The organism is Nonomuraea sp. NPDC049421, assembly GCF_040677005.1.
Taxonomy (GTDB): domain Bacteria; phylum Actinomycetota; class Actinomycetes; order Streptosporangiales; family Streptosporangiaceae; genus Nonomuraea; species Nonomuraea salmonea.
Genome location: NZ_JBFAQA010000049.1, coordinates 11,993 through 59,055, shown reverse-complemented (window position 1 = coordinate 59,055; position 47,063 = coordinate 11,993). Strand labels below are relative to the sequence as shown.

At 70.4% G+C, this 47,063-nt stretch carries 41 protein-coding genes; 30 read left to right on the top strand and 11 right to left on the bottom strand.

Annotated features, from left to right (window positions below; all coding sequences use genetic code 11):
* Window positions 1-101: 101 nt before the first annotated feature.
* Complete coding sequence (locus tag AB0K18_RS47870) at window positions 102-2,276, bottom strand: NAD(P)-binding domain-containing protein (protein ID WP_364929079.1); 2,175 nt, start codon at window positions 2,274-2,276, stop codon at window positions 102-104.
* A 542-nt stretch (window positions 2,277-2,818) separates the two neighbouring features.
* On the opposite strand from AB0K18_RS47870, the gene AB0K18_RS47865 reads away from it, so the two are divergent.
* The 8 genes from AB0K18_RS47865 to AB0K18_RS47830 are packed head-to-tail and all read left to right on the top strand — an operon-like array spanning window position 2,819 to window position 10,896.
* Window positions 2,819-4,102 carry an aspartate kinase gene (locus AB0K18_RS47865; protein WP_364929076.1) on the top strand — a complete coding sequence of 428 codons (1,284 nt, stop codon included), beginning with the start codon at window positions 2,819-2,821 and terminating at the stop codon, window positions 4,100-4,102.
* 13 nt (window positions 4,103-4,115) lie between these two features.
* Entirely contained in the window at window positions 4,116-4,940 is an 825-nt protein-coding gene (locus tag AB0K18_RS47860) for a 2-amino-3,7-dideoxy-D-threo-hept-6-ulosonate synthase (RefSeq protein WP_364929073.1), read from the top strand.
* Between the two features lie 25 nt (window positions 4,941-4,965).
* Window positions 4,966-6,069, top strand: a complete 1,104-nt coding sequence (locus AB0K18_RS47855; protein ID WP_364929070.1) for a 3-dehydroquinate synthase II — start codon at window positions 4,966-4,968, stop codon at window positions 6,067-6,069.
* A gap of 11 nt (window positions 6,070-6,080) precedes the next feature.
* The gene (locus tag AB0K18_RS47850) at window positions 6,081-6,842 is read left to right on the top strand and encodes an amidohydrolase family protein (protein ID WP_364929067.1); all 762 of its coding nucleotides are present in this window, start codon (window positions 6,081-6,083) and stop codon (window positions 6,840-6,842) included.
* Entirely contained in the window at window positions 6,839-8,155 is a 1,317-nt protein-coding gene (locus tag AB0K18_RS47845) for an AMP-binding protein (RefSeq protein ID WP_364929064.1), read from the top strand. Before AB0K18_RS47850 ends, AB0K18_RS47845 begins: the two co-directional genes overlap by 4 nt.
* Window positions 8,156-8,176: 21 nt before the next feature.
* Window positions 8,177-9,382: an FAD-dependent monooxygenase gene (locus tag AB0K18_RS47840; RefSeq protein ID WP_364929061.1), complete on the top strand. Its 1,206-nt coding sequence runs from the start codon at window positions 8,177-8,179 to the stop codon at window positions 9,380-9,382.
* A gap of 19 nt (window positions 9,383-9,401) precedes the next feature.
* Entirely contained in the window at window positions 9,402-10,187 is a 786-nt protein-coding gene (locus AB0K18_RS47835; protein WP_364929058.1) for a 2,3-dihydro-2,3-dihydroxybenzoate dehydrogenase, read from the top strand.
* A 37-nt stretch (window positions 10,188-10,224) separates the two neighbouring features.
* Complete coding sequence (locus tag AB0K18_RS47830) at window positions 10,225-10,896, top strand: isochorismatase family protein (protein WP_364929055.1); 672 nt, start codon at window positions 10,225-10,227, stop codon at window positions 10,894-10,896.
* On the opposite strand, the gene AB0K18_RS47825 is transcribed toward AB0K18_RS47830, so the two are convergent.
* Together AB0K18_RS47825 and AB0K18_RS47820 are read right to left on the bottom strand one after the other, a co-directional pair.
* Entirely contained in the window at window positions 10,863-12,062 is a 1,200-nt protein-coding gene (locus AB0K18_RS47825; protein WP_364929053.1) for a LuxR C-terminal-related transcriptional regulator, read from the bottom strand. The genes AB0K18_RS47830 and AB0K18_RS47825 overlap by 34 nt on opposite strands.
* On the bottom strand, window positions 12,059-13,429 hold the full coding sequence (locus tag AB0K18_RS47820; protein WP_364929050.1) for an MFS transporter: 1,371 nt from the start codon (window positions 13,427-13,429) through the stop codon (window positions 12,059-12,061). The genes AB0K18_RS47825 and AB0K18_RS47820 overlap by 4 nt, the downstream gene beginning before the upstream one ends.
* A 298-nt stretch (window positions 13,430-13,727) precedes the next feature.
* Here AB0K18_RS47820 and AB0K18_RS47815 point away from each other — a divergent pair, with 298 nt between their 5' ends.
* A complete protein-coding gene (locus AB0K18_RS47815) occupies window positions 13,728-14,429 on the top strand; it encodes an SDR family oxidoreductase (RefSeq protein ID WP_364929047.1) in 702 nt (233 codons plus the stop codon).
* 5 nt (window positions 14,430-14,434) lie between these two features.
* Here AB0K18_RS47815 and AB0K18_RS47810 read toward each other — a convergent pair whose 3' ends face one another.
* Entirely contained in the window at window positions 14,435-15,229 is a 795-nt protein-coding gene (locus AB0K18_RS47810) for a DUF6081 family protein (protein WP_364929045.1), read from the bottom strand.
* A gap of 162 nt (window positions 15,230-15,391) precedes the next feature.
* Here AB0K18_RS47810 and AB0K18_RS47805 point away from each other — a divergent pair, with 162 nt between their 5' ends.
* The 5 genes from AB0K18_RS47805 (at window position 15,392) to AB0K18_RS47785 (ending at window position 21,731) form a co-directional block, all read left to right on the top strand.
* Window positions 15,392-15,727, top strand: coding sequence for a DUF485 domain-containing protein (locus AB0K18_RS47805; protein WP_364929043.1), 336 nt, complete (start codon window positions 15,392-15,394; stop codon window positions 15,725-15,727).
* Window positions 15,724-17,373 (top strand): hypothetical protein, encoded by a 1,650-nt coding sequence (locus AB0K18_RS47800; protein WP_364929040.1) that lies wholly within the window; start codon window positions 15,724-15,726, stop codon window positions 17,371-17,373. Before AB0K18_RS47805 ends, AB0K18_RS47800 begins: the two co-directional genes overlap by 4 nt.
* A 53-nt stretch (window positions 17,374-17,426) precedes the next feature.
* The gene (locus AB0K18_RS47795) at window positions 17,427-19,058 is read left to right on the top strand and encodes an FAD-dependent monooxygenase (protein WP_364929038.1); all 1,632 of its coding nucleotides are present in this window, start codon (window positions 17,427-17,429) and stop codon (window positions 19,056-19,058) included.
* Window positions 19,055-20,119, top strand: a complete 1,065-nt coding sequence (locus AB0K18_RS47790) for a methyltransferase (RefSeq protein WP_364929035.1) — start codon at window positions 19,055-19,057, stop codon at window positions 20,117-20,119. Before AB0K18_RS47795 ends, AB0K18_RS47790 begins: the two co-directional genes overlap by 4 nt.
* 133 nt (window positions 20,120-20,252) lie before the next feature.
* On the top strand, window positions 20,253-21,731 hold the full coding sequence (locus tag AB0K18_RS47785) for a vanadium-dependent haloperoxidase (RefSeq protein ID WP_364929033.1): 1,479 nt from the start codon (window positions 20,253-20,255) through the stop codon (window positions 21,729-21,731).
* Window positions 21,732-21,815: 84 nt separating this feature from the next.
* On the opposite strand, the gene AB0K18_RS47780 is transcribed toward AB0K18_RS47785, so the two are convergent.
* Window positions 21,816-22,595, bottom strand: a complete 780-nt coding sequence (locus AB0K18_RS47780) for an ArsR family transcriptional regulator (RefSeq protein ID WP_364929030.1) — start codon at window positions 22,593-22,595, stop codon at window positions 21,816-21,818.
* A gap of 213 nt (window positions 22,596-22,808) precedes the next feature.
* On the bottom strand, window positions 22,809-23,207 hold the full coding sequence (locus AB0K18_RS47775; RefSeq protein WP_364929027.1) for a DoxX family protein: 399 nt from the start codon (window positions 23,205-23,207) through the stop codon (window positions 22,809-22,811).
* Window positions 23,208-23,483: 276 nt separating this feature from the next.
* Between AB0K18_RS47775 and AB0K18_RS47770 the strand changes: the two genes are divergently transcribed.
* Genes AB0K18_RS47770 through AB0K18_RS47755 form a run of 4 tightly spaced genes read left to right on the top strand, consistent with a single transcriptional unit; the run spans window position 23,484 to window position 27,441 of the window.
* Window positions 23,484-24,734, top strand: coding sequence for a metallophosphoesterase (locus AB0K18_RS47770; protein ID WP_364929025.1), 1,251 nt, complete (start codon window positions 23,484-23,486; stop codon window positions 24,732-24,734).
* 37 nt (window positions 24,735-24,771) lie between these two features.
* Window positions 24,772-25,395 (top strand): phosphatidylserine decarboxylase, encoded by a 624-nt coding sequence (locus AB0K18_RS47765; protein ID WP_364929022.1) that lies wholly within the window; start codon window positions 24,772-24,774, stop codon window positions 25,393-25,395.
* Window positions 25,396-25,418: 23 nt separating this feature from the next.
* Window positions 25,419-25,799, top strand: a complete 381-nt coding sequence (locus AB0K18_RS47760; protein ID WP_364929019.1) for a DUF485 domain-containing protein — start codon at window positions 25,419-25,421, stop codon at window positions 25,797-25,799.
* 16 nt (window positions 25,800-25,815) lie between these two features.
* The gene (locus AB0K18_RS47755) at window positions 25,816-27,441 is read left to right on the top strand and encodes a cation acetate symporter (RefSeq protein ID WP_364929017.1); all 1,626 of its coding nucleotides are present in this window, start codon (window positions 25,816-25,818) and stop codon (window positions 27,439-27,441) included.
* Here AB0K18_RS47755 and AB0K18_RS47750 read toward each other — a convergent pair.
* From AB0K18_RS47750 to chrA, 3 genes are read right to left on the bottom strand one after another with little or no spacing between them, the layout of a single operon-like run.
* The gene (locus AB0K18_RS47750) at window positions 27,438-28,247 is read right to left on the bottom strand and encodes a MarR family transcriptional regulator (protein WP_364929014.1); all 810 of its coding nucleotides are present in this window, start codon (window positions 28,245-28,247) and stop codon (window positions 27,438-27,440) included. The two genes, AB0K18_RS47755 and AB0K18_RS47750, sit on opposite strands and share 4 nt — an antisense overlap.
* 47 nt (window positions 28,248-28,294) lie before the next feature.
* Entirely contained in the window at window positions 28,295-28,744 is a 450-nt protein-coding gene (locus AB0K18_RS47745) for a hypothetical protein (RefSeq protein WP_364929011.1), read from the bottom strand.
* A gap of 47 nt (window positions 28,745-28,791) precedes the next feature.
* Window positions 28,792-29,979 carry a chromate efflux transporter gene (gene chrA / locus AB0K18_RS47740; protein WP_364929008.1) on the bottom strand — a complete coding sequence of 396 codons (1,188 nt, stop codon included), beginning with the start codon at window positions 29,977-29,979 and terminating at the stop codon, window positions 28,792-28,794.
* A 137-nt stretch (window positions 29,980-30,116) separates the two neighbouring features.
* On the opposite strand from chrA, the gene AB0K18_RS47735 reads away from it, so the two are divergent.
* Window positions 30,117-30,497, top strand: coding sequence for a VOC family protein (locus tag AB0K18_RS47735; protein WP_364929005.1), 381 nt, complete (start codon window positions 30,117-30,119; stop codon window positions 30,495-30,497).
* A 67-nt stretch (window positions 30,498-30,564) separates the two neighbouring features.
* Here the strand turns inward: AB0K18_RS47735 and AB0K18_RS47730 are convergent, their stop codons facing one another.
* The gene (locus AB0K18_RS47730; RefSeq protein ID WP_364929081.1) at window positions 30,565-33,327 is read right to left on the bottom strand and encodes an AAA family ATPase; all 2,763 of its coding nucleotides are present in this window, start codon (window positions 33,325-33,327) and stop codon (window positions 30,565-30,567) included.
* Window positions 33,328-33,889: 562 nt separating this feature from the next.
* On the opposite strand from AB0K18_RS47730, the gene AB0K18_RS47725 reads away from it, so the two are divergent.
* Window positions 33,890-35,143 carry a 3-deoxy-7-phosphoheptulonate synthase gene (locus tag AB0K18_RS47725; RefSeq protein ID WP_364929002.1) on the top strand — a complete coding sequence of 418 codons (1,254 nt, stop codon included), beginning with the start codon at window positions 33,890-33,892 and terminating at the stop codon, window positions 35,141-35,143.
* A 73-nt stretch (window positions 35,144-35,216) separates the two neighbouring features.
* On the top strand, window positions 35,217-35,774 hold the full coding sequence (locus tag AB0K18_RS47720) for a YceI family protein (protein ID WP_364928999.1): 558 nt from the start codon (window positions 35,217-35,219) through the stop codon (window positions 35,772-35,774).
* A gap of 24 nt (window positions 35,775-35,798) precedes the next feature.
* Here the strand turns inward: AB0K18_RS47720 and AB0K18_RS47715 are convergent, their stop codons facing one another.
* The gene (locus tag AB0K18_RS47715; RefSeq protein ID WP_364928996.1) at window positions 35,799-36,986 is read right to left on the bottom strand and encodes a helix-turn-helix domain-containing protein; all 1,188 of its coding nucleotides are present in this window, start codon (window positions 36,984-36,986) and stop codon (window positions 35,799-35,801) included.
* Window positions 36,987-37,359: 373 nt separating this feature from the next.
* On the opposite strand from AB0K18_RS47715, the gene AB0K18_RS47710 reads away from it, so the two are divergent.
* The 9 genes from AB0K18_RS47710 (at window position 37,360) to AB0K18_RS47670 (ending at window position 46,942) form a co-directional block, all read left to right on the top strand.
* On the top strand, window positions 37,360-38,445 hold the full coding sequence (locus AB0K18_RS47710; RefSeq protein WP_364928993.1) for a hypothetical protein: 1,086 nt from the start codon (window positions 37,360-37,362) through the stop codon (window positions 38,443-38,445).
* A gap of 15 nt (window positions 38,446-38,460) precedes the next feature.
* Entirely contained in the window at window positions 38,461-40,173 is a 1,713-nt protein-coding gene (locus AB0K18_RS47705; RefSeq protein WP_364928990.1) for a transcriptional regulator, read from the top strand.
* Window positions 40,160-41,059, top strand: a complete 900-nt coding sequence (locus AB0K18_RS47700; protein ID WP_364928988.1) for an aminoglycoside phosphotransferase family protein — start codon at window positions 40,160-40,162, stop codon at window positions 41,057-41,059. Before AB0K18_RS47705 ends, AB0K18_RS47700 begins: the two co-directional genes overlap by 14 nt.
* 202 nt (window positions 41,060-41,261) lie before the next feature.
* Window positions 41,262-42,209 carry an ABC transporter ATP-binding protein gene (locus AB0K18_RS47695; protein ID WP_364928985.1) on the top strand — a complete coding sequence of 316 codons (948 nt, stop codon included), beginning with the start codon at window positions 41,262-41,264 and terminating at the stop codon, window positions 42,207-42,209.
* Between the two features lie 4 nt (window positions 42,210-42,213).
* A complete protein-coding gene (locus AB0K18_RS47690; protein WP_364928982.1) occupies window positions 42,214-43,026 on the top strand; it encodes an ABC transporter permease in 813 nt (270 codons plus the stop codon).
* Between the two features lies 1 nt (window position 43,027).
* Window positions 43,028-44,131 (top strand): YcaO-like family protein, encoded by a 1,104-nt coding sequence (locus AB0K18_RS47685; protein WP_364928979.1) that lies wholly within the window; start codon window positions 43,028-43,030, stop codon window positions 44,129-44,131.
* Window positions 44,131-45,417, top strand: a complete 1,287-nt coding sequence (locus AB0K18_RS47680; protein WP_364928976.1) for a TfuA domain-containing protein — start codon at window positions 44,131-44,133, stop codon at window positions 45,415-45,417. Before AB0K18_RS47685 ends, AB0K18_RS47680 begins: the two co-directional genes overlap by 1 nt.
* Window positions 45,418-45,485: 68 nt before the next feature.
* The gene (locus tag AB0K18_RS47675) at window positions 45,486-46,679 is read left to right on the top strand and encodes a cytochrome P450 (RefSeq protein ID WP_364928973.1); all 1,194 of its coding nucleotides are present in this window, start codon (window positions 45,486-45,488) and stop codon (window positions 46,677-46,679) included.
* A complete protein-coding gene (locus AB0K18_RS47670; protein ID WP_364928970.1) occupies window positions 46,676-46,942 on the top strand; it encodes a StsA-related sactipeptide RiPP in 267 nt (88 codons plus the stop codon). Before AB0K18_RS47675 ends, AB0K18_RS47670 begins: the two co-directional genes overlap by 4 nt.
* Window positions 46,943-47,063 lie beyond the last annotated feature (121 nt).

Below are 47,063 nucleotides of genomic sequence, written 5' to 3'. Positions count from 1 at the left end.
GACGCGCACTGGTGGACGCCCGTTTACGCACCGACCCACTGGGGCCGGTTCGCCGGTCGGGTCCCCACGTCCACCCCGCCCCGGCGAACCGGCCTCGGCGTTCATGGGAGAGCCGGCGCGGGGGCGTCCCCGTCGCGGGGTTTCGTGGCGCGGGCCCGTACGACGTAGTTCTCGTGGTCGAAGCGCCGGGTGCGCCGGCGGAAGGTACCGGTGAACCCGGGCCACAACGTGGTGTTGCGGCCGTGCTCGTCGACGTACCAGTTCGAGCATCCGGACACCCAGACGGTGCCGACGGACTTGCGCTGCACGTACGACACGAAGGACGCCTGCGCCTCGGGACGCACCTCCACCATCGCGGCGCCGGCCTCGTGCATGAAGCGCACGGCCTTGATCGCGTAGTGGATCTGGGCCTCCATGGTCAGCAGCGACGAGTTCTGGCCCGAGACGGTGTTCGGCCCCAGCAGCATGAAGAGGTTGGGAAAGCCGGCGATGGCCGTGCCCAGGTAGGCGGCCGGGCCGTCACGCCAGGCGTCGGCGAGCAGCCGGCCGTGCCTGCCGCGCAACCGGCCGGCCACAGGCATGTTGGCGGGCTTGAACCCCGTGCCGAAGATGATCGTGTCGACCGCGTGCTCGGAGCCGTCGGCGCTGACGATCGAGTTCTGCCGTACCTCGCGGATGCTACTCGTCACCAGCTCGGTGTTGGGCTGGGTCATCGCGGGGAAGTAGCTGCTGGACAGAATGATCCGCTTGCAGCCGAGCCGGTAGTCGGGAGTCAGCGCCGCCCGCAGACGGGGATCGGGGACCTGCCGGTGCAGATGCCGCCGCGCCAGCCACTCCGCGGGCTTGAGCATGCGCTGGTCGAAGGCCAGGCCGAGGAGGAGCGACTCCCGCCAGAGGTAGACCGAGGTCCTGGCCAGCCGCTGGATGCCCGGCAACCTGCGGAAGAGTCCCTTCTCGAGGTTGGTCTTGGTGCGGTCCCAGCGCGGGATCACCCAGGGGGCGCTGCGCTGGTAGACGTACAGGCGGGCGACCTTCGGCTGGATCTCCGGGATGAACTGGACGGCCGAGGCGCCGGTGCCGATCACCGCCACCTTCTTGCCGTCGAGGCCGTAGGCCGCGTCCCAGGTGGCCGAGTGGAAGACGTCGCCGGAGAATCGCTCCAGTCCCGGCACGGACGGCATGGTGGGCTCGCTGAGCGGCCCGGTCGCGACCACCAGGACGTCCGCGGTCAACGGGCCCTTGGACGTGACCACGCGCCAGCGGGCGGAGCCGTCCTGCCACTCGGCGGACACCATCTCGTGACCGAAGCGGAGGTGGGCGTCCAGCTCGTGCTGTGCCGCGCACCTGCGCAGGTAGGTCTGGATCTCCGGCTGGGAGGGGAATGTACGGCTCCAGCCCGGATCCGGCGCGAACGAGTAGGAGTAGAGGTTGGAGGGCACGTCCGAGGCGGCACCGGGATAGACGCTGTCCCGCCAGGTTCCGCCGAGGTCGCCGGCCCGTTCCAGCACCACGAAGTCGTCGATGCCGAGCTGCTTGAGCCGGATGGCCATGCCCAGCCCCGCGAACCCGGCCCCGATGACCGCGACGTGCACGTGCGGCCCCCCTGACGGCTCGACGTCCGGCGCAGGCTCCGCCGGCGCGATCCGCAGCGGCCGGGAGGAGCGCGCCGTCAGCCGCAGAATCGGGCCTGACAGCAGATAGGCGGCGACCAGCAGCCCGAAGGCCGCTTCTGGGTTCGCCGCGCCCGCGGCGATCGGGACGAGCCAGACCCACTTGGGCAGGGCGAAGAGCCTGCCGATCTTCGCGTACGGCAGCGTGGTGATCATGAGAATCGCCATGAGCACGGCCAGGCCCACATGGCCGAGATGCGGCTGGACGTCCAGCTCGATGGCGACGGCCAGAATGACGGCGGGCATCGCCGCCGGCAGGCCGGCGAAGTACCGGCCGTCCTTGGGCAGCACGTTGAAACGGGCGAGCCTGATCATCGCGCAGGTGGCCAGGAAGGCGCAGGACGACACAACGAGGTGCTGCGGAGCGGCCCCGTTCAGCCAGTGGTAGGCCAGCAGCGGGGTCGCCACCCCGAACCCGCACAGATCCGCCAAGGAGTCCATCTGGGCGCCGAAGGGGCTGGAGACGCCCAGTTTCCTGGCGAGCGCGCCGTCGATGCCGTCTAGCACGAAGCAGCCCAGGATGCAGACTCCCGCCCAGCCCAGTTCACCGCTCGCGGCCAGCAGGATCGCGCCGGCGCCGAACAGCAGGACGAGGACGGTGCACAAGCTGACGAGGGAGAATCTCCACAGCCGCCTGGGCGTCGGTTCGCCCGGTAGCAATGCTCCGAGCCATTGCGCCGGCCATTGCGCCGCAAAGCCCACAGCCGCTCTGGAACGCTGCCTGACGGACGGTTGTCTGATGGACACGCGAGAGCCTCCCAACCGATATGGCCCGCTCATCTCAATCCCGTAGTCTCTGCTCGGGCCCGGGTGGGCGGCGTCACTCGTTCGCGCGATTCCCACCAGGTTCCCGTGAACGGGTGATGCGCGAGAACCGCACCGCCGGATGGCGCGTGCGTAACGGTATGACAGTCTTCCCCGCACGAAATGAAGGCGGACTGCCGCAGGTGAGCCAGCGCTGGCGCGAACCCTCGAGTCGAATGGCAGCAGGAACGATTTCTCGATATCCCGACAGGCGAATGGTGTCCGGTTGGTTGGCGTGAATACCTGCATGTGACGGCACTACTCGCCCGAGTAGTGGGAATTGCGGCACTTCGCCGCTTACTGTCGTTCTCAGTTGGGTCCGTTATGGGGCGGTGATGGGGACGATGGATGTTCTTGTCCAGAAATATGGCGGTACTTCCCTAGGAACGCTTGAGCGTGTCTCCAACGCCGCCCAGCGCATCGCGCAGGAGCGGCGGCGAGGGCGTCAGGTCGTGGTGGTCGTCTCCGCGCGGGGCAGCAGGACCGATGATCTGCTGCGGCTGGCCGCCGACGTCGGGCCGGTGAGCCCGTCGCGGGAACTGGACCAGCTCCTGGCCGTCGGAGAGTCCGAGTCTGCGGCGTTGATGGCCCTTGCCCTGCAAGGCATGGGCGTGCCGGCGGTGTCGCTGACCGGCCACCAGGCCGGCATCCACGCGACCGGCAGACACGGTGACGCGCTGATCTCCGGCATCGGGCCGGCACCCGTACGGTCGGTTCTGGACGAGGGCAAGATCGCGGTCGTCACCGGCTTCCAAGGCGTCAACGCCGGCGGAGACCTCGCCACCCTCGGCCGCGGCGGCTCCGACACCACGGCCGTGGCGCTCGCGGCGAGTCTGCGCGCGTCCGCCTGCGAAATCTACACCGACGTCGACGGGGTCTTCAGCGCCGATCCCCGCGTCCTGCCCGCCGCCCGGTGCCTGCCCTGGATCGACCCCGGCGTCATGGCGGAGATGGCGTTCGCCGGTGCGCGGATCCTGCACACCCGTTGTGTCGAGCTGGCAGTTATGGAGGAGGTCGAAGTGCGCGTCAGGAACGCCTCATCGCAAGCGCGGGGAACGACGATCGCCGCGCCGTCGGACGGCCGGCCGCTGGAGACCAGGCGGGTCGTCGTGGCGGTCACGCATGACACCGACGTCGCACGCGTGCTCGTGCACTGCAGGAACGGCCGGCACGACCTGGCCCCCGAGGTGTTCGCGGTGCTCGCCGCCAATGGGACGGTGGTCGACCTGGTGGCGAGGTCCGGGCCCTACGAGAGCGAGTTCCGCATGGGATTCACCGTTCGCCGCAGTGAGGCCGGCCGGATCCGGGCCGCGCTGCACGAGGTCGCGCTCCGCTTCGAGGGCGGTGTGCACTTCGAGGAGAACGTCGGCAAGGTGTCGGTGATCGGGATGGGGCTGCTCAGCCGCCCGGAGTACGCCGCCAGGCTCATGGCCGCCCTGTCCGCGGCCGCCATCCCGACGAGCTGGATCTCCACCTCTCAGTCGCGGATGTCCGTCATCGTGCCGCAGGACCGGACCGTCGACGCCGTCGACGTCCTGCACCGGGAGTTCCGCCTGGGACAGCACGAACTGTCCACGCCCCCGGCCAGGCCACGGCCTGCCACTTCCCACCCATCGGCTCCGGTTTGAGAGGCAGGACATCATGGTCGTACACAGCGCCTCGTTCGCCCGGCGTCTGCGCCTGCGGCGCCTGTTCCGCCACGGTGACGGACGGCTGCTCGTGGTCCCGCTCGATCACTCCGTCACCGACGGCCCCCTCGGTCACGGGGATCTGAACGCCCTGGTGGGCGAGCTGGCCGGCGCCGGCGTCGACGCCGTGGTGCTGCACAAGGGCAGCCTGCGGCACGTCGATCCCGGCTCGTTCACCGGCATGTCGCTGATCGTGCACCTGAGCGCGAGCACGCGGCACGCCCCCGACCCGAACGCGAAATACCTGGTCGCCGGCGTCGCCGAAGCGCTGCGCCTCGGGGCCGACGCCGTCAGCGTGCACGTCAACCTCGGCTCCGAGCAGGAGGTCCGCCAGATCACCGACCTGGCCGCGGTCTCGGAGGAGTGCGACCGCTGGAACGTCCCGCTGCTCGCCATGGTGTACGCCCGCGGACCGAAGATCACCGACTCGCGGGCCCCCGAACTGGTGGCGCACGCCGCGTCGCTGGCCGCCGACCTCGGCGCGGACGTCGTCAAGACCGACTACGCCGGCACACCGGAGGACATGGCGGAGGTCGTACGCGCCTGCCCCATCCCCGTCATCGTGGCGGGAGGGCCCCGAAGGGACGAGCTGAGCGCCGTCCTGGCCCACGTCGCCGACGCGTTGCGCGGCGGGGCCGCCGGAGTGGCGATGGGCCGCAACGTCTTCCAGGCCGGCCGGCCCGGCCGGATGGCGGCCACCATCGCGAACCTGATCCACGAGCCGCAGTACTCCTCGGACCAGGAGTCGCTGGACGGCCGGCTTTCCCTCACCACCTGACCCGCCCCGGCAGAGGAGAGATCCCGTGAAACTGTGCTGGCTGGACATCCGCGACGCGGACGGAGCCAAGGAAGCGATCATCGAAGAGGCCGTCCACCAGCGCGTGGACGCCATCGTCGCGGCCGACCCCGCCGACCTGGAGGCGATCCCGCCGACGGTGAAGAAGGTCCTGTTCCCGCGCGACGAGCCGCTGCCGGAGAAGCTGGAGCCGGCCGACCTGGTCATCGTCACCCCGGCCCGCCACGGCGAGCCCGCCGAACTGGCACACCGCCATCCCGACGTGGAATGGGGCCGGTACGTCGAGATCACCGACCCTGACAGCCTCGACGAGGCCTGCCGGGCGGCCCGCTTCGACCGGTGGAGCGTCCTGTACTTCCGCGACCCCACCAAGATTCCGCTGGAGATCGTGCTCGCCGCGGCGGCAGGAGCGGACGGCTCCGTCATCACGCAGGTGGCCGACGTGGAGGAGGCACAGATCGTCTTCGGCGTGCTCGAACACGGCAGCGACGGGGTGATGCTCGCGCCGCGCGCGGTGGGCGAGGCCACCGGTCTCAAGGCCGCGGCCCTGAGCCGGCACGCGGATCTGCAGCTGGCGGAGCTGGAGATCACCGCGATCCGGCGGGCCGGCATGGGCGAGCGCGTGTGCGTGGACACGTGCACGCAGTTCCGTCTCGACGAGGGCATACTCGTGGGATCCTACTCCCACGGCATGATCCTGGCCTGCAGCGAAACCCACCCGCTGCCGTACATGCCGACGAGGCCGTTCCGGGTCAACGCCGGCGCGCTGCACTCGTACACGCTGTCGGACCAGGGACGTACCAACTACCTCAGCGAACTCGGCGCGGGCGCCAGGGTGCTCGCCGTCGACTCCACGGGACGGACCCGCCCCGTCACGGTGGGCCGCGTCAAGATCGAGACCCGGCCGATGCTCGCCATCGACGCGGTGTCGCCGTCCGGCGTCCAGGTCGACCTCATCGTCCAGGACGACTGGCACGTACGGGTGCTCGGCCCCGGCGGCACGGTGCTGAACGTCACGGACCTGGTGGCGGGCACGAAGGTGCTCGGCCACCTGCCGGTCGAGCAACGGCACGTCGGCTATCCGATCGACGAGTTCTGCATCGAGAAATGAGCGTGACCGCGATGACGGCGCAACCCGTCCTGGACTTCCATGTACGCCTGGTCCCGCGGAACGGGGCACGAACACGGCTGCTGGCCATGCTGGACGAGTGCGACATGGAGCGGGCAGTGGTCTGCGCGGGCGGCACGATCGACCTCGACCGGCTGTCCTGCCAGCTCATCGAGGGCGGCCACGTCGAGAGCGACGCCGACAACGATGCGGTGCTGGCCGCGTGCGAGGGCACTGACGGCCGCCTCGTCCCCTTCTTCTTCGCCAACCCGCACCGCGCGCCCGCCGCCTACCGGAGCCGAGCCGCCGAGTTCCGCGGCCTGGAGATCTCGCCCGCCGTGCACGGCGTCGACCTGCTCGATCCGCGGGTGAGAGCGCTGGTCGACGTGGCCGCCACCGTCGGCCACCCTGTGTACGTGGTCTGCCTTGCCCGCCGCGGCTCGGGCGTGGCCGACCTGGTCACCCTGGCCCGCCGGTTCCGGCAGGTGAGCTTCGTGCTCGGCCACAGCGGCATCGGCAACATCGACTTCTACGCGCTCGCTCTGATCGAGGACGAGCCCAACATCTTCCTCGAGACGTCCGGCGGCTACACCTCCGTGGCCGAGGCCGCGCTGCGCCGGCTCGGTCCTGCCCGGGTGGTGTTCGGCTCCGAATACCCGTTGCAGCACCCTTCTGTGGAGCTGGTCAAGTTCCGGGCACTGCGGCTGCCGCCCGAGCAGTGGCGCCAAGTCGCCTGGGAGAACGCGCACCGACTGATAGGAGAGGAAAAGCCATGAACAATCAGGGCTCCGGCCTGCCTCAGCTCGGTCAGTGGAACGGCATGGAAGATGTGCAGCGGCTGCAGGAGAAGCAGTTGCCGACCACGGTCACCTGGGCGACCCGCTCCCCGTTCTACCGCGAACGGCTGACGTCGGGCGCCCTGCCCGCCACCGCCGCCGACCTCGCCTCCCTGCCCCTGACCACCAAGCAGGACCTGCGGGACGCCTACCCGTACGGCATGCTCGCGGTGCCGAACGAGCGGCTGGCCACCTACCACGAGTCCAGCGGCACCGCAGGCCGCCCCACGCCGTCCTTCTACACCCAGGAGGACTGGACGGACCTGGCCGAGCGCTTCGCCCGCAAATGGATAGGCATGTCGGCCGAGGACATCTTCCTGGTGCGCACGCCCTACGCGCTCATGCTGACCGGCCACCTGGCGCACGCCGCCGGGCGCCTGCACGGGGCCACCATCGTGCCCGGTGACAACCGCTCGCTCGCCATGCCCTATGCCCGCGTGGTCCGCGTCCTGCACGACCTGAAGGTGACGCTGACCTGGTCGGTGGCGACGGAATGTCTGCTGTGGGCCGCCGCGGCCGAGGCCGCGGGACACCGGCCGGGCGCCGACTTCCCCGCGCTGCGCGCGCTCTTCACCGGCGGCGAACCGCTGACCACCGCGCGCCGCGACCGGATCAGCAGGATCTGGGGAGTGCCGGTCATCGAGGAGTACGGCTCCACCGAGACCGGCAGCCTCGCCGGCGAATGCCCGCACGGCCGGTTGCACCTGTGGGCCGATCGCGCCCTGTTCGAGGTGTACGACTCGGTGACCGGCGAGGTCAGGACCGAAGGTGAAGGGCAGCTCGTCGTCACGCCGCTGTACCGCGAGGCCATGCCGCTGCTGCGCTACAACCTGGAGGACAACGTCTCGGTCTCCTACCAGGACTGCGAATGCGGCTGGCACCTGCCCACGATCAAGGTGCTCGGCCGGTCGGCCTTCGGCTACCGGGTGGGCACGGCGACGGTCACCCAGCACCGGCTCGAGGAGCTCGTCTTCTCCCTTCCCGACACGTACGGGGTGCTGTTCTGGCGGGCGAAGGCGGAACCCGCGGTCCTGCGCGTCGAGATCGAGGTGGCCGACGAGCACCGGGAGGCGGCCCGAGCCGAGCTGGCGGCGTCGATCCGGGCGGCCTTCGGCGCCGACAGTGAGGTCGTCGGCCTGCCGCCGGGCAGCCTCGTGCCGCAGGCGATGCTGACCTCGATGCCGGACGTCGTCAAGCCGCGCAGCCTCTTCGGGCCGGACGAGGACTGGGACAAGGCGCTCCTCTATTACTGAACCCATCGTGAGGAGGACGGCATGTCGCAGATGAGCGTGGCCATCGTCGGGGCCGGCATCGCCGGCCTCGCCTTCGCCGCCGCCCTTCGCCGGGCCGGCATCGACTTCCGGATCTACGAGCAGGCGCCGCGGCTGTCCGAGGTGGGCGCCGGTGTACAGCTGGCGCCCAACGCCACCAGGGAACTGCACCGGCTGGGCCTGGGTGACGCCCTGCGCGCGGTCGCGGTGGCGCCGCTGTCCATCGACATCCGCCGCTGGGACGACGCGACCCTGCTGCAGCGCACCCCGCTGGGCGAGCCGTGCCTGCGCAGGTTCGGCGCGCCCTACTACACCGTGCATCGGGCGGACCTGCACGGCGGCCTGCTGTCTCTGGTGCCGCCAGGTCGGGTGCACCTCGGCGCCCGCTGCACCGCCGTCACCCAGACGGCGGACAAGGCACGGCTGCGGCTGTCCGACGGCACGACGGCCGAGGCGGACCTCGTGGTGGGCGCCGACGGCATCCACTCGGCCGTGCGGGAACGGCTCGCCGCCGACCGGCCGCGCTACTCAGGACAGACGATCTACCGAGGCCTGGTGCCGGCGAGGCGCGTACCTCACCTGCTCGCCGAGCCGCGGGTGCGCCTGTGGTTCGGCCCGGACCGGCACTGCGTCTGCTACCCGGTGTCGGCCGGACGGCTGGTGAGCTTCGGCGCCACCGTCAGTGCGCCCGAGTGGCAGGAGGAGTCGTGGTCGGCGCGGGGAAGCGTGGACGACCTGGCGGCCGCGTACGAGGGCTGGAACGAGGACGTCACCCGCCTGATCGCCGCCGCGGACGCGGTCAGCCGGTGGGCGCTGCACGATCGCGACAGTCTGGGCCGGTTGAGTTCGGGACGCATCACCGTCATCGGCGACGCCGCGCACCCCATGTTGCCCTTCCGCGCACAGGGCGCGAACCAGGCGATCGAGGACGCCATCGTGCTCGCCTGCTGCCTCGCGGACAAGGGCGGAACCGACCTGAGCGCGGCACTGAACGACTACGAGCGCATCCGCCTGCCACGAACCGGCAGGGTCCAGCGTGAGTCGCGCGACAGCGTGACCACCTACCACTTGGCCGATGGGGAGGCACAGCGCCGCCGCGACGCGGAAGGCCGCGACGTGGCCGGACTGGACCGGCACCAATGGCTGTTCGGCTATGACGCGCAACAAGCAGCAACCGACCGAACCACCCTCGCCCGGCACACCGGGTGACCAGCCAGAGGAGATCGCGATGGAGCTGTCCGGAATCGAGTCTAAGGTCGCCCTGGTGACGGGCGCGGCCCAAGGCATCGGCGCGGCGGTGGCGCACACCCTGGCGAGCGCGGGTGCGCACGTCGCGGCGGCGGACCGCAACGGCGAGCGGCTCGCCACCGTCGTCGCCAAGCTCGAGGCCGAGGGCCTGTCCGCGCGCGCCTACCCGGTGGACGTGCAGGACGGCGAGGCGGTGGAGTCCCTGGTGAAGGAGGTCGAGGAGCGGCAGGGCCCGATCGGCATCCTCGTCAACGCGGCCGGCGTCCTGCGTACGGGCCGGGTTGTCGAGCTGCCCGACCAGCACTGGGGCGAAACGTTCTCCGTCAACGCCGGCGGCGTGTTCAACGTCTCCCGTGCGGTGGCCCGGCGGATGATCGACCGGCGCCTCGGGGCGATCGTCACCGTGGCGTCCAACGCCGCCGGTGTGCCGCGCGTGGACATGGCCGCCTACGCCGCGTCCAAGGCCGCCTCCGCCCAGTTCACCCGCTGCCTCGGACTCGAGCTAGCCGAGTACGGCATCCGCTGCAACGTCGTCTCGCCGGGCTCGACCGACACGCCTATGCTGCGGGGGATGCTCGCCGAGCACTTCGATCCGGCGTTCGCCATCGACGGCTCCCCGGCGGCGTACCGCGTCGGCATCCCGCTGCGGAAGCTGGCCCAGCCGCGGGACGTGGCGGAGGCGGTCGCGTTCCTGGTGTCCGACCAGGCGGGCCACATCACGATGCACGACCTGTACGTCGACGGCGGCGCGGCCCTGCACGTGTGAGGTCCCCGCTCAAGAGCCACCGGAGAGGAGACGAACCATGCCCATCAACGAGATCGCGCCGTACCGCATGCCGGGTGACGGCGATCTGCCCGTGGCGGCGGTGCCCTGGCGTCCCCGGCCTGAGCGCTCCGTCGTGCTGGTGCACGACATGCAACGGTACTTCCTGCGCTTCTTCCCGGCCGGGCGGTCCCCGCTGACCGAGCTGCTGACCAACACCGCGAAACTGCTCGCGGCCGCCCGCGCGGCCGGCGTGCCGATCATGTACACGGCGCAGCCAGGCGGCATGTCCCGCCACGACCGCGGCCTGCTGCACGACTTCTGGGGTCCGGGTATGACCGTGGCGCCGAGCGATCGCGAAATCGCCGACGAGGTCGTTCCCGAGGCGGGCGACACGGTGCTGACGAAGTGGCGCTACAGCGCGTTCTACCGCAGCGACCTCGAGGAGCGGCTGCGGCGGTCCGGGCGTGACCAGCTGATCGTGTGCGGGGTGTACGCCCACGTCGGGTGCCTCATGACCGTCTGCGACGCCTTCACCCGCGACATCGAGGCGTTCCTCGTGGCCGACGCGATGGCCGACTTCACGCGTGAGGAGCATCTGATGGCGCTGCGCTACGCCGCCGACCGGTGCGCGGTGCCGCTGTCCCTGGACCGCGTCCTGCACGAGCTGACGGCGGCTCAGCCGGCCGCGTCCAGCACGCCCGCCGAATAGGGTGGCGGAGTGAGCCTGGCCAGCTCGATCCGCGAGCGGATGCCCAGTTTCTTGAAGATCCGGCGCAGGTGGTAGTTGACGGTGTGCGGGGACCGGGACACCCGACTGGCGATCTGCTGGTTCGTCAACCCCTGACTGGCCAGCAGGGCGACCGCGCGCTCGGCCTCGCTGAGATCCGTCCATCCCGCCGCCTGCCTGACGGTCACCGGCAGCCGGACGCTCAGCGCCGGTGACCGCTCCTCGCTGCGCGCTGCGTCCCGGCAGGCGTTGACCCGGGGGATGGCGGCGGGGGCGGGATGCTCCCCGGCGGCCTCCTGCGCCAGCGCGGCACGCGCGGGATGCGGCAGCGATGACAGCACGCAACGCCAGAACAGCTCCTGCGGGAAGACCAGGCACTCCTCGTCGCAGGCGAGCACGTCCGCGGCCAGCGCCTCCTCGACCGGGCCGATCAGGTCCGCCGCCGGCCGGCGCAGCAGCCTCGTCGCGTCGCTCAGCGGGAAGCAAGGGCCGAGGACCGCGCCCACCTGCAGGAGCCGTCGGCACAGGTCGCTCAACTCCGTCAGGCACCTGCGCACGCAGGACCGGACGCGCTCCGGCGGACGATCCAGCACACCGTGGGAATGGTCGGCTCGCATGCCACGGGCCAGCTCGACGGCCAGCAGCGCGTTCCCGCCGGTCATCTGCATGAGATCCGGTGGGACGGCGCCGGCCGCGTGGTCGGCCACCAGCCGCTGCACCGCCGGCGCGGGCAGCGGGCCCAGATCGACTGCGGGGCAGGGCCGCGTGAAGAGCCGATCGGCTGCCGCGCCTCCGGCATGGCGGCGACGGCTGAGTATCCAGGCGATCGGCCGGTCACGAAGCTGCCACGGCAACACGCGCAAGCCGTCGAGCATCTCCACATCGGCATGGTGCAGGTCGTCCAGGACCACCAGCACGGGCTCCGGCGCGTCGAGCGCACCCGGCACCGCCCCGGCGGGCCAGACGCCGTCCACGACGCTGAACCCGAGGCGGCCGGCGAGGTCGGCGGCCTCCCGCAGCAGCCGGGTACGGCCGCTGCCCCACCCTCCCTCGACGTGCAGCACGGAGCTGGCTCCCGCCGCGACCGCTTGAAGCATCCGCGTGATCTGCCGTTCTTCTGCCTCCCGGCCGCGAAGCTGCCGGGTCATGGATTCTCCGATCCCAGCGGCTCGTCCGCGCGCTCGGCCGGGCTCGCCTGCGCCACGGGCTGGACCGCCGGCTTCATGCGATCACGCCACAGGTGGCGGGCGAGCGGGGCGGCCGAGATCAGCACGACCACCGTGCCCGCGGCGAACGCGCCGCGGACGCCGGCCACGCTGTAGCTCCACATGCCCCACACCAAGGTCGCCAGAGCCGGTCCGAAGGCGAAGCCGCCCTGCCGCGCCACGCTGGTGGCCGATCCCGCCGTTGCGAGGAGCTCGCGCGGCGGCGCCGACATCGCGGCGCTCATGTTCGGCGCGTTGAACAGGCCGAGGCCGGCCCCGATGAGGGCGAGCCGCCACCCGACGTCGATGGCCTGCCATGACAGGTCCGCCGGTACGAGCGTCGCCAGGCCGCTGATCACCACGGCGAGACCGAGGAGCTCGATCCGCGGGTACCCGAACCGGTCCGCGAGCAGACCGGCGATCGGGCCGAAGGCGGTGGCGGCCACCGGCAGCGCCAGCAGCGTGAGACCGGTGACGGAAGGGGGCGTGCGCAACAGCGTGATCAGGTAGAAGGGCACGATGAAGAACAGCAGGCCTACCGCCGCCGAGGTGGAGGCGAGCGTGCCGAGCGGTCGCCGCATCCCCGGCAGGACGAGCAGCTTGCGCACCGGCACGCTCACCGGCAGCCGCCGCCAGATCAGGAGCAGCGGAACCGCGACGAGTCCCAGGGCCAGCCACTGCGGTCCGTCGCTGGTGGCGAGGGTGAGTGCGATCATGATGATGCCGGCCGCCCCGGTGAGGCAGCCGGCCTCCCCGGCCGCGCTCCGCTCCGGCAGGCGCAGCCGGCCGTTGCGTGGAACCTGCACGTAGGCCAGCACGATCAGGACGAGGCAGACGGGCACGTTGATGAAGAAGACGGCGCGCCAGCCCACCGAGGCCACGAGGAGCCCTCCGGCGGCCGACCCGGTGATCAGCCCGAGCATCCCGATCGCGTCGACGATTCCCATCGCCCGGCCCCGGACGCGGGCGTCGACGGATGTGGTCACCAGGACCGGGATCAACGCCATCAACGCGGTGCTGAACACCCCCTCGACCACCCGCGCCGCGATCAGCCACTCGATGGACGGCGCGAGGCCCGCGGTCAGGCTGGCGGCGGCGAACCCCGCGCAGGAGCAGACCAGCGCGCCCCGGCGATCGATGCCGTCCAGCCATCGCCCGGTGGGCAGCCCCAGCGCCACCAGAGGGAGCAGATAGCCGAGGACCACCCATTGCGCGGTCGTCGTCGGCGCCTGCAGGGAATCACGGATGGCCGGAAGCGCCACATTGACCACGCTCATGTCGAGCGAGCCCATGAAGACGGCGAGTCCCATTCCGCCCACCACCCACCAGCGATTGGCAGGGGAGCGCGCGCTCAGCTCATTGTGGCGTGCCTGTGTCATCGCGCCTCTCTTCGCCGTGAAAGCACTACCGAATTTATGGAACCGACCATCTCGAGCCTCACCGCCGGCTACCGGGCAAGGCCATCGCCCATTTACGTGGTTCGTCGTCCGGCAGCCGGCAATGGGGGGCGGAATACCGCAAATACGTGACGACCTCCGATGATGACGCCGGATACCTTCGGCGGACTCGACCATTCATTCAGGGTGCCGACGGCGAGGAGAACGACCAATGTCAGAACGCATTCATGTCGTCGTCATCGGCGGGACGTCCGGTATCGGGCGGCATGTGGCTGAGACGTTCGCCCGTCGCGGCTGCGACGTCGTCATCACGGGCCGTGCGGAGGACCGGGCGAAGGGCGTCGCCCACGAGATCGGCGGGCACACCCGGGGGCTCGGCCTGGATCTGACCGCGCCCGAGCAGATCCCCGCCGCGCTCGCGGAGGTGCGGAAAGTCGATCGCCTGGTGCTCACCGCACTCCAGCGGGATCACAACACCGTCCGTGAGTACCGTCCGGCCGACGCGACCCGCGTCCTGACGATGAAGCTCACCGGCTACACCACCGTCGTCCACGCCCTCGCCCCGAGGATGTCCGACGGCAGCTCGGCCGTCCTGCTCGGCGGCCTGGCCATGCACCGGCCCTACCCCGGCTCCACGACCGTGACGACCGCCAACGGCGGCATCAGTGCGCTGGTCAGGACACTGGTGACGGAGCTGGCACCGATCCGCTTCAACGCCCTGCACCCGAGCCTGGTCGCCGACACCCCCTACTGGAGCGACAAGCCCCACGTCTGGGAGGCCGTCAAGGCGCGCACGCCGACGGGGCGCCTGGTGACCATGGAGGACTGCACGGACGCGATCACCTTCCTGCTCGAGAACCCCTCGATCAACGGCGTCAACCTGAGCATCGACGGGGGAGAACTGCTCGTCTGACCTCCTCACCCGCCGTTCGCCGGGCCGGACGCGGTGATCCGCCACGAACTCCAACGGCCGGTCGCGCCCTGCCCGTGTTCCCGTTCGGCCCGGCTGTAGCGGGTGAGATCCCGGGCCGAGAACAGGCCCATACCCGCGTGCAGCCCCGTGAGCGGAACCGGGATCGTCGCCCAGTACGCGCGTCGGCCGTCCACGTACCAGCTCGCCTCAGAACCGCCGGCATGGTAGACGATGCCGTAGCGGTGCTCGCGCCCCGGCTCGGTCGGCGTCTCCAGGACGACCCGGTGCACGAAGCGCTCCTCCGGCCGGGTCACGCCGGGTATGTGCAGCCGCTCGAGCACCGCGAAGACGGTGTCATCGGTCGCCGCCAGGTTGAAGACGACGCCGGTCTCCGGATCGAAGACGTTCATCGTGCCGAAGGCGTCGAGCAGGTCGTAGGGGATCTGGCCGCGGGTGCGCACCGCCATGGCGACCTCCAGCTTCAGCTCCCCGCCCGCCGGCACCGCGAAGCGCCGCGTCGACCGGTACATCTGCTTGGCGTTGTTCTGCTTGGGGTCCGAATCGTGGAAGCGGCTGAACGGATCGACGGTCAACTCGAAATGTCCGTCACCCGTCCGCTGGCGGGCGTTGCGGTCGCGGTAGGCGTGCAGCCGGCCGTCCGCTCCCATGACTTCCACGATTTCCCAGCGCGCCGGATCGAGTTCGCCGCCGGTGAAGTCGTCGTAGATCCAGGTGTCCATTTCCGATGTCACGCTCATCGGCGCTCCCGTGCTGGCTTTTGAATGGCGGATTACCACCATTGGCCACCGCCGTCGTCGGCGTACATGGCACTTTCGCGTGGTTCGGCGGAGCCGGCGCGCCATTTTCGGACCACGCCGGAGATCCCGTATTTAGGGCATGCCCGGGTGCGGCCGATGACAGATGCTGCGTTTCTGACCGTCACGTCACGACGAGGAGGTGTCATGGGCACGACGAACTCGCTGCCGGACGGCGAGCGTTATGTCGCCGTACATGGCAGCGCCCGGTTCAAAGCCCTGCGTCGCCAATCCCAGAGCTTCACCCTGTGGGCAAGCGTGGTCTTCACGGGGTGGTGGTTCCTCACCATCCTGCTCGGCGCGTACGCGCCGAGCTTCTATCGGCAGACGGTCATCGGAAACGTGAACGTCGGCCTGCTGTTCGTCCTGGTGTCGTTCGCTCTCGTGCTGGTGATCACGCTGCTCCACCTGAGGCATGCCCGCACCCGGCTGGATCCCCTCGCCGAGCAGATCAAGGCGGACATGGAAGGAGCTCCCCGATGACCAACGGCTTCGCGGCGCCGGCGATCGCTTTCACGTTCTCCGCCGTCCTGGTCCTCCTGCTGCTCGGGGTCGTGCTCGCTGCGCGCAGGACGCAGAACAGCCCGAGCGAGTTCTACGTCGCCGGCCGGAGCGTCGGCACCGGACAGAATGCGCTGGCGTTGTTCGCCGGTTTCATCCTGTTCTCGACGCTGTTCACGATGACCGGACACGTTTCGCTCAACGGTCTCGACGCCTTCCTCTTCTCGGCGGCCTTCGCCATGTCCTGGCTGATCGCCCTGCTGATCTTCGCCTCGCCGCTGCGCAACGTGGGCGGGCAGACGATCGGGGACGTGTTCGCGCTGCGCGTGGGAGAGCGGACGGCGCGGACCGCGTCCATCGTGGTCACCCTGTTGCTCTTCACCACGTACACCATCGCCATGATGGAGGCGGGCGGCATCACGGCCCGGGTGCTGTTCGGGGTCGACTCGAACGCCGGGCGGGCCGCCATGGTCGCCGGGATGGGAGTGCTCGCCATCCTGTTCGTGTTCATGGGCGGTATGCGGGGAACCACGCGCGTGCTGGTGGTCAAGGCGGTTCTGATCATCGGGATCCTGGCGGTGCTGACCGTCGTCGTCCTCATGAAGTACCGGTTCAACCTGTCCCAGCTGCTCGGGGACGCCCAGGCGCGGATGGCTCCACACCCGGCCGGGTTCGACCTGCTGGGCCCGGGCCGGGAGTTCGGCGAGGGCCCTGGCCCGCTCGGCCACGTGTCGAAGCTGTTCGTCGCCTTCGTCGGGCACGCGGCATTGCCGTACATGTTCATCCGTCACTTCACGGTCTCCTCAGGCAGGGAGGCGCGGCGGTCGACCGGCTGGGCCGGCATGATGATCGTCGCGTTCTACCTGTGCGTCGCCGTCCTCGGCTTCGGCGCCGTCGCGTTGCTCGGCGGGCAGAACATCGGCGCGGCCCCGCCCACGCGTGACACCACGCTGCCCATCCTGGCGAACTCCATCGGTGGGCCGTGGCTGGTCGGCCTGGTGGGCGCGACCGCGCTGGTCGTGGTCGTCGGCATGCTCGCCGCGTTGCTGATCAGCGCGGTGACCTCCCTCACCCGCGACGTCCGCGCGCTGCGTCAGGAAAGGCCCGACCCGGCTGAGGAACTGCGGGCCGCCCGGGTCAACACGGTGATGCTCGGAGTCGCCGCCATCGTGGTGGGCACAGTACTGCTGCAGGCCAACATCCACGCCCTGCTGCCGATGACGATCAGCTTCGCCGGCGCCTCGATCCTGCCGGCGATGGTCTACACGCTGTTCTGGAAGCGCTTCAACACAGCGGGACTGCGCTGGTCGGTCTACGGCGGCATCGTCGTGACCGCGATCCTGGCCATGTTCTCCGGCCTCGTCACCGGCAGCCCGATCGCCATCTTCCCCAACATCAACATCGCCTTCGTCACCTTCGACCCCGCGCTGGCCTCCGTGCCCATCACCTTCCTGCTGGGCTATCTGGGCACGATCAGCAGCCGGGAGCGCAACGACGCCGGCTTCGCCGAGCTCCAGGTCCGCGCGCTCACCGGCGCCGACGCCTCCGGAACTCAGGAACGATCCGCCGTTCCCGGCCGCGGCGACACGCCCGCCAGAGCCGGCAGGACGCCCAGCGAAGCACCCTGATCGCAGCACACGGTGCGGGACGGCCCGACCGTCCCGCACCTCGGGAGGCAATCGTGGTACCGGTACCCGTTCTCGTGGTGGGCGCAGGCCCGGTGGGCATGGTCGCGGCGCTCTCGCTGGCCCGTCACGGCATTCCCAGCATCCTGGTCGAGGAGAACTTCGAGACGACAAATCATCCGAAGCTGGACTTCATCAGCTGCCGGAGCATGGAGCTGTTCCGGCAGCTCGACCTCACCGACGAGATCCGCGCCGCAGGGGTGGGCCCCGAGCATCCCGCGGACGTGATCTGGTCCACCGGCCTCGCCGGTCCGCCGATCACGGTGTGGAATCTCCCCTCGGTCGCCGAGGAGCGGCGGCACATCGCGGACCGCAACGATGGCACGCAACCCGTGGAGCCGGGACAGCGGCTCTCCCAGATCGACCTGGAGCCGGTCCTGCGAGCCCGGTGCCGCCACCATCCCCTCATCGACCTGCGGTGCGGCTGGACCTTCGTCTCACTGACCCAGGACGACCAGGGCGTGACGAGCGTGCTGGCCAACCTGATGACCGGTAGTCAGGTGCGAGTGCGCTCGCAGTACGTGCTCGGCTGCGACGGAGCGTCGAGCCGGGTCCGAAAGTCCGTGGGCATCGGCCTGAAGGGCTTCGACGTACCGGAACTGCCCAATGCCCTCATGATCCACTTCAAAAGCCGCGATCTTGACACGCTGCACCGGCACGGGCGGTTCTGGCACTACTTCGCCTTCCGCTACATCATCATCGCCCAGGACGAGGCCGACACCTGGACCGTGCACGTGAACGGCATGGAACCCCATGAGTTCGACCCTCCGCCCGCGGACCCGGCGGACTTCACGCTCCGTACCATGCGGACGGACCTGAAGATCGACAAGCTGCTGCTGACGACGCGCTGGCGGCCCGGCTTCCTGATCGCCGACCGGTATCGCGCCGGCCGGGTCCTGCTCGCCGGCGACTCCGCTCACCAGATGTTCCCGACCGGCGGCTATGGCATGAACTCCGGCATCGCGGACGCCGTGGACATCGCCTGGAAGATCGCCGCCATGGTGAACGGATACGGCGGTCCCGAGTTGATCGAGAGCTACGAGGCCGAACGCCGGCCCGTGGGCCTGCGCAACATGCACACCTCGCACCGGCACCTCGGCGTCCACCTCAAAGCCGGAGGACTGCTCCGCGACAGCGCGTCACTTTCCACCATCGCCTCCTTCATCGAGAACGAACGGGGCGAGAACGAGTACCGCGGCGTCGAGCTGGGCTACCGCTACGCCGAGTCCGGCGTCGTCTGCCACGAGGACGTGCAGGAACCACTGTGGAGCCCCCGCCACTACACGCCGACCACCTGGCCGGGAGGACGCCCGCCCAGCGTGGTGCTCGACGGCGGCGAGCCGATCTTCGACCGGCTGGGACCCAGGTTCACCCTGGTCGATTTCGCCGGCGACGGCCGCGCGGACGCGCTGCTCGCCGCGGCCGGCGCGCAAGGACTGCCGGTCACGCACACCGTGGTGACCGACGCCGCGGCCCGCGAGCTGTGGGAGCGCGACCTCGTCCTTGTCCGCCCCGACCAGCACGTCGCCTGGCGCGGCAACCAGTCACCGCCGGACCCGTCGGCCGTGGTCCGGCGGATCCGCGGCGCAACGGGGACCGCTCTCGCCCAGAAGGGGACATCGAGATGACCGAACAGCACACGCTCGAAAGACTGCGCGAGTTCATGCTGGGCCCGACGAGGTTCATGAACCTCCTGACCGCCTTCGAGCTCGGCATCGTCGACGCGCTCGGCGACGGTCGCCGGATGACCGCCGCCCAGCTCGCCGAGGTGGCCGGCGCCTCGCCCGACGCTGTGGAACAGCTGCTGCACCTGCTGGTCAAGGAGGACTTCGTCTCCTACGAAGCCGCCTCCCTCACCTACTCGCGCGGCGGGCTCGACGCCGTGCCCGAGGAGGACCTCCAGCGTGTGCTGGCCATCATGCGGATGATCAAGACCGTGGTGCTGCGGCAGAGCTTCCACCTCACCGAGAGCGTACGCGTGGGCGCGCCGGTCGGCCTCAAGACCCTCTACGGGCACGAGGGCAACCTCTATGAGGCATTGGCCGAGCACCGGGACCTGCGGGAGACCTGGGGCACGATGATGGACACCGTCACCGCGCACATCGACCCGTGGTTCTTCGAGAACATCGAGGTGCCGGCTGGCGCGAGAGTGCTCGATCTGGCGGGCAACACCGGTCTGGGCGCGATCCTGGCCTACGAACTGAAGCGGTCACCCGGTCTGCACGTCACCACCTTCGACCTTCCCGAGAAGGAGACCGAATGCCTGCAGAACTTCAAGGCCCGCGGTGTGGACGCGCACTGCTCGTTCATCGGCGGTGACGTGTTCCGGAGCGTGCCCGAGGGCTTCGACGTGGTCCTGATCAAGCACTTCCTGGACATGTTCGACAAAAAGGAGGTGTTCCGGATCCTCCGCAACACCTATGACGCGCTCGACGTCGGTGGCCAGGTGCACATCCTCGGCCCGGTGTACGCCGAAGACCTCAAGACCTCCTACGCGGTGGACTTCTTCCCCACCTACTTCCTCGGCTGCACGATGGGCCAGGGTGGGCCGCAGAAGCTCTCGACGTACCGCGAATGGCTGGGGGAGTGCGGATTCACCGTGACCAAGGCGATCGCCCAGGACCTGGCCGAGATGCCGGCCGACGCCCTGGTCGCCCACGGCATCCTCTGCGCGACGAAGACGGCATAGACGAAATCGGCTGATCGGAAGCCGCGGCGCCCTTTCCACCACCGCCCTGCGGGGCGCCGCACGCATGCGCACCCTCCATGCTCACCCGATCGGAAACCCATGACTGGCGGACCGAGCGAAAGGAACGCGAACGGTGACCCGTTTGAGAACGACGTGGCGCACGTCCCTGAAGTGTTCGGTGGCGATCGCCACCGCGACGATGCTGGCGGGAACGCTCACCTCGGGGGCGACGGCCGCACCACGCAAGGCCGGTTTCGACTTCGACAACGGCAATGCCCTCATCGAGGTGATCTATCCGCACTTCCAGAAGGCCGTGCGCACGATCACCCCCGACGGCTCGGACGCCACGCTGGTCGCCGACCACATCCTGATGGTGGAGACGGCCTGGTTCGACGCCATAGCTCCGTACCACCCGACGGCCGTGGGCATCTACTCGAACCTCGGCCGCCGCCCCAGGAGCGAGGCCACGACGCGCAACAGGAACACCGCCGTCATCTACGCGGCGTACACCTCGCTCAACGCCGTCTTTCCGCAGTTCGCGTCCGACTTCCGGAGCATGATGGAGACGGCCGGTCTCGACCCCGACAACAGCACAGGGGATCTCGCCACGCCGGCCGGCATCGGCATCACCGCGGCCAAGAAGGTCATGGAGGCACGCGAGCACGACGGCTCGAACCGGGACGGCGACGAGGGCGGCCGCACCTACAACCGTCGGCCCTACGCCGACTACACCGGCTACAAACCGGTCAACACCCCCTACGAGCTCCGCGACCCCTCCCGCTGGCAGCCGAACCTGCTCAACCCCAACGGCATCGTCAAGAGCCAGCAGTACGTGACCCCGCAGTACGGCCGGGTCAAGCCCGTGTCCTACGACAGCCCGGCCCAGTTCAAGCTCTCGCCGCCGGTCAGCCATCGCGACCGGGCCGCCTACAAGCGGCAGACCGACGAGATAATCAGGGCGTCGGCGCACCTGACGGACGAGCAGAAGATGAAGGCCGAGTTCTTCAACGACAAGATCTTCAGCCTCGGGCGCACCACCGGCACCGCGGCCTTCGAGCAGGGCGGCTTCGACATCGAGAAGGCCGTCCAGTACGTCACGACCGTCGACCTGGCCATCTTCGACGGTGCCGTCGCCACATGGCACTTCAAGCGTAAGTACGACGCGGTGCGGCCGTTCAGCGCCATCCGCTATCTCTACGGGAACAAGAAGATGACCGCGTGGGGCGGCCCGGGGAAGGGCACCGTCAACGACATCACCGGCAACGAGTGGCGAAGCTACCTGAACACCGCCGACCACCCCGAGTACCCGTCCGCGTCGTCGGTGTACTGCCTTGCCTACGCCCAGGCGGCGCGGCGTTTCCTCGGCACCGACAAGCTGCGGACGAGCGTCACCTTCGCGAAGGGGTCCTCCGTCATCGAGCCGGGCGTCACCCCGGCCAGGGACATCACCCTCCGCTGGGACAACCTGACCGATCTCGCCAACGACTGCCGTATGAGCAGGGTCTGGGCCGGAGTCCACTTCCGCTCGGCGATCGAGAACGCCGCCCAGATCGCGCCGAAGATCGGCGACTCGGTCTACACCTTCATCCAGCGCAAGCTCAACGGCGGCTGATCAGCGGCCACGGCTGCACCGCCGGCGGCACCTCGGAAGAGGTGCCGCCGGCGGTGCTGTGCTCGGGTGACGGTGACCGGGTCGTCACGGCTGGACGGGACGGGGCGCCGCGCCGATGGAGGCCAGCCAGAAACCGATGCGCGTCTCGATCTCGGCCGCCATCTGCTCGAACGCCGCGGCCCCCGTTTCGCGGGAGTCGTGGGCTCCTGGATCGGGGATGCTCCAGTGGATGTAGGTGGGGTTGCCGGGGAACGAGGGGCACACCTCACGGACCCGGTCGCACAACGTGATCACGTAGCGAAACCGCCGCCGCGCGAACTCGCGCATGTGCTTGGGTTGCTGGCCGGTGAGGTCGACACCGCGCGCCGCCATCACCCGCACCGCGTCGGGATGCAGCAGCGGCCGGGGCTCGCTGCCCGCGCTGAAGCCCTGCACCCTGCCTTCGGAACGGGCTCGGCTGAGCGCCTCGGCCGCCTGGGAGCGCGCACTGTTACCGGTGCACAGGAACAACACCGAGCCCGGTTTCCTGCCGGTCGCCTTGAGCACGGGGGCGGGTGCCGGTACGAAGGCCAGCCCGGGATGCAGGGCGGCACCGGTTTCTGCCAGCAGCGCGGCGCACCGCTCCAGATCGAGGTGGTAGTAGGTGTCGCGGCCGTCGAAACTGCTGCGCCGGCCCGCCACCATTCCGGCGCTCCTGAGGCGACCCAAATGGTAGGAAACCAGGTTCTGTGGCTGGTCGACCAACGTCACCAATTCGCGTACACGGCGGTCGCTGAGCGCCAGTTCCCGCAACAGCCGCCAGCGCAGCGGATCAGCCGCCATCCGGGTGAACGGCGGTGGCATCAGGTCTGTTCTTGACCCCATACCAAGACGATACATCAAAGTAAAATACACTAATGTGATTAGATTTACCGTCCGGAGCTGCGGTGACGCCCCCGCAAAGGCGGTGTGACGTGCGGCATCCCGGGCCGGGCGACATGCGCGGAACGGTCACGCCCGCGATGACGGGAGGCCGTTTTGGCGCGGCCGATTGGCTTGTCTGCGGGAACCGATTCGACGCCGCTGCGAGACACGCGCTCAGCGCCGCACGGAGCCGATCAGCGCGGTGATGCCGGCCCAGCGCAGCCTGGCGATCACGGCGTACGAGACGGCGAGCGCGGCCGTCAGCACCGCCATGGCCGGCCGATCGATCATCAGATTGGTGACGGTCGCGCCAACCATGACGCCGACCAGCCCCGCCGCGGCCGCCGCGGCCAGCCGTGGGATCACCATGCCGATCCCGCCGGCCAGCTCGACCAGGCCCGTCAGGTAGCGGAACCACTGGCCCCACCCGATCGCCTCGAATGTCTCAACGGACGACGGCAGCCCGATCAGCTTCGCCGTGGCCATGGCCACGATGAACCCGCCGAGCAGGATCTGAGCGCTCCACAGCGCGACGATGAAAGCCGGTCGCGAGGGTGTCCGGTTCGAGGTCATCAGCGTTGTCACCCTCCTTCGCCGCCACCTGTACGATTCTCCGCCGTACCGGCCGCCCGGGTGTCCCGTAATCGCGCCATCTCCCGCCTGAACGGGATCGAAGTGCCGGGGCCGATTCCCGGACCGAGATCGCGCGGACACGTGGTGTCCGATGCCGCGCCGCCTCCCAGACTGGCCTGAGGACGGCACGCAGCCCATCGGACCCGACACGAGCAGGTGCGAGAGATGCTGACGAACAATCCGGTCATCTTTTTCGGGATCATCACACTGCTTGCAGTGTCGATTCACCTCTATCTGTGGGCACGGCTCGTGCGCTCCACGACCCGGCGCGGCAAAGGGCGCGCCATCGGCGCGCTGCTGATCTTCGGCCTCGGCGTGGTCGGCGTCGTGGGCTTCATGGTCACCAGGACGGTGGGCGTCGACGCCTGGTTGCTGGCCTGGGCCGGGTACGTGTGGATCGCCCTGATGTTCTACCTGCTGCTCAGCCTGCTCGTGCTGGAGATCCCCCGCGCGGCGCTCTCGCTGTGGTGGCGGCGCTCGAAGAAGCGCACCGCCGTGGCCGGCCCGACGGCGGTGACCCCCACGGCGGCCCTGGTGGCCACCCCGCGCGCCGAAGCGCCGGCCATGACGGCTGCCGAGGAGCAACCAGGTGGCCCCGGCACGCCTGCCTTCCCGCCGGAACTCGACAATCCCGGACGCCGGTTGTTCCTCGCCCGTGCCTGCGCGCTCGCGGCCTGCGGCGCGGCGGCGGGATTCGTCGGCTACGGCATGAGCACCGCGTTCGGTGACCTGCGCACCATTCGCGTCACCGTTCCCATCAAGGGGCTCGACCCCCGGCTCTCCGGGTTCCGCATCGCCGCGGTCAGCGACCTGCATTTCGGCGCGTTCCTGCACCGTGAGCTTGCCGACCGCATCGTCACGCTGATCAACCGCGAGCAGGCGGACATGGTGACCATCCTGGGCGACCTGGCGGACGGCACGGTCGCGGAGATCGGGCATGCCGCCGAGCCCCTGCGCCACCTGCGGTCCCGCCAGGGCACGTTCTTCGTGACCGGCAACCACGACTACTCCTCGGGAGCCGACGAGTGGGTCGAGCACGTGAGCGAACTCGGCATGCGGCCGCTGCTGAACGAGCGGGTCGAGATCGCGTCCGGTGGCGCCGCGTTCGACCTGGCCGGCGTGAACGACCTCATGGCGCCGATGTACGACCACCAGGGACCGGACTTCACCGCCGCACTGGGTGGACGCGACCCCGCCCGGCCCGTCGTCCTGCTGGCCCACCAGCCCGTCCAGGTCCACTCGGCCGTCGAGCACCAAGTGGACCTGCAACTGTCCGGGCACACCCACGGCGGTCAGACCGTCCCCTTCGACCGGCTCGTGGGCCTGCAGCAACCGGTGCTCGCGGGCCTGGCGAAAATGGGCCCCACCTCCATTTTCGTCACCAGGGGCGCCGGCTTCTTCGGGCCGCCCATCCGCGCCGGGATCCCGCCGGAGATCGCGATCGTCGAGCTCCAGCCGCGGCCATGAACGGTCCACGTACATAAGCAGCCAGTAGGGAGGCAGCATGTCCGACGCCCGACGAGTGAGGCTGGCCCGCGGAACGAGCCCGTGGCTGGCCCCGGTGATCGCCCTGACAGCCGTCGCGGTCACCAGGTCCCGGCGATCGCGCCTCTGGGCCGTCGCCGCTCCGCCGCTGGCCATCCTGACCGGTCTCATGCTCTGGTTCTTCCGCGACCCGGACCGGCAGCCGGCCGAAGGCCGGGTGCTCTCCCCGGCCGACGGCGTCGTCCAGAGCATCGACTTCTGGCCGGACGGCCGGACCCGTGTCTCGATCTTCATGAGCCCGCTGGACGTGCACGTCAATCGAGCCCCCTGCGACGGGACGGTCACCTCGGTCGAGCATCGGCCGGGCGGTTACCTGCCCGCCTTCGACAAGGACAGCGACCGCAACGAGCGGGTCGTGTGGCGGCTGAAAACAGACCTGGGCGACCTGGAGGTGGTTCAGATCGCCGGCGCGGTGGCGCGGCGCATCATCCCCTACGTCACCGAGGGAGCGGCGGTTCTTCGGGGCGAGCGCATCGGCCTGATCCGCTTCGGTTCGCGCGTGGACGTGTACCTTCCGGCAGGTCTCACGCCGGCCGTCACCGTACGTCAGCGCACGCGCGCCGGCCGTACGCCGCTGGCCTGACCCGCGCGGGAACCGGGGGCACGATGAGCACCGACAGGGACCTCCAGATCAAGCCGACGGCAGGGGAAGGCGTCGTCACGATCGCCCCGGGCGAGCCGGAGACGTACACCGCTCTCCAGCGGAGTGCCGCCTTCGCCCGTCTGCGCTCCCGGTCACGCCGCTACCTCGTGTGGATGACCGGCCTGTGCCTCGGCGCGTTCGCCGTCACCGCCGCGCTCGCGGCGTGGGCGCCAGGCCTCCTCGCCACCCGGGTGTTCGGGCAGGTCGACCTCGGCGTGCTGCTCGCCGTCGGCCTGATCCTGCTGCCGGCTCCCATCAGCGTGGCGCACCTGCTCTACGCGGGACGCCGCCTCGATCCCCTGGCCGAGCGGGTCCGCGCGGAGTTCGACGGGAGCGGGCAGTGACGGCCGCGGCACTCCCATGATCTTCAGCCTGATCATCCTGTTCGTGGTCTCGCGGCTGGGCCGTGTCCGCGACACGTGCGCGGACTTCTACGCCGGCGACCGGACGCTCACGGCGCCGCAGAACGGGCTGGCCCTCTTCGGCACCTTCATGATGATGACCTCGTTCCTCGCCCTGAGCGACGAGGTCGCGATCAAGGGGTACGACGGCGTGCTGCTCGTCGCGGGCTTCGCCGTTTCATGGGTGGTCGCCCTCCTCCTGGTCGCCGAACCGCTGCGTAACACCGGCCGGTACACGCTGGGCGACACGCTCGGTGTGCGGCTGCGGGAACGCCCCGTACGGCTCGCCGCGGCCACGGTCACGCTCGTCGTCCTCTTCCTCTACATGACCACCCAGCTGGTCGGCGCCGGCCACCTGCTGGCGTCCCTGCTCCACCTGGACGGCCCCGTCGGACATGCGTTGATCATCATCACGATCGGCGCCGTCACCGCCGTGACCGTGCACACCGGCGGCATGCGAGGGACGACCTGGACCCAGATCATCAACGCCGTCCTCCTGCTCGCCGCGGTGGTCGTGCTCGCGGGGGCGCTGCTCCTGCACTACCGCTTCGACGTGGGAACGCTGCTCGGCGACGCGGCGAGCCCCGGCCGGCCGAGGGAGCAGGGCACGGCGTCCGCGGGCGGCCCGCACCGGCTGGAGTTCGTCTCTCAGCTGCTCACGTCGGTGCTCGGGCACGCGGTGCTGCCCTATCTGTTCATCCGCTTCCTCGCGGTGCCCAGTGCCGGGCACACGCGCCGCTCGGTCTCGTGGGCCATCTGGCTCACGACGCCGTACTCCCTGCTGATCGTGCTGATCGGGTTCGGCGCCACCGCGCTCGTCGGGCCGGACGTGCTCCGGCCCGTCCTTGGGCCCGGCGGCACGGCGGTGCCCCTGCTGGTGTCCGAACTCGGTGGGGTGCCCCTGCTCGCGTTCGTCGCATCGGTGGTCTTCACCACGATCGTCGCGGTGACCTCGGGCCTGGTGCTCAGCGCTGCCGCCGGCTTCGTCCGCGACGTCCACGCCACCCTCACCAAGCGGGGCCCCTTGCCGGAACGCCGGGAGATCGCGCTGGCCCGGCGCACGGTGGTGATGCTCTGCGCCCTGCTGACCTGTTGCGCCATCGCGCTCATTGAGCAGAACGTCGCGTTCATGCTGTCGGTCGCCGTAACCCTCGTGGCGTCCACGGTCCTGCCGGCGCTGCTGTTCTCGTGGTTCTGGCGCGGCTTCAACACGGCGGGGGCGCTGTGGAGCATGTACGGGGGCGGCGCGGCCACGATCGTCCTGGTCGTGTTCTCGCCGGCCGTCTCGGGCGACCCGCTGGCCCTGTTCCCCCACGCGGACTTCGCCTTCATCCCGTGGAGGCACGTGGGCGTGGTCTCCATCCCGCTGGCCTTCGCGCTCGGCTACGTGGGTGCCGCACTCAGCGCCGAGCGCGATGACGCGAGGTACGCCCGCATGGAGGTCCGGGCGCTCACCGGCGCGGGAGCCGAGGCGGCCACACCCAAGGCAGAACCTTCCGGTCCGGCGCCGTCGGGCATCGGCCGCCCACCCGGCACCAGGCGGAGATGGCGATCGTCCTCGCGGCGCCGAGGCCGCCCAGGCTAGGGTCGCGTCGCGCCCGCGAGGGCATGGTCGATGGAGTAGAGCAGGAACTGGATGCGCGTGGTCAGCTCGTCCGCGGTGCGCACGAACGCCGGGTAGCCGCGTTCGTGGTCCGTGTCCTCGGCCGCAGGGTCCGGCAGGCTCCAGTGGGCGGTCTCCGGAGCTCCGGGGAACTCCGGGCACACCTCGCGCACCCGGTCGCAGAGGCTGATCACGTGGTCGAAGCGCTGCTCGACGAATTCGCTCAGATGCTTGGGGCGATGGCCGTTCAGATCGAGTCCGCGTTCGCGCAGCACGCGCACGGCATCGGGATGGATGGGCTTGGGATCGCTGCCGGCACTGAACACTTCGGCCCGGGAGCCCCCCATCCGCCTCAGTATCGCCTCGGCCATCTGGGACCGTGAGCTGTTGCCCGTGCACAGGAACAGCACCCGGACCATGGGTTGAGACGACGGCCTGTCCGGGCCGTCCGCCGGCGGGAGCGGCGTCGCGGGGATCAGTTGCAGGCCGGGATGCAGCGCGGCACCTGCCTGCATGAGCAGGGCGCGGCAGGCGGCCAGATCGAGGCTGTAGTAGGCGTCGCGCTTGTCGGCGGAGCTGCGCCGCATGGTCACCAGTCCGCCGGCGCGCAGCTGGCCGAGGTGGTAGGAGGTGAGGCTCTGGCGCTGGCCGATCAGGGCGGTGAGTTCGCGGACCTGGCGGTCGCTGTGCGCCAGCTCGCTCAGCAGTTGCCACCGCACCGGGTGCCCGGTCAGCCGCAGGAAATCGGGCGGCGTCGTCGGTGCTGTCGGTGAATGGGCGGAACGCACGGTGAAATCATACAACGAGTCGGATAAACGCATCAAACTCGATTGCTTCATTGTGCGGGCGGGCGTACTGTCGCGGCGAGGTGGCCGCGGACGGCGCGGGCGGCGGCCTCGGCCACATCCGGGTCGCTGTCCTGCGGGGCGGCCAGGAAGTCCGTGCCGCGCAGGGGGTGCGCGGCGGGGCGCGGGTAGAGCCATGCGTGGAAGTGCTGGACGCGATCGCGCGTGGAGACGAGGTGGACGCGCTCGGCGTCGGTGGTGGCCCGCAGGGCCCTGTCGAGCCGTGCCAGGAGCGGGCCGAAGGACGCGGCCTCCTCGGCGCTCATGTCCGCGAAGTCGACGAAGTGGCGCCGCGAGATGATCTTCATGGTGCCGGATCTCGAGTTCTCGGCGGGCCCGTGGTGGACCAGCCAGAACGCATCACGATGAACCCACCCGCCGAGCGGTTCCTTCGCGGCGTCGATCAGTGTGCAGTACGGGCAGGTGCGGTCACCGGTCATGGACGTCCCCTCAAGGCAAGCACCGCCGCACGGCGGTGCGGGATCGGTCAGGTGAGCAGGGTGTGAGCCAGGCCGATCGCGGCGCCGCCTGCGATGAACCAGGCGTTGTTGAGCTTGGTGCGCCACAGGAGCACCAGGCTGATCAGGGCGATGGCCACCGTCGGCAGGTCGATGAGGGCGGTGCGGGCGAGCTGGTACGACACGCCGGCCATGAGTGCCAGTGCGGTGGCGTTGACGCCGTCGAGCAGGGCGGAGGTCCACCGGGATGCGCGGAGCCGGTCAGTGAGCTTGGTGAGCAGGCCGACGAAGACGAAGGAGGGCAGGAAGATGGCGACGGTGGCGAGGAACGCGCCGATCGGGCCGGCGACGAGGTAGCCGATGAAGGTGGCGGTGGTGAAGACCGGCCCTGGGGTGACCTGGCCGATGGAGACGGCGTCGATGAGCTGGGCGGAGGTGATCCAGCCGAGCCGGTCGACGAAGTCGCCGCGCAGGAAGGCGAGCAGGACGTAGCCGCTGCCGTACAGGACAGAGCCGATCTTGAGCATGGTGAGGAAGAGCTGGGTGAGCTGGCCGCCGGTGGGGTCGGGGAAGACGGGTGCGCCGAGCATGGGGACGGCGAGCAGGCCGTGCACGCCGCCGGGGCGGCGCGGCAGGTGGGCGGCTGCGGCCAGGAGCGCGCCCGCCGCCAGGATGAGGAGTTCGTTGACGCCCAGCAGGTACGCGGCCAGTGCCCCGGCCGCGACCGCCCCGAGCCACCAGGACTTGATCACGGCCCTGAGCAGCCCGAACAGGGCGTGGGCGATGATGGCGATGACCACGGGGACGATGCCGTACAGGATGCCCTCGACGGCCGGGGTCCTGCCGTAGGTGACGTAGGCCCAGGCCAGGGCGGTGACGATGAGGGCGGCGGGCAGGATGAAGCAGGCGCCAGCCAGGATGAGGCCGCGCCGTCCCGCCCGGTCGTGGCCGAGGTGGATGGCGAGTTCGGTGGAGTTGGGGCCGGGGATCAGGTTGGTGGCGCCCATCAGGTCGGCGAAGCGTTCGTCGGTGACCCAGCCGCGGCGGCGTACCAGCTCGTCGCGCATCATCGCGGTGTGCGCGGCGGGGCCGCCGAACGCGATGGTGCCCAGCTTGAGGAAGAGCAGCGCCACCTCCCGCGCGGGTGACCCCGCCTCGCCCTGGCCGGGATCGCCGGTGGCGCGTGCATCCACCCGTAGGTCCTTTCGCTCGAGCATGAAGGGCTCATCGGATCGATGATTCCTCACCTGATACGACCATTACATCAAAGTCGTTTGATATATCATCGCACTGTGGCGACTTCGACTCAAGCCAATGAGCCGACGCCGCAACGCATCCCACAGGAGGTCCCGTCATGACAGCACCCGACCAGCTCGTCAGCGTCCGCTACATCGTCGATGACGTCCAGGCGGCCGTCGACTTCTACACCACCCATCTCGGCTTCACCGTGCGCGCCAACGTCGCGCCCGCCTTCGCGGACGTGGTGCTCGGCTCGCTGCGGCTGCTGCTGTCGGGCCCGGCCAGCTCAGGCGCCCGCGCCACCCCCGAAGGCACCCCGGCCGGCCGCAACCGCATCCACCTCACCTTCAAGGACCTCGACGCCGAGATCGACCGCCTGCGCGGCGACGGGCTGTCCTTCCTGGGCGATGTGGTCGCCGGTCCCGGCGGACGTCAGATCCTGCTCGCCGACCCGTCCGGCAACCTCGTCGAGCTGTTCGAGCCTGCCGAGCGCTGATCGCCCGGCTCGCCGGTCGGCGCCGTCCCGATCGGGGCCATCGGGACGGCGCCGAGGCGTCCTGCCATCAAGAGGCTTCGTGCGTGATGAAGTGCTTGGTCAGCTCGACCCGGCTGTTGATGTTGAGTTTCGCGAAGACCCGGCGAAGATGGCTGTCGACGGTGTGGGGCGACAGGAACAACATGCTGGCCGCTTCCTTGTTGGTCCTGCCGTCCACGATCGCCCGCACCACCCGGAGCTCGGCGCCGGTGAGGCTTTCCCAGCCGGACGTTGGCCGGTCGGCGCTCAGCGCGCGCACGTTGTTCACGCCGAGCCTGCGCAGCTTCCGCTGCACGCGGTTGACGTCCTGGCGGGCGCCGCAGTTCACGTACAGGTCCAGTGCCGACCCGAGGAACCGGACCGCCTGGGGCCGGTTCTGCTTGCTGTGCTCCGCCTGCGCCGCGTCCTCGAGCGCGACGCCCGTCGCCAGCGGGCGCCCACTGAGCTTGTAGTGCTCCACCGCGCGGCGCAGCGCGGCAGGATCGTGGCGCAGGAGGCCGTCGGCATGCTCGGCGCCCCCGGCCAGCGACGCCACGGCGGGGTTGCGCTCGGTGAGCCGGCGGGCGAAGTCGGCCGCGCGTTCAGCTTCCGCACTGAGCCCCGCCTTCCTGGCCAGCCGCACGAGTGTCGCCGCCGCGGTCGGGGCTTCGGTGAACAGCAGGCGGTCGGGAGCCACCTTGTCCTCGACGTTGATCAGCGTCTGGACCGCCATGCTGGGGCGCCCGCACGCCGCGTGGAACTGCGCCAGCGCCCAATCCAGAGCGATCTTGTCGGTCGTCGCGTCACCGGTCAGTAACCGCTCGGCCATGCGCAGGTGCTCGCTGGCGCTCGCGGAATCGCCGTGGTGCAGGCTGATGCGTGCCAGGACCACCCGTGCGGGGACGGCGTCGGCGGGCGCCGAGCGGTCGGTCAGCCGCAGCCCGGTCTCCGCCGCGGCCCGCGCCTCATCGAGCCGGCCCGCCGTCACCAGCAGCTCGGCGCGGTGCGCGTGCCACAGCGGCTCCGCCCACGCTTCGCCCAGCTTTTCGCACTCCTGCCTGATGACGGTGCAGACCGCGGCCGCCTCGTCGAACTGATCGGCCGCGACCAGCGCGCGGACCATCCAGGTCCACAGTGGGCGTTCGCACAGCTCGCCTGCCAGGCCGCCCGGCACCTGCCGCGGCCCCGGGACGGACGTCCGCCTGCCGTTCGCGCCCAACACGCCGCGAGACCCGACACAGCGAGAACCGTTGAGCGGCCGGCCAAGGCTGAGCGAGCGCTCGCTCCCGAGGAGCGTCCCCCATAGGGCCACACCGTCCACCCGCTGAGCCGTGTCAGCGAGCAGCTTCTCCAGCTTGGTCCGGTCCGAACCGCTGAGGTCGTGCCGGGCCAGCGTCCGCTGCAGGTGCTCGATCAGGATGCCGTGACACCCGGCGTCCTGCAGACCTTGAGCGAAATCGAGCACCATCTGCGCCTCGCCCGCCGCGTCGAGACCCACGTGTACCGCGATGTCCGCGAGGCGGCCGGCCTCCACGCCTCTGCCGGCGCCGGCGAGCAGGCCGAGAGCCCGGGTCAGCGTCCGGGGTGCTCCTTCCGACAGGCCGGGCAGTGCTGAGATCGCCTGTGCCGTGATCGTGTCGCAGTCACAGGGGGGCGGCTCCGGTGGGCTCAGCAGAACCCGCCGGCCATTGGTCGGCGTCTGCGTGCGGACAGGCTGGTCATCGGCCTCGCCCGCCCGATCGAGCGGGTAGACGTCGGTGCCGGCCCCGGTCATGGGCGCGGTCATGGGCGCGGTCATGGGCGCGGTGGACGCCGATCCACGGAACGGCACACGCTGCAGTGCCTCGCCGAACACGTCGTGGACGAAGGTCAGCTTCGTGTCGTTCCGCTGGATCAGTCCGGCCAGCACCGCCTCGTCGACGCTGGAGGCCAGGTCGAGAGATGACTCGCCGAGCGCGATCGCCGCCTCGTCGACCGAGAACGTCCGGCCGATGCTTCTCCCACGGATGAGCAAGCGCCGGACCCCCGGCGGCAACTCGTCGAGCAACCGGTCCACGGCGGTGACGACGCCTTCCGGGAGGCGATCTGCCAGGACGGAGGCCGTACCGTCCGCGATGACCACCTGCCCGGCTTCCACGAGCGCGCCGAGGAGGTTCTCCAGCAGCCAGGGATTGCCGCCACAGCGAGCCGCCAGGCTCAGCACCGACGCGTCCGGCCGGGCGCCGAGGACGCCGCCGCACAGCGCGGCCACCGCCGCGTCGTCCAGCGGGCCGAGGTGCAGCTGCACCGCTGACCGGTCGATGAGCCAGCCGATGGCGTGCTGGGCGAGCGACTGCGCGGGCACCGGCCGCCGCGCGAGCAGCCACAGGACGGGGGACGAGGCGAGTGATTGCACCAGGCTCTGCAGGGCGAGGGCGCTGATCTCATCGGCTCGCTGGGCGTCGTCGAGCACGATCAGGAGCGGGCGCCTGCGAGCCGCCTCTGCGATGAGTTCGCCCACGCGATCCGCCAAAGAGAAGGGATTAACATCCGGACGGACCAGATCCGCTAATTGAGGCTCCCCGGCCATCACGTGTCGCAGAAAAGTGATCAGCTCGCTGACGGGCGTTGGCTGGCCGATTACGCCAGTTCGCATGTAGCCCACTGTCAGGCCACGTTCGGCGCCTTCCTGGGCCGCTGCCTTTAGCAGGCGCGTCCTGCCTATTCCGATTGGGCCCTCGAGAACGATGCACTCGCCGGCCCCACGGAGTGTGGCATTCAAATAGCTGATCAACACTGACAGCACGTGCTCACGCCCGACTAATGGATACATGATCACCTCAGTGCTGAGACGAAGAATCCCCCGATGTCCGACATAATCATGGTCACGTATAGTGGTCAACGATCGCTCCTAAGATGGCGTAAACGCGTTACATCAAGCTGTATTGATGCAGGCGATCGTCCGCATTGGCCACTTCTTGCCGGAAAACGCGCAGCTGGTTGTGCGTCCTTGTGCTTGACAGCGGGGCCGCGTCGTGACTGCCCGTTCCCATCCGGAGGCGTGACTCGCTGCGAGGTGCAGTGCCGGTCCGTGCGTGTCGTCCCCGAGATCGCGACCTTCGCGGCAGGTCGTCCGAAAGCCGTGCGGGACCTGTTCCGTAATCGCGATCGGAGGTGCCGTATCAGGGGCGACGGCATGTGCGCTGGTGGTGGGGCGGGAGAGGGCGCCGGGCGTGGCATGTCACGCGTGATCGCCACCACCGAAGGGCGTGCCGTCATCAACGCGAAGACGTGATGCGCTGCGCCGTCCGCTGGGTCAAGCTGTCCGAAAACGTCCTCGACCGGCGAGGATTTTCCAGCACGTCCGGCTCACTGATCGTCAGACGGGAGTAGACATGCAGCCACCCAGCTCCACCGCGGACCTCGCCGGGCGCGGGTCGTGGGAGAGCATGCCGGCGGCGCAACAGCCGGAGTGGCGAGACCATGCGGCGTATGACAAGACATGCCAGAGACTGTCTTCGGCGCCGCCGCTGGTTTCGGCTGCCGAGATCAAGTGCCTGCGCTGGTCTTTAACACGACTAATTGCGGCGGATGCCCTCCTCCTGCAAGCCGGTGATTGTGCGGAGAGCTTTTATGAATGCACCGGTCCGCACATCGAGGAGAAGCTCAGGCTCATTGACAGGCTGGGCGATCGGTTGAGTGATCTCACCGGTCAGAGCGTCATACGAGTCGGCCGTATGGGCGGCCAGTTCGCCAAACCCCGGTCGCAGGCCGTGGAACGCCGCGGAGAAATGAGCGTCCCGTCCTTTCGCGGGCACATGGTCAATTCTGAGATACCCGCTCCCGCCGCCAGAAGGGCCGATCCGCGACGCATGTCGTGGGCCTACGAAGCCAGCGACAGAGTACAGCGAGCGATGCGGGCACATCGGCAGGAACGCTGCCACGCCCCGGGCGCCGAAGGCCCGTGGTCCAGTCACGAGGCGTTGATCATCGACTACGAGACTTCGCTGACCCGCCGCGATCCGGACACGCGCGAGCTGTACCTGACCTCGACGCACCTGCCCTGGGTGGGGGAGCGGACCCGCCACGTGGACGGGGCGCACGTCGCTCTCCTCGCCTCCGTGGCCAATCCGATCGGATGCAAGATCGGCCCCACCGCCACCCCGGACGACGTACTGGCCCTCTGTGAGGCGCTCAACCCACGACGCGAGTTCGGCCGTCTCGTGTTGATACCGCGGATGGGCCGGGAGACGATCCGCGAGGCCCTGCCGCCCATCGTCCGGCGGGTGGCGAACGCGGGGCACCCGGTGATCTGGCTCAGCGATCCGATGCACGGCAACACGACGCTGTCCCGTCAGGCCGGCCTGAAGACCCGCCACCTCATCGACGTGATCACCGAAGCCCTGAGGTTTCGCGACATCCTCGAAGAGCACCGGCAGTACGCCGCCGGACTCCACATCGAGGTCGCCGCGGCCGACGTGACCGAATGCGTCGGCGGGCCGGTCAAGAGCGAGGACGACCTGCTGCGCCACTACTCCTCGCTGTGCGATCCCCGGCTCAACGCCGACCAGGCCATCGAACTCATCGAGGCGTGGGCCAAGGGAGTGGCGTCCCGCCGCGACTCCGATGACCAGCCGGAGCGCCGATAGGGCCCTCGGCGCTCCACAGCCACGACAGGCAGACCGTGCGGCACCCCTTCTCACTCTCAAGGAGCGACCGACGATGACGACCATCACCTCGCTGAGCGACCTGACGGGCGACTACCTCCTCGACGCCGGGCACACCCGGATCGGCTTCGTCGCGCGGCACGCGATGATCACCAAGGTACGCGGTCAGTTCGACGAGTTCGAGGGCACCGCGCACCTGGACGGCGATGACCCGGCCAAGTCGAGCGTCGCACTCACGGTGCAGGCGAAGAGCATCCAGACCGGCCACCGGCAGCGCGACGACCACCTGCGCAGCAACGACTTCCTGGCCATGGAGCATCACCCCACCATCACCTTCACCTCGACCGGGGTGGAACAGGCGGGCGAGAGCACCTTCAAGGTGGCCGGAAACCTGACCATCCGCGGCGTGACCAAGCCGGTGATCGTGGACTTCGAGCTGACCGGAGCGGAGAACGATCCCTGGGGCCACTTCCGGGTCGGATTCGAGGGCGCCGTGACCATCAACCGCAAGGACTGGGGCATCAACTGGAACACCGTGCTGGAGAGCGGCGGATTGCTGGTCAGCGAGAAGGTGACCTTGGAACTCGACATCGCGATCGTCCGCCACTCCTGACCAGGGGCGTCGTGATGGATCGTGTCAGCGCGAGTCGCGCCAGGCTTCGGCGAGGATGCGGGTGACGGCGGTGCTGAGGACGCGAACCCCCCTCGTCGAGCCGGGCTCGATGCCCACCAGCTCGCGGACCCGCCGCAGCCGGTAGTCCAGGGTGCGGGGGTGGACGCGGAGGGCCACGGCGGTGCGCATGCGGTTCATGTCGTTGCGGTAGTAGCAGTCGAGCGTGCTCACCAGGTCGGGGCCGCTCGCCAGCCGCCAGGTCAGCTCGCGCAGCCACTGGTCGACCTGCGGCAGCTGGGCCGCACCCAGCTCCACGAACACGTCGGCCACCCCGTACACCTGGGACGGGACCCGTTCCACCGGCGCCGCCTGGCAGACGCGGCGGGCCAGCGCGACCGGGTCGGCCAGGGCGCGCACCCGGCCGGGGGCCGCCCCGACCGAGCACGGGCCGCACAGCTCGGCGACGGCGCGCATCACCGACAGCGCCCGTGACCGCGCGGGCGCCTGACCGTCGATCGGGTCGGCGCCGTCGCACGGCACCAGCGCCACGAACTCGTCCGGCTCGTGCCAGGTCAACGGCAGGTAGTGGTCGGTCAGCAGGGTCTTGACGACCTCGTCGCGGCACCGCTCGTCGGGCGGGCCGGCGGCGACGCGGGCGACCGTCACCAGGTAGTGGTCGGGCAGCGGCAGGTCGAGCTCGCGGGCCAGCTGCGCGGCGGCGGGCTCGCCGGTGACGAGCAGGCCGGCGAGCATCTGGATCCTGGCCGCGACCGGCAGGAAGCGCTCCTGGCCCTTGAGGAAACCGTGGGTGTAGGCGTCCTGCGCGGTGAGGCCGTGGCAGGCGACCCAGCCGAGCATGCACATCACGTCGGAGAGGTCGTTGGGGCCGGCCGCCTCGTGGATCTCGCGCAGCGTCAGGTTGGCGTGCAGGAGCAGGACCTGCCGCTGGGACGCCAGCGAGACGCCCACCTCGCCGCGCGTCGCCCCGACCGAGGACATGTACGCGTGATCCTGCTCGGTGAACGGCTGCTCGTCGGCGGCCAGCTCGATGGTGCGGCGGCGGAGGTTGACCGCGAAGTCGAGCATCGCGGCCGAGCCCCGCGTCTCGGCGGCCAGGCTGCGGTAGTCGGCGAGCTCGTTCGTGTACACCTCCACCGCCCGCCGCGCGTTGGCGTCCAGACGGCGGCGTAAAGCGCGGAACAGGCTGCCCATTTCTCGCCTTCCTCGACGGCCGACTCAATGGGTTTACTTGACCGGCGGTAATCGCGCAAGCTGACAAAGCCCGGAATGGCGTCACGCCGCGTATTTCTGAAGAGACAACAGGTGAATGGCCTTGTCACTTGTGACAAGCCGCCGGGCGGCGGCCAGGTGAGGATCATCACAGCTCACGATGACAGGCGGGCGCCCTGCTGAGAGCCTGTCCGCAGGCGGGCCGCCCGTCTTGACCGCAGTCGGGACGCGTTGTTTATTACGTCCATTTCACCGCTTTATGGGCGGTCGTTCGTTGGAGGAGGGCCGTGGCGCATTCGCCGCAGAAACCGCCCAGGGCATTCACGCTCGGCGGGCGAACAATTACGGGGAGAAAGTGTTAGGCCACGGCGGCGGGCCGCCCTGTTCGGCGCCGCCGGTCACCGTGGACCTGCGCGCGCCGTCGCCCGCCGCCGTCCGGTGGCTGCCGGAGGAGGAGTGCGCGTCGCGGGTCGTGCTCGCCGACCGCGCGGCCAGGGGCGAGTTCGCCGCGCTGCAGGCCGTGCTGCACCGGCTCGGCGTGCCCACCGTACGCTTCGACGCCGCCCAGGCGGACGGCGGGAGGGACCCGCTGACGATCTCCCTCGACGACGGGCTCGTCACCCTCGAAGGGCGCTCTTTCCGTCCGACCGTCGTGTGGGCGCGCGGCCCGATGCCCAGAGCGATCCCGGACGGGTACGCGGGTTCGCTGATCGGCGCCGACTCCTGGTCGGCCCTGGTCGGCCAGCTCGCCGCGCTCGCCCCGGCCGGCCTGCCGGGCGGCAGTCGCGCGGGCCGGCTGACGCAGCTGGCCGGGGCGGCGGCGGCCGGCGTACGCACGCCGCGCACGATCGTCACCACCGACCCCCGCACCGCCGAGGCCCTGAAGGGGGACAGGCTCGTGGTGAAGGTGCTGGACGAGCACTTCGTCGAGGCCGCCCCCGGCCATCTGGTGGGCCTGCTCGCCGAGGTCGTCGGCCGCGAGACCCTCATGCGCCGCCGGCCGCCGGGTTTCCCGGTGATCGTGCAGGAGTACGTCGAGCACGACCTCGAACTGCGCGTCTACCACCTGGACGGCGACCTCCACGCCTTCGCCGTCACCAAGCCGTCGCCCGACGCGCCCTGGCGGAACCCGGCCGCCGTGTCGGTGCGGGGGATGCCGGTCCCGCCGCGCGCCGCCGAGGTGGTGGAGCGGCTCGCGCGGGACTGGGGGCTCACGTACGGCGCCTTCGACCTGCTGCTCACCCGGGAGGACGTCGTCTTCCTGGAGGTCAACGCGGACGGCGACTGGCGCTGGTTCGAGACCAAGGCCGGCACCCGCGCGCTCACGAACGCCGCCGCCTCGATGGTCAGGACCCTGCACGCGAACGTGCTGCGCGCGGCCGCCCCGCCGCCCATCGGCGGCGTGCTCGACTTCCTCGTACTGGGCAGCGAGACATGGTGACGTCGGGGGAGGCGCATGAGCCTGTACTGCTCGATCCTCGGCCCGCTCCAGGTCCTGGTCGACGGGCACGACGCCGTCATCGGCGCGCGCAAGCAGCGGCTGCTGCTCGCGCTGCTGCTGTGCCGGGCGAACGCGGTCGTGCCGGCCGCCGAACTGATCGACGCGCTGTGGGGAGAGACGCCGCCGCGTACGGCCAGGAAGAACCTGCAGGTCTACGTCTCCGCGTTACGCAAGCTCACCGGCGACCGGATCGGCTTCCACGGCTGGGGGTACCGCTTCAGCGCCGCCCCCGGCGAGCTCGACCTGCTGCGCTTCAGGGAGCTGGCCAGAGCGGGACGCGGCGCCATCCACGGCGGAAGGCTCGCGACGGCCGCCGAGCTGCTCGGTGAGGCGGTCGGCCTGTGGCGGGAGCAGCCGCTGACCGAGTTCGCGCACGTGTCGCGGGTGGCGCGGGAGGTGGCCGGGTTCACCGACCTGTTCCTGTCGGTCCAGGAGGACTGGGCCGAGCTGGAGATCGAGCTCGGCCACCACGTCGAGGCCCTGGCCGGCCTGGACGTCCTGGCCGCGCGCTTCCCCGCCCGCGAGCGGATCGCCGCGGCGCGGATGACGGCGCTGGCCCGCTGCGGGCGGGCGTCCGAGGCGCTGGCGCACTTCGAGGAGCTGCGCAGGCACCTCGCGAGCGAGCTGGGCATCGACCCGAGCCCGGTGCTCAAGCGCCTCTACCAGGACATCCTCACCGGTACGGTCGCCCGCCCCGCACCCGCCGTACGCACGACCGACCAGCTCCCACGGAACATCGGCGACTTCGTCGGCAGGAAACCGGAGATCCACCGCATCCTGCACGAACCTGCCGCCGTCACCCTGATCACCGGCGAGCCCGGCATCGGCAAGACCGCGCTCGCCGTCCACGTCGCGCACGCCCTGGCCCCCGGCTACCCCGACGGCGCCCTGATGGTCCCGCTCGGGGGAGGGGGAGCGCGCGACGTCCAGCACGAGATCCTCGAGTCCGTGGGCGTGAGCACCGCCGGGGTGCACGACGCGGACGTGCTGGCCTCGGTGTGGCGGTCCTGGCTGGCCGGCCGCCGGGTGCTGCTCGTCCTCGACGACGCTCCCGACGAGCCGAGCGTGCGCAGGCTGCTGCCCGGCTCCGGCGACAGCCGGGTGCTGGTCACCAGCAGGAGCCGGCTGAGCGGGCTGGAGTCGGTGGCGCGCGTCGGGCTGGGCGAGCTCTCGGACGCCGAGGGCCTCGCGTTCCTGGCCGCGCAGCTCGGCCGCGACCGTACGCTCGCGGGCCGGGCCGCGCTCACCGCCCTCTTCGACAGGTACGGGCGCTCCCCGCTGACGCTGCGCCTGCTCGGGGGCCGGTTCGCGGGGCTGCCGCACGTACCGCTGCGGGTGCTCGCCGAGCGGCTGACGCGGGCCGGGAACGTGCTGGACGAGTTCACCGCCGGGGACGTGTCGCTGCGGGCGCGGTTCGAGGAGTGCTACCGGGGTGCGGCTTTCGCCGCGCTGGGGACGCTGCACGGGCCGCCGTTCAGCCATGAGGAGCTGGTGGCGGCGCTGGGCGAGCGGGTCATCGAGGCGCTGCTGGAGGCGAACGTGCTGCGGATGCCCGAGATCGACCCGGCGGCTGAGGTCGCCGCGCACGCGCTGACGTACACGATGTCCCCTCTTGCTCATCTTTACGCCGCCGAACTCAGTAGGGTGGCATCGCATGACCGACGCTGAGATCGAGATCACCGCCGAGCTGGTCCGCGACCTGCTGCGCGACCAGCACCCGGATCTCGCGGGGCTGCCGGTCCGCGAGGTGGCGGGCGGGTGGGGCAACCAGATGTGGCGGCTCGGGGACGACCTGGCCGTACGCGTGCAGCGCATGGACACCACCCCGGAGCCCCAGCTCAAGGAACGGCGGTGGCTGCCCGAGCTGGCGCCGGCCCTGCCGCTCCCCATCCCGGTCCCGGTGCGGGCGGGCGAGCCGTCCGAGCGCTTCCCCAAGCACTGGACCGTGATGACGTGGGTGCACGGCGAGCCCCTCGACCTCGGCACGATCACCCGCGGCACCGACGCGGCCGACACGCTGGCCCGCTTCCTGCGTGCCCTGCACGTCCAGGCCCCCGCGGACGCGCCGATCTCCGCCGACCGCGGCACCCACCCCAGAGACTGCACGGGCGGTTTCGAGAGCTGGCTCAAGGAAGCCGACGCGCTCGACGACATCTCCGCCGACGTCCGCGCCGTCTGGGACGACGCCGTCACCGCCGGTGAGTGGACGGGCCCGCCGGTGTGGGTGCACGGCGACCTCCACCCGGCGAACGTCGTCGTCGCGGACGGCACGCTCGCCGGCATCGTCGACTTCGGCGACGTGTTCGCCGGCGACCCGGCCTGGGACCTCATCGCCGCCTGGCTGCTGCTCCCCGCCGGCACCGCCGCCCGCTTCTTCGACGCCTACGCCCGGGCCGACGAGGCGACGATCCGCCGCGCCAGGGGCCTGGCCGCCATGAAGTCCCTCTTCCTCATCCTCATGGGCCAGAACGGCGACCGCGGCCTCCCCGGCGGCAAACCCCACTGGGGCCCCTTGGGCCACGCGGCACTGGAACGGGTCCTCAAGGGCGTCTGAGCAACAGCGCGGCGGTCTCGGTCACGCTGACGGTCAAGGCCGACGCCCGGGTCGCCGGGCCGCGCCGTTCGACTGCGGCCCGGCACCGCCCGTCACGCCGACGATCGTGTGAAACGCCCACATTCGTGGGGTTTCTCGCCCCTGCGTAGCGCGCTGATACTCGACACGACAACGCGACCCCAACCAACGAGAGGTGGCGGGTATGGCCGTGTCGGGCGACGTGGTGACGGCCGAGGCGCTGACCAAACGGTATCGGCGCATGGAGACGCCGGCCGTGGACGACGTGTCGTTCGAGATCGCGCGGGGCGAGACGATCGGGCTGCTCGGCCCGAACGGCGCAGGGAAGACGACGCTGATCAAGATGATCTGCGGGGTCACCACGCCCACCTCAGGACGGGTCCAGGTGTTCGACGCCGACCCCGTGCGCCAGCCGGTGGCCGCCAAGAGCGGCATCGGGGCCATGCACCAGACCGCCCCGTTCGACGAGATGCTGCCCGCACTGGACAACCTGCGCATCTCGGCCCGGTTCCGTGGCGTACGGTGGCGCGACGTACGGCCGTGGGCGCTTGAGCTGGCCGAGTTCCTCGGCGTGGCCAAGGCGCTGCCGCAGCTGTGCTTCCAGCTGTCCGGCGGGCAGCGGCAGCGGCTGCAGCTCGTCCGCGCCCTCATCACGCTGCCCAAGCTGCTCATCCTCGACGAGCCGTCGGCCGGCCTCGACGTGGCGGGCCGCCACCAGATCGAGCGGTTCGTGACCTGGCTGCGCGAGGAGCACGGCGTGACCGTGCTGTGGACCAGCCACCACATCGACGAGCTGGAACGCAACAGCCAGCGGGTGATGGTCATCGACCAGGGACGGGTGCTGCGCTTCGCCAAGCCGCGCGAGCTGGTGGAGGAGTTCGGCTCGGTGCACCTGCGGGTGACCCTGGCCGACGCCGCGGCGGGCGGCGCCCTGGTGGCGTGGGCGGGCAACGCCGGGCTGACCGCCACCGCCGAGGACGCCGAGGTGCGCATCGAGGGCCCCCACGCCAAGGAGATGCTGCCCGAGCTGACCCGGCACTGCCAGGACCACGACATCGCGATCACCGGCGTCTCGACCGCGCTTGACTCGCTGGAGACGGTCTTCCTCCGCATGACCGAGAACGAGGGCTGACACCATGGCCGCCGACCTCACCTTCACGACCGCGCCGCCCACCGTGGCCCCGAAGGCCGCCGACCTGTTCGCGGTGATCTACCGCGAGTACGCCCTGCTGGCCCGCAACCGTATCAACCTCATCCTCAGCCTGGCGCCGATGCTGATGTACCTGCTGCTGGTGAACACCTCGCTGAGCAACCTGGTCGGCAGCATCTCCTACCGGGGCGAACAGCTGCCGTTCGCGGTCTTCCTGCTGCCGATGGTGCTGGCGATGTCGATCGTCAGCGCGTCGGGCACCTCGGGGGTGGCGCTGTTCCAGGAGGAGCTGAGCGGGGTGGCGACCCAGCTGTGGTCGTACCCGATGCGCCGCTCCCGGTTCCTGCTCGGCAAGCTGCTGGCCGGGGTGTCGCTGGTGCTGGGCCAGAGCCTGCTGGCGCTGGGCGTCGCGGTGGTCATCTTCGACCTGCCGTTCGGGGCGGAGGGCTGGGCCGGGCTGCTGGTGGCGCTGACGCTGGCCGCGATCGCGTTCAACGGGCTCTACCTGGCCGCGGCCATCACGATCACCGACTTCCAGACGTTCATGGTGGGGTCGAACGTGTCGATCCTGGTGCTGGTGTTCAGCGCGCCGTCGATGTACACGGTCGACCAGATGCCCGTGGTGCTGCAGTGGATCGCCATGGTCAACCCGCTGACGTACGCGATCAACGGGATGCGGGACGCGGCGCTGTTCGGGTTCGCGGACGCGTGGGTGAACCTGCTGGTGCTGGCGGTGATCGCGGTGGTCACGTACGCGGTGGCCGGCCGGGCGCTGCTCAACCGGGCACGGAACCTCTGACATGCTGATATCTGACGCCAAAGTACGGCTCCCCGGCACCGACCGCGCCCGCGACCCGGCGGCCACGCTGACGATGGCCCGGCGGGCGGCCCGCGCGGTCGGGGTCACCCGGGTCGCCGACATCACCAGGCTCGACACCGTGGGCATCCCGACGTTCCAGGCGATCCGCCCCGCGTCCCGCACGCTCGCCGTCTCCCAGGGCAAGGGCGTCACCCCCGACCTGGCCAGGCTGTCGGCGATCATGGAGTCCATCGAGCTGTGGCACGTCGAACAACCCCTGCCGCCGGACGTCACCGCACCCCCGCGTGACTGCCGGCTCGGCTACGACATCCACGCCCTCGTCCCCGCCACGCCGAGCCTGCTGCACGACGGCCTGCCGTTGGACTGGCTGGCGGGCACGTCGCTGGAGGACGGCTCGCCCACTCTGGTGCCGCGCGACGCCGTGGCGCTGACGCTGGAGCGCGGCACCGGCTGGAGCCCGCCGCTGTTCCTCTCCTCCAGCAACGGCCTGGCCAGCGGGAACACCCGGACGGAAGCGATTCTGCACGCCCTGTACGAGGTGATCGAGCGGGACGCGGTCACCGCGGCGGGCCCGACCGGCGGGGTCGGCGTCGATCCGGGCACGTCGGGGTCGCCGATCGTGGACGAGCTGTGCGCCACGCTGGCGCGGGCCCGCGTACGGCTCGAGGCCAGGCACCTGCCGTCGCCGACCGGGCTACCGTGCTTCCTGGCCAGGATCAGCTGCGACGACTACCCGCCGGCCTTCTTCGGGTTCGGCTGCCACCTCAGCTCGGAGATCGCGCTCACCCGGGCGATCACCGAGGCGGCGCAGGCGCGGCTGGCGTACGTGTCCGGGGCCCGCGACGACCTGCGAGCCGACTTCCACGACGGCGTCACCCGGCGGGAGAGCTCCGCGCCGTCGCACGACGTCCCCTTCCTGCGCGCGCACGACACCCTGGCCGAGGACCTGGAGGACGCGGTCAAGCGGGCCGCCGCGGCGTTCGGCCACCCGCCCCTCGTCGTCGACCTGACCCGCGAGGACATCGGCGTCCCTGTCGTCAAGGTGGTGGCGCCGGGCGCCCGCGTCTCTCTGGAGGTGCTGTGATGAGCCACGTCGTCTACGCGGGCCCGACGATCTCCACCGGCGAGATCCGCACCGCACTCCCCGGCGCGCGGGTCAGACCGCCCGTCGCCCGCAACGACCTGTTCACCGAGACCTGGACGCCGGGGGACACCGCGGTCATCATCGACGGCTACTACCGCGAACGCCTCTCCGTAGGACACAAGGAGATCCTCTGGCTGCTCGGGCAGGGCGTCCGCGTCATCGGCGCGGCCAGCATGGGCGCGCTGCGTGCGGCCGAGCTGAGCCCGTACGGCATGCGCGGCGTCGGCACGATCTTCCACCTGTACGCCGGCGGCGAGATCGACGGCGACGACGAGGTGGCGGTGCTGCACGGCCCCGCCGAGGTGGGCTACCCGGCGGGCACGGTCGCGATGGTCAACCTGCGGCACGGCTGCCGCGAGGGAGCCAGGACCGGCCTGGTCCCCCAGGAGGCGGCCGAGCGGATCCTGGCGGCGGCCGAGGCCCGGCCGTTCACCCATCGGACCTGGCACGAGCTGGCCGAGGACGTACCGGATGATCTGGACGCCCTGCACACGCTCAGAAGCAAGATCGCGGCCGGCGACTGGGACCTCAAGCGTCTGGACGCCGTGGAGGCCCTGCACAGAGCCCGCGACGAGGACCCGGCACCCACCCGCCCCGACGACACGGCGCTGACCGGAATCACCCGCAACGAGGCGCTGAAGTGGGGATCGCGGCGCGAGTACGCGCCGGGACGCTGGATGTCCGACCTCGACGTGCTGACGGCGGCGCGGTTGTTCGACGACGACTACCCCGCCCTGCACGAGCAGGCACTGACGACCCTGCTGGCGGAGTTCGCCGCCGCGCGCGGCCTGAGCCTGGAGGACCACGCCCGCACCACGCTCGGCGTGGCGGAAGGGCTGCCCAGGGAGCTGGCGGCCTGGCTCACCGAGGAGGAACGCGCGGCGCTGCCGTCGAAGCAGCAGCTCAAGCTGGTCATGGTACGGGTCTGGCCGCTCTGGAAATCAGCGGACTGGCGACCGGCCGTCATGGCGCGGCTCCGCGACACCGGCCGCTGGGACCGATGGACCGACGTGGTCGTACGCGCCGACGAGGTCGCCGAGCAGCACAGGGGACGGCTGGTCGTCCCGCCGCCCGAGCTGTGCGGCCGGCTGTTCCTGCGTCACTGGCCCGGCACCCCGCCCGAGATCGCGATGGCCCGCCGCGGCTTCCTCGGCCTGGAGGACCTCGGGCACGCGGCCGCCCGCTTCTTCGCCCTGGACGTGAAGACCCCCGGCGGAGCACGGTGACGACCGCGCCGCCGCGGCGACTCGACCCGGCAGCGCACGCCGCGGACCCGCACCCGATCCTGCACGCGATGCGGGAGCAGGAACCGGTGTACCGGCACGTCGAGCCCGCGACCGGCCGCGTGTTCTGGTACCTGACCAGGTACGACGACGTGCGCCGCGCCCTCGCGGACCCGCTGCTGGGCCGCCAGGCCGACCGGCTGCCCCCTGAGCCGGCCGCACGGCACCGCGCCTGGGACCGCGACCCGCTGCCGATGGTCCGCAGGAGCGTGGTCAACCTGGACCCGCCCGACCACACCCGGCTGCGCCGCCTGCTGGCCCCCGCGTTCACCGCACGGGCGGTGGCCGCACTCGAACCGCGCATCGAACGCCACGTCGCCGACCTGGTCGAGCGCATGAACGGCCACGAGGAGATCGACCTGATCCAGGCGCTGGCCCTGCCCCTGCCCACGCTGATCATGGCCGAGCTGCTCGCCATCCCCCGTCGGGACCTGCCCCTGCTGCGCCGATGGAGCGACGGCATACTGCGCGGCAGGGACCGGCGGCACGGCATGGAGTACATCGCGTACTTGCAACGGACGCTCACCGAGCGGCGCGCCCACCCCGGCGACGACCTCATGTCGCAGCTCATCGAGGGTGACCTCAGCCGGGCCGAGCTGCTGTCCAGCGTGTTCCAGCTCCTGCTGGCCGGCGACGAGACCACCGCCAACGCGATCGGCAACGGCCTGCTCGCCCTGCTGCGTCACCCCGGCCAGGCGGCGCGGCTGCGTGCCGGCCCGGAGCTGATCGACGCGGCCGTGGAGGAGATGCTGCGTTTCGACGGCCCCGTGGGACACGCCAGGCCGCTGTACGCGCTGGCCGACGTGGACATCGGCGGCACCACGATCCCGTGCGGCGACACCGTGCTGCCGATGCTCGTGGCGGCGAACCGTGACCCGGAGGTGTTCGAGCGGCCGGACGCGTTCGACGTGGCCCGCGCCCCGAACCGGCACCTGGGTTTCGGCCACGGCATCCATTTCTGCCCCGGCGCCGCGCTGGCCCGCGTGCAATTGCGCGCCGTCGTGTGCGCGCTATTACGTCACCATCCCGGCATGACCTTGTCCGCCACCGAGCTGGAATGGACGCCGGACCTTTTCGTCCGCGGCGTCCGCCGGCTGCCCGTACGGCTGTCCACCCACATTCATGGGGTTGCCCGCCCGACATATGGCCGGGCGATACTCGACGTGAAAGGCAGTTCCCCCGAAAAGAGAGGTGGAAAGGCATGACCTTCGACGCGAAGGAAGCGTTGCGCACGGCCGGAATTCTGACCGGTTCCGAGGCGCCGGAATTGGCGCGGGCATTCAGCGTCCTGTCCCGCGAGGAAGTGGACATGCTGGTGTCGCTCAAGGGCAAGATTCCCGCCGCGCTCCCGGAGGTGCTGGCACACTCCATCGGCGGCTGGACCACCCCCGAGGCGACGCAGCAGAACTTCGAGCCGGGCATGCTCTGCGCGTGCGGTCTCTGGTCCGGGTCGGGAAAGGCGCACTAGCCGGCCTGCGAGGTCACCGGCGCGGGCCACCCACATTCATGGGGTTGCCCGCCCGACATATGGCCGGGCGATACTCGACGTGAAAGGCAGTTCCCCCGAAAAGAGAGGTGGAAAGGCATGA

What these genes read in the sequence shown, in the direction of transcription:
- AB0K18_RS47865 (WP_364929076.1), top strand. Translation starts at nt 2,819, where the DNA reads ATGGATGTTCTTGTCCAGAAATATGGCGGTACTTCCCTAGGAACGCTT.
- AB0K18_RS47860 (WP_364929073.1), top strand. Translation starts at nt 4,116, where the DNA reads ATGGTCGTACACAGCGCCTCGTTCGCCCGGCGTCTGCGCCTGCGGCGC.
- AB0K18_RS47850 (WP_364929067.1), top strand. Translation starts at nt 6,081, where the DNA reads ATGACGGCGCAACCCGTCCTGGACTTCCATGTACGCCTGGTCCCGCGG.
- AB0K18_RS47845 (WP_364929064.1), top strand. Translation starts at nt 6,839, where the DNA reads ATGAACAATCAGGGCTCCGGCCTGCCTCAGCTCGGTCAGTGGAACGGC.
- AB0K18_RS47840 (WP_364929061.1), top strand. Translation starts at nt 8,177, where the DNA reads ATGTCGCAGATGAGCGTGGCCATCGTCGGGGCCGGCATCGCCGGCCTC.
- AB0K18_RS47835 (WP_364929058.1), top strand. Translation starts at nt 9,402, where the DNA reads ATGGAGCTGTCCGGAATCGAGTCTAAGGTCGCCCTGGTGACGGGCGCG.
- AB0K18_RS47830 (WP_364929055.1), top strand. Translation starts at nt 10,225, where the DNA reads ATGCCCATCAACGAGATCGCGCCGTACCGCATGCCGGGTGACGGCGAT.
- AB0K18_RS47825 (WP_364929053.1), bottom strand. Translation starts at nt 12,062, where the DNA reads ATGACCCGGCAGCTTCGCGGCCGGGAGGCAGAAGAACGGCAGATCACG.
- AB0K18_RS47820 (WP_364929050.1), bottom strand. Translation starts at nt 13,429, where the DNA reads ATGGGACTCGCCGTCTTCATGGGCTCGCTCGACATGAGCGTGGTCAAT.
- AB0K18_RS47815 (WP_364929047.1), top strand. Translation starts at nt 13,728, where the DNA reads ATGTCAGAACGCATTCATGTCGTCGTCATCGGCGGGACGTCCGGTATC.
- AB0K18_RS47810 (WP_364929045.1), bottom strand. Translation starts at nt 15,229, where the DNA reads ATGGTGGTAATCCGCCATTCAAAAGCCAGCACGGGAGCGCCGATGAGC.
- AB0K18_RS47805 (WP_364929043.1), top strand. Translation starts at nt 15,392, where the DNA reads ATGGGCACGACGAACTCGCTGCCGGACGGCGAGCGTTATGTCGCCGTA.
- AB0K18_RS47800 (WP_364929040.1), top strand. Translation starts at nt 15,724, where the DNA reads ATGACCAACGGCTTCGCGGCGCCGGCGATCGCTTTCACGTTCTCCGCC.
- AB0K18_RS47790 (WP_364929035.1), top strand. Translation starts at nt 19,055, where the DNA reads ATGACCGAACAGCACACGCTCGAAAGACTGCGCGAGTTCATGCTGGGC.
- AB0K18_RS47780 (WP_364929030.1), bottom strand. Translation starts at nt 22,595, where the DNA reads ATGGGGTCAAGAACAGACCTGATGCCACCGCCGTTCACCCGGATGGCG.
- AB0K18_RS47775 (WP_364929027.1), bottom strand. Translation starts at nt 23,207, where the DNA reads ATGACCTCGAACCGGACACCCTCGCGACCGGCTTTCATCGTCGCGCTG.
- AB0K18_RS47765 (WP_364929022.1), top strand. Translation starts at nt 24,772, where the DNA reads ATGTCCGACGCCCGACGAGTGAGGCTGGCCCGCGGAACGAGCCCGTGG.
- AB0K18_RS47760 (WP_364929019.1), top strand. Translation starts at nt 25,419, where the DNA reads ATGAGCACCGACAGGGACCTCCAGATCAAGCCGACGGCAGGGGAAGGC.
- AB0K18_RS47755 (WP_364929017.1), top strand. Translation starts at nt 25,816, where the DNA reads ATGATCTTCAGCCTGATCATCCTGTTCGTGGTCTCGCGGCTGGGCCGT.
- AB0K18_RS47745 (WP_364929011.1), bottom strand. Translation starts at nt 28,744, where the DNA reads ATGACCGGTGACCGCACCTGCCCGTACTGCACACTGATCGACGCCGCG.
- chrA (WP_364929008.1), bottom strand. Translation starts at nt 29,979, where the DNA reads ATGCTCGAGCGAAAGGACCTACGGGTGGATGCACGCGCCACCGGCGAT.
- AB0K18_RS47735 (WP_364929005.1), top strand. Translation starts at nt 30,117, where the DNA reads ATGACAGCACCCGACCAGCTCGTCAGCGTCCGCTACATCGTCGATGAC.
- AB0K18_RS47730 (WP_364929081.1), bottom strand. Translation starts at nt 33,327, where the DNA reads ATGTATCCATTAGTCGGGCGTGAGCACGTGCTGTCAGTGTTGATCAGC.
- AB0K18_RS47725 (WP_364929002.1), top strand. Translation starts at nt 33,890, where the DNA reads ATGCAGCCACCCAGCTCCACCGCGGACCTCGCCGGGCGCGGGTCGTGG.
- AB0K18_RS47720 (WP_364928999.1), top strand. Translation starts at nt 35,217, where the DNA reads ATGACGACCATCACCTCGCTGAGCGACCTGACGGGCGACTACCTCCTC.
- AB0K18_RS47715 (WP_364928996.1), bottom strand. Translation starts at nt 36,986, where the DNA reads ATGGGCAGCCTGTTCCGCGCTTTACGCCGCCGTCTGGACGCCAACGCG.
- AB0K18_RS47705 (WP_364928990.1), top strand. Translation starts at nt 38,461, where the DNA reads ATGAGCCTGTACTGCTCGATCCTCGGCCCGCTCCAGGTCCTGGTCGAC.
- AB0K18_RS47700 (WP_364928988.1), top strand. Translation starts at nt 40,160, where the DNA reads ATGACCGACGCTGAGATCGAGATCACCGCCGAGCTGGTCCGCGACCTG.
- AB0K18_RS47695 (WP_364928985.1), top strand. Translation starts at nt 41,262, where the DNA reads ATGGCCGTGTCGGGCGACGTGGTGACGGCCGAGGCGCTGACCAAACGG.
- AB0K18_RS47690 (WP_364928982.1), top strand. Translation starts at nt 42,214, where the DNA reads ATGGCCGCCGACCTCACCTTCACGACCGCGCCGCCCACCGTGGCCCCG.
- AB0K18_RS47685 (WP_364928979.1), top strand. Translation starts at nt 43,028, where the DNA reads ATGCTGATATCTGACGCCAAAGTACGGCTCCCCGGCACCGACCGCGCC.
- AB0K18_RS47680 (WP_364928976.1), top strand. Translation starts at nt 44,131, where the DNA reads ATGAGCCACGTCGTCTACGCGGGCCCGACGATCTCCACCGGCGAGATC.
- AB0K18_RS47675 (WP_364928973.1), top strand. Translation starts at nt 45,486, where the DNA reads ATGCGGGAGCAGGAACCGGTGTACCGGCACGTCGAGCCCGCGACCGGC.
- AB0K18_RS47670 (WP_364928970.1), top strand. Translation starts at nt 46,676, where the DNA reads ATGACCTTCGACGCGAAGGAAGCGTTGCGCACGGCCGGAATTCTGACC.